The 55059-nt window shown below is 60.5% G+C and carries 60 protein-coding genes, 1 tRNA gene and 1 pseudogene (2 of these 62 cut by a window edge); 25 read left to right on the top strand and 37 right to left on the bottom strand.

What is annotated here, in order from left to right; all coding sequences use genetic code 11:
- From aceE to ubiA, 9 genes are all read right to left on the bottom strand, one after another.
- On the bottom strand, positions 1-1893 hold the 5' portion of the coding sequence (aceE, locus tag M3465_RS06115; protein WP_249500809.1) for a pyruvate dehydrogenase (acetyl-transferring), homodimeric type. The gene continues 768 nt to the left of window position 1, outside the view; the window shows 1893 of its 2661 coding nt (coding positions 1-1893); it begins with the start codon at positions 1891-1893; its stop codon lies beyond the left edge, outside the window.
- A gap of 296 nt (positions 1894-2189) precedes the next feature.
- A complete protein-coding gene (locus M3465_RS06110; RefSeq protein WP_249500808.1) occupies positions 2190-2978 on the bottom strand; it encodes an exodeoxyribonuclease III in 789 nt (262 codons plus the stop codon).
- A gap of 142 nt (positions 2979-3120) precedes the next feature.
- Positions 3121-4026, bottom strand: coding sequence for a LysR family transcriptional regulator (locus M3465_RS06105; protein ID WP_249500807.1), 906 nt, complete (start codon positions 4024-4026; stop codon positions 3121-3123).
- A 170-nt stretch (positions 4027-4196) separates the two neighbouring features.
- Complete coding sequence (locus tag M3465_RS06100) at positions 4197-4757, bottom strand: type 1 glutamine amidotransferase domain-containing protein (RefSeq protein WP_249500806.1); 561 nt, start codon at positions 4755-4757, stop codon at positions 4197-4199.
- Positions 4758-4847: 90 nt separating this feature from the next.
- Complete coding sequence (locus tag M3465_RS06095; RefSeq protein WP_249500805.1) at positions 4848-6875, bottom strand: FAD-dependent oxidoreductase; 2028 nt, start codon at positions 6873-6875, stop codon at positions 4848-4850.
- 63 nt (positions 6876-6938) lie between these two features.
- A complete protein-coding gene (locus tag M3465_RS06090; RefSeq protein WP_249500804.1) occupies positions 6939-8129 on the bottom strand; it encodes a BaiN/RdsA family NAD(P)/FAD-dependent oxidoreductase in 1191 nt (396 codons plus the stop codon).
- Positions 8119-8445, bottom strand: a complete 327-nt coding sequence (locus M3465_RS06085) for a hypothetical protein (protein ID WP_249500803.1) — start codon at positions 8443-8445, stop codon at positions 8119-8121. Before M3465_RS06085 ends, M3465_RS06090 begins: the two co-directional genes overlap by 11 nt.
- Positions 8432-10348, bottom strand: coding sequence for an OmpA family protein (locus M3465_RS06080; protein ID WP_249500802.1), 1917 nt, complete (start codon positions 10346-10348; stop codon positions 8432-8434). The genes M3465_RS06085 and M3465_RS06080 overlap by 14 nt, the downstream gene beginning before the upstream one ends.
- A 58-nt stretch (positions 10349-10406) precedes the next feature.
- The gene (gene ubiA / locus M3465_RS06075) at positions 10407-11372 is read right to left on the bottom strand and encodes a 4-hydroxybenzoate octaprenyltransferase (RefSeq protein ID WP_249500801.1); all 966 of its coding nucleotides are present in this window, start codon (positions 11370-11372) and stop codon (positions 10407-10409) included.
- A gap of 12 nt (positions 11373-11384) precedes the next feature.
- Between ubiA and M3465_RS06070 the strand changes: the two genes are divergently transcribed.
- The 3 genes from M3465_RS06070 to M3465_RS06060 all read left to right on the top strand — a co-directional run bounded on the left by M3465_RS06070 (position 11385) and on the right by M3465_RS06060 (position 14130).
- The gene (locus tag M3465_RS06070; protein ID WP_249500800.1) at positions 11385-12101 is read left to right on the top strand and encodes a 16S rRNA (uracil(1498)-N(3))-methyltransferase; all 717 of its coding nucleotides are present in this window, start codon (positions 11385-11387) and stop codon (positions 12099-12101) included.
- Positions 12102-12156: 55 nt separating this feature from the next.
- Positions 12157-12696, top strand: a complete 540-nt coding sequence (locus M3465_RS06065; protein WP_249500799.1) for a hypothetical protein — start codon at positions 12157-12159, stop codon at positions 12694-12696.
- A gap of 63 nt (positions 12697-12759) precedes the next feature.
- Entirely contained in the window at positions 12760-14130 is a 1371-nt protein-coding gene (locus tag M3465_RS06060; protein WP_249500798.1) for a glutamate--cysteine ligase, read from the top strand.
- A gap of 251 nt (positions 14131-14381) precedes the next feature.
- On the opposite strand, the gene M3465_RS06055 is transcribed toward M3465_RS06060, so the two are convergent.
- The gene (locus M3465_RS06055; protein ID WP_249500797.1) at positions 14382-14807 is read right to left on the bottom strand and encodes an ATP-binding protein; all 426 of its coding nucleotides are present in this window, start codon (positions 14805-14807) and stop codon (positions 14382-14384) included.
- Positions 14791-15153 carry an STAS domain-containing protein gene (locus tag M3465_RS06050; protein ID WP_502846099.1) on the bottom strand — a complete coding sequence of 121 codons (363 nt, stop codon included), beginning with the start codon at positions 15151-15153 and terminating at the stop codon, positions 14791-14793. The genes M3465_RS06055 and M3465_RS06050 overlap by 17 nt, the downstream gene beginning before the upstream one ends.
- 166 nt (positions 15154-15319) lie before the next feature.
- Between M3465_RS06050 and msrC the strand changes: the two genes are divergently transcribed.
- Together msrC and M3465_RS06040 are read left to right on the top strand one after the other, a co-directional pair.
- Complete coding sequence (msrC, locus tag M3465_RS06045; RefSeq protein ID WP_249500796.1) at positions 15320-15775, top strand: free L-methionine (R)-S-oxide reductase MsrC; 456 nt, start codon at positions 15320-15322, stop codon at positions 15773-15775.
- A 279-nt stretch (positions 15776-16054) separates the two neighbouring features.
- Positions 16055-16699 (top strand): RluA family pseudouridine synthase, encoded by a 645-nt coding sequence (locus M3465_RS06040; RefSeq protein ID WP_249500795.1) that lies wholly within the window; start codon positions 16055-16057, stop codon positions 16697-16699.
- 86 nt (positions 16700-16785) lie between these two features.
- Here the strand turns inward: M3465_RS06040 and M3465_RS06035 are convergent, their stop codons facing one another.
- Positions 16786-18225: an aldehyde dehydrogenase family protein gene (locus M3465_RS06035; protein ID WP_249500794.1), complete on the bottom strand. Its 1440-nt coding sequence runs from the start codon at positions 18223-18225 to the stop codon at positions 16786-16788.
- 130 nt (positions 18226-18355) lie between these two features.
- On the opposite strand from M3465_RS06035, the gene M3465_RS06030 reads away from it, so the two are divergent.
- Positions 18356-19009 (top strand): peroxiredoxin, encoded by a 654-nt coding sequence (locus tag M3465_RS06030; protein WP_249500793.1) that lies wholly within the window; start codon positions 18356-18358, stop codon positions 19007-19009.
- A gap of 51 nt (positions 19010-19060) precedes the next feature.
- Here the strand turns inward: M3465_RS06030 and M3465_RS06025 are convergent, their stop codons facing one another.
- The 4 genes from M3465_RS06025 to M3465_RS06010 are packed head-to-tail and all read right to left on the bottom strand — an operon-like array spanning position 19061 to position 21984.
- Positions 19061-19987, bottom strand: a complete 927-nt coding sequence (locus M3465_RS06025; RefSeq protein ID WP_249500792.1) for an OmpA family protein — start codon at positions 19985-19987, stop codon at positions 19061-19063.
- Positions 19959-20531, bottom strand: coding sequence for a peroxidase-related enzyme (locus M3465_RS06020; protein WP_249500791.1), 573 nt, complete (start codon positions 20529-20531; stop codon positions 19959-19961). The genes M3465_RS06025 and M3465_RS06020 overlap by 29 nt, the downstream gene beginning before the upstream one ends.
- The gene (locus M3465_RS06015; protein WP_249500790.1) at positions 20528-21265 is read right to left on the bottom strand and encodes a GNAT family N-acetyltransferase; all 738 of its coding nucleotides are present in this window, start codon (positions 21263-21265) and stop codon (positions 20528-20530) included. The genes M3465_RS06020 and M3465_RS06015 overlap by 4 nt, the downstream gene beginning before the upstream one ends.
- Positions 21262-21984: a competence/damage-inducible protein A gene (locus M3465_RS06010; RefSeq protein WP_249500789.1), complete on the bottom strand. Its 723-nt coding sequence runs from the start codon at positions 21982-21984 to the stop codon at positions 21262-21264. The genes M3465_RS06015 and M3465_RS06010 overlap by 4 nt, the downstream gene beginning before the upstream one ends.
- A 144-nt stretch (positions 21985-22128) precedes the next feature.
- On the opposite strand from M3465_RS06010, the gene map reads away from it, so the two are divergent.
- The 5 genes from map (at position 22129) to M3465_RS05985 (ending at position 26612) form a co-directional block, all read left to right on the top strand.
- Positions 22129-22944, top strand: a complete 816-nt coding sequence (gene map, locus M3465_RS06005) for a type I methionyl aminopeptidase (RefSeq protein WP_249500788.1) — start codon at positions 22129-22131, stop codon at positions 22942-22944.
- Positions 22945-22953: 9 nt separating this feature from the next.
- Positions 22954-23622, top strand: coding sequence for a hypothetical protein (locus tag M3465_RS06000; RefSeq protein ID WP_249500787.1), 669 nt, complete (start codon positions 22954-22956; stop codon positions 23620-23622).
- Between the two features lie 88 nt (positions 23623-23710).
- Positions 23711-24796 (top strand): histidinol-phosphate transaminase, encoded by a 1086-nt coding sequence (gene hisC / locus M3465_RS05995; protein ID WP_249500786.1) that lies wholly within the window; start codon positions 23711-23713, stop codon positions 24794-24796.
- The gene (locus M3465_RS05990) at positions 24793-25704 is read left to right on the top strand and encodes a prephenate/arogenate dehydrogenase family protein (protein WP_249500785.1); all 912 of its coding nucleotides are present in this window, start codon (positions 24793-24795) and stop codon (positions 25702-25704) included. The genes hisC and M3465_RS05990 overlap by 4 nt, the downstream gene beginning before the upstream one ends.
- Positions 25705-25940: 236 nt before the next feature.
- Positions 25941-26612 carry an extensin-like domain-containing protein gene (locus M3465_RS05985; protein ID WP_349305026.1) on the top strand — a complete coding sequence of 224 codons (672 nt, stop codon included), beginning with the start codon at positions 25941-25943 and terminating at the stop codon, positions 26610-26612.
- A 2-nt stretch (positions 26613-26614) separates the two neighbouring features.
- On the opposite strand, the gene fliP is transcribed toward M3465_RS05985, so the two are convergent.
- From fliP to fliF, 4 genes are read right to left on the bottom strand one after another with little or no spacing between them, the layout of a single operon-like run.
- Complete coding sequence (fliP, locus tag M3465_RS05980) at positions 26615-27340, bottom strand: flagellar type III secretion system pore protein FliP (RefSeq protein ID WP_249500872.1); 726 nt, start codon at positions 27338-27340, stop codon at positions 26615-26617.
- A 6-nt stretch (positions 27341-27346) separates the two neighbouring features.
- Entirely contained in the window at positions 27347-27643 is a 297-nt protein-coding gene (locus tag M3465_RS05975; RefSeq protein WP_249500783.1) for a FliM/FliN family flagellar motor switch protein, read from the bottom strand.
- Complete coding sequence (locus M3465_RS05970) at positions 27636-28238, bottom strand: FliH/SctL family protein (RefSeq protein ID WP_249500782.1); 603 nt, start codon at positions 28236-28238, stop codon at positions 27636-27638. The genes M3465_RS05975 and M3465_RS05970 overlap by 8 nt, the downstream gene beginning before the upstream one ends.
- Complete coding sequence (fliF, locus tag M3465_RS05965) at positions 28235-29815, bottom strand: flagellar basal-body MS-ring/collar protein FliF (protein WP_249500781.1); 1581 nt, start codon at positions 29813-29815, stop codon at positions 28235-28237. The genes M3465_RS05970 and fliF overlap by 4 nt, the downstream gene beginning before the upstream one ends.
- A 124-nt stretch (positions 29816-29939) precedes the next feature.
- Between fliF and M3465_RS05960 the strand changes: the two genes are divergently transcribed.
- The 3 genes from M3465_RS05960 to M3465_RS05950 are packed head-to-tail and all read left to right on the top strand — an operon-like array spanning position 29940 to position 31399.
- Positions 29940-30431 carry a flagellar basal body-associated FliL family protein gene (locus M3465_RS05960; protein WP_249500780.1) on the top strand — a complete coding sequence of 164 codons (492 nt, stop codon included), beginning with the start codon at positions 29940-29942 and terminating at the stop codon, positions 30429-30431.
- A gap of 9 nt (positions 30432-30440) precedes the next feature.
- Positions 30441-30794 carry a hypothetical protein gene (locus tag M3465_RS05955; RefSeq protein ID WP_249500779.1) on the top strand — a complete coding sequence of 118 codons (354 nt, stop codon included), beginning with the start codon at positions 30441-30443 and terminating at the stop codon, positions 30792-30794.
- On the top strand, positions 30791-31399 hold the full coding sequence (locus M3465_RS05950; RefSeq protein ID WP_249500778.1) for a MotE family protein: 609 nt from the start codon (positions 30791-30793) through the stop codon (positions 31397-31399). Before M3465_RS05955 ends, M3465_RS05950 begins: the two co-directional genes overlap by 4 nt.
- A gap of 315 nt (positions 31400-31714) precedes the next feature.
- Here M3465_RS05950 and M3465_RS05945 read toward each other — a convergent pair whose 3' ends face one another.
- Entirely contained in the window at positions 31715-31996 is a 282-nt protein-coding gene (locus M3465_RS05945; protein WP_249500777.1) for a hypothetical protein, read from the bottom strand.
- Between the two features lie 187 nt (positions 31997-32183).
- On the opposite strand from M3465_RS05945, the pseudogene M3465_RS05940 reads away from it, so the two are divergent.
- Positions 32184-33380 (top strand): annotated as a pseudogene (locus M3465_RS05940) (IS256 family transposase).
- 459 nt (positions 33381-33839) lie between these two features.
- On the opposite strand, the gene M3465_RS05935 reads toward M3465_RS05940, so the two are convergent.
- Positions 33840-33916: transfer RNA gene (locus M3465_RS05935), tRNA-Arg, on the bottom strand.
- Positions 33917-34046: 130 nt separating this feature from the next.
- On the opposite strand from M3465_RS05935, the gene M3465_RS05930 reads away from it, so the two are divergent.
- Both M3465_RS05930 and M3465_RS05925 read left to right on the top strand, forming a co-directional pair.
- Positions 34047-35069, top strand: coding sequence for a LacI family DNA-binding transcriptional regulator (locus M3465_RS05930; RefSeq protein ID WP_349305025.1), 1023 nt, complete (start codon positions 34047-34049; stop codon positions 35067-35069).
- Between the two features lie 124 nt (positions 35070-35193).
- A complete protein-coding gene (locus M3465_RS05925; protein WP_249500775.1) occupies positions 35194-35409 on the top strand; it encodes a DUF1127 domain-containing protein in 216 nt (71 codons plus the stop codon).
- 115 nt (positions 35410-35524) lie between these two features.
- Here the strand turns inward: M3465_RS05925 and rpsD are convergent, their stop codons facing one another.
- Positions 35525-36145, bottom strand: a complete 621-nt coding sequence (gene rpsD / locus M3465_RS05920) for a 30S ribosomal protein S4 (RefSeq protein WP_249500774.1) — start codon at positions 36143-36145, stop codon at positions 35525-35527.
- 225 nt (positions 36146-36370) lie between these two features.
- Here rpsD and M3465_RS05915 point away from each other — a divergent pair, with 225 nt between their 5' ends.
- From M3465_RS05915 to phbB, 3 genes are all read left to right on the top strand, one after another.
- The gene (locus M3465_RS05915) at positions 36371-37198 is read left to right on the top strand and encodes an EAL domain-containing protein (protein ID WP_249500773.1); all 828 of its coding nucleotides are present in this window, start codon (positions 36371-36373) and stop codon (positions 37196-37198) included.
- 176 nt (positions 37199-37374) lie between these two features.
- The gene (locus tag M3465_RS05910) at positions 37375-38550 is read left to right on the top strand and encodes an acetyl-CoA C-acetyltransferase (protein WP_249500772.1); all 1176 of its coding nucleotides are present in this window, start codon (positions 37375-37377) and stop codon (positions 38548-38550) included.
- Between the two features lie 137 nt (positions 38551-38687).
- Complete coding sequence (gene phbB, locus M3465_RS05905) at positions 38688-39410, top strand: acetoacetyl-CoA reductase (protein ID WP_249500771.1); 723 nt, start codon at positions 38688-38690, stop codon at positions 39408-39410.
- A gap of 90 nt (positions 39411-39500) precedes the next feature.
- Here the strand turns inward: phbB and M3465_RS05900 are convergent, their stop codons facing one another.
- The 3 genes from M3465_RS05900 to M3465_RS05890 form a co-directional block, all read right to left on the bottom strand.
- The gene (locus M3465_RS05900) at positions 39501-39662 is read right to left on the bottom strand and encodes a YdcH family protein (RefSeq protein WP_249500770.1); all 162 of its coding nucleotides are present in this window, start codon (positions 39660-39662) and stop codon (positions 39501-39503) included.
- An 86-nt stretch (positions 39663-39748) separates the two neighbouring features.
- Positions 39749-40435 carry a tRNA1(Val) (adenine(37)-N6)-methyltransferase gene (locus M3465_RS05895; RefSeq protein WP_349305024.1) on the bottom strand — a complete coding sequence of 229 codons (687 nt, stop codon included), beginning with the start codon at positions 40433-40435 and terminating at the stop codon, positions 39749-39751.
- Between the two features lie 103 nt (positions 40436-40538).
- The gene (locus tag M3465_RS05890) at positions 40539-40754 is read right to left on the bottom strand and encodes a putative signal transducing protein (RefSeq protein WP_249500768.1); all 216 of its coding nucleotides are present in this window, start codon (positions 40752-40754) and stop codon (positions 40539-40541) included.
- Positions 40755-40810: 56 nt separating this feature from the next.
- Between M3465_RS05890 and M3465_RS05885 the strand changes: the two genes are divergently transcribed.
- Positions 40811-41809 (top strand): polyprenyl synthetase family protein, encoded by a 999-nt coding sequence (locus M3465_RS05885; RefSeq protein WP_249500767.1) that lies wholly within the window; start codon positions 40811-40813, stop codon positions 41807-41809.
- Here M3465_RS05885 and M3465_RS05880 read toward each other — a convergent pair.
- From M3465_RS05880 to M3465_RS05870, 3 genes are all read right to left on the bottom strand, one after another.
- Positions 41802-42611 (bottom strand): 4-(cytidine 5'-diphospho)-2-C-methyl-D-erythritol kinase, encoded by an 810-nt coding sequence (locus tag M3465_RS05880; RefSeq protein ID WP_249500766.1) that lies wholly within the window; start codon positions 42609-42611, stop codon positions 41802-41804. The genes M3465_RS05885 and M3465_RS05880 overlap by 8 nt on opposite strands.
- A complete protein-coding gene (locus M3465_RS05875) occupies positions 42595-44319 on the bottom strand; it encodes a tetratricopeptide repeat protein (RefSeq protein WP_249500765.1) in 1725 nt (574 codons plus the stop codon). The genes M3465_RS05880 and M3465_RS05875 overlap by 17 nt, the downstream gene beginning before the upstream one ends.
- Positions 44320-44417: 98 nt before the next feature.
- The gene (locus tag M3465_RS05870; protein WP_249500764.1) at positions 44418-46067 is read right to left on the bottom strand and encodes an electron transfer flavoprotein-ubiquinone oxidoreductase; all 1650 of its coding nucleotides are present in this window, start codon (positions 46065-46067) and stop codon (positions 44418-44420) included.
- Positions 46068-46337: 270 nt separating this feature from the next.
- Between M3465_RS05870 and greA the strand changes: the two genes are divergently transcribed.
- Together greA and M3465_RS05860 are read left to right on the top strand one after the other, a co-directional pair.
- On the top strand, positions 46338-46808 hold the full coding sequence (gene greA, locus M3465_RS05865) for a transcription elongation factor GreA (RefSeq protein ID WP_249500763.1): 471 nt from the start codon (positions 46338-46340) through the stop codon (positions 46806-46808).
- Positions 46809-46866: 58 nt separating this feature from the next.
- Positions 46867-47832 (top strand): hypothetical protein, encoded by a 966-nt coding sequence (locus M3465_RS05860; protein ID WP_249500871.1) that lies wholly within the window; start codon positions 46867-46869, stop codon positions 47830-47832.
- Between the two features lie 57 nt (positions 47833-47889).
- Here M3465_RS05860 and M3465_RS05855 read toward each other — a convergent pair whose 3' ends face one another.
- Genes M3465_RS05855 through fdhD form a run of 4 tightly spaced genes read right to left on the bottom strand, consistent with a single transcriptional unit; the run spans position 47890 to position 52036 of the window.
- Entirely contained in the window at positions 47890-50001 is a 2112-nt protein-coding gene (locus M3465_RS05855) for a molybdopterin-binding protein (protein WP_249500762.1), read from the bottom strand.
- Positions 49998-50489 carry a molybdopterin-guanine dinucleotide biosynthesis protein B gene (gene mobB, locus M3465_RS05850; protein WP_249500761.1) on the bottom strand — a complete coding sequence of 164 codons (492 nt, stop codon included), beginning with the start codon at positions 50487-50489 and terminating at the stop codon, positions 49998-50000. Before mobB ends, M3465_RS05855 begins: the two co-directional genes overlap by 4 nt.
- A complete protein-coding gene (mobA, locus tag M3465_RS05845) occupies positions 50486-51118 on the bottom strand; it encodes a molybdenum cofactor guanylyltransferase MobA (RefSeq protein ID WP_249500760.1) in 633 nt (210 codons plus the stop codon). Before mobA ends, mobB begins: the two co-directional genes overlap by 4 nt.
- A 39-nt stretch (positions 51119-51157) precedes the next feature.
- Positions 51158-52036, bottom strand: a complete 879-nt coding sequence (fdhD, locus tag M3465_RS05840) for a formate dehydrogenase accessory sulfurtransferase FdhD (protein WP_249500759.1) — start codon at positions 52034-52036, stop codon at positions 51158-51160.
- A gap of 61 nt (positions 52037-52097) precedes the next feature.
- Between fdhD and M3465_RS05835 the strand changes: the two genes are divergently transcribed.
- Together M3465_RS05835 and M3465_RS05830 are read left to right on the top strand one after the other, a co-directional pair.
- A complete protein-coding gene (locus M3465_RS05835) occupies positions 52098-52805 on the top strand; it encodes an AzlC family ABC transporter permease (RefSeq protein ID WP_249500758.1) in 708 nt (235 codons plus the stop codon).
- Positions 52802-53125, top strand: a complete 324-nt coding sequence (locus tag M3465_RS05830) for an AzlD domain-containing protein (protein ID WP_249500757.1) — start codon at positions 52802-52804, stop codon at positions 53123-53125. Before M3465_RS05835 ends, M3465_RS05830 begins: the two co-directional genes overlap by 4 nt.
- A 3-nt stretch (positions 53126-53128) precedes the next feature.
- Here the strand turns inward: M3465_RS05830 and M3465_RS05825 are convergent, their stop codons facing one another.
- From M3465_RS05825 to M3465_RS05810, 4 genes are all read right to left on the bottom strand, one after another.
- Positions 53129-53755 carry a hypothetical protein gene (locus M3465_RS05825; protein WP_249500756.1) on the bottom strand — a complete coding sequence of 209 codons (627 nt, stop codon included), beginning with the start codon at positions 53753-53755 and terminating at the stop codon, positions 53129-53131.
- Positions 53756-53776: 21 nt separating this feature from the next.
- Positions 53777-53911, bottom strand: coding sequence for an aa3-type cytochrome c oxidase subunit IV (locus M3465_RS05820; protein WP_249500755.1), 135 nt, complete (start codon positions 53909-53911; stop codon positions 53777-53779).
- A gap of 86 nt (positions 53912-53997) precedes the next feature.
- Positions 53998-54456, bottom strand: a complete 459-nt coding sequence (locus M3465_RS05815; RefSeq protein ID WP_249500754.1) for a DUF6173 family protein — start codon at positions 54454-54456, stop codon at positions 53998-54000.
- A gap of 117 nt (positions 54457-54573) precedes the next feature.
- Positions 54574-55059: the end of a DNA recombination protein RmuC gene (locus M3465_RS05810; protein ID WP_249500753.1), read on the bottom strand. The gene runs 681 nt beyond the window's last position; 486 of the gene's 1167 nt are visible here — the last part of the coding sequence; its start codon lies off the right edge, out of view — the gene reads right to left on this strand; the stop codon is at positions 54574-54576.

Below are 55059 nucleotides of genomic sequence, written 5' to 3'. Positions count from 1 at the left end.
CGTCGTGCGGCCCGCCGTGCCGCCCAGCATAAAGCCGCGCGCACGCGAGTCCCCGGCCGCCCATGCCAGATCGCCGATCCGCTGAAAGCCGAACATCGAATAGTAGATGTAGAACGGGATCATCGGCACGCCGTGATTGGAATAGGACGTCGCCGCCGCGATCCAGTCCGCCATCGCGCCCGCTTCGTTGATGCCCTCCTGCAGAACCTGACCGCTCTCGGATTCCTTGTAATACATCATCTGTTCGCGGTCTTCGGGCGTGTAATGCTGCCCGAGCGGGTTGTAGATCCCCACTGACCGGAACAATCCCTCCATCCCGAACGTGCGGCTTTCATCCGGCACGATCGGAACGACGTTCTTGCCGATCTGCTTGTCGCGCAAAAGTGTCGTCAGGATGCGGACGAAAGCCATCGTCGTCGAGATCTCGCGATCGCCCGTCGACTCGAGCTGCCCCTTGAACTTGTCGAGCGCCGGGATTTCCAGTTTGGGTGCATCGCGCCAATCCCGTTTCGGAAACTCGCCGCCCAAATCCTTGCGTCGATCTGCAAGATACGCCTTTTGCGCATTGTTGAGCGTAACGAAGGGAATGTCCTTTTCCAGCTCCTCATCCGTCACCGGGATCTGGAACCGGTCGCGCATCGCCTTGAGCTGATCGAGCTGCAGTTTCTTCTGCTGGTGAGAGGTGTTCATCCCCTCGCCGCCCGATCCCATGCCGTAGCCCTTAACCGTCTTGACCAGAAGGCAGGTCGGCTGACCCTCGGCCTTCGTGGCACGCAGGAAGGCATTATAGACCTTCTTCGGATCGTGCCCGCCGCGTCGCAGTGCCCAGATCTGATCGTCCGTCCAGTCCTCGACCAATGCCGCCGTTTCGGGGTATTTGCCGAAGAAATGCTTGCGGATATAGGCGCCGTCCTTGGATTTGAACGTCTGGTAGTCGCCGTCGATGGTTTCGTCCATCAACTGCCGCAGCTTGCCGCTGGTGTCCTTTTCCAGAAGCTCGTCCCAGCCGCGTCCCCAGAGCAGTTTGATCACATCCCAGCCGGAGCCGCGGAACGTGCCTTCGAGCTCCTGGACGATCTTGGAGTTGCCCCGGACCGGCCCGTCAAGACGCTGCAGGTTGCAGTTGACGACGAAGATCAGGTTGTCCAGCCCTTCGCGCGCGGCAAGGTTGATCGCGCCGAGGCTTTCGGGCTCGTCCATCTCGCCATCGCCAAGGAAACACCAAATCTTGCGGTCGCCCATATCTATGAGCCCGCGATTGTGCAGGTATTTCATGAAACGCGCCTGATAGATGGCCATGAGCGGGCCAAGCCCCATCGACACGGTCGGGAACTGCCAGTAGTCCGGCATCAGCCACGGATGCGGATAAGACGACAGACCGCCGCCGGCCACTTCGGAGCGGAAGCTTTCGAGCTCATCGACGCTGATCCGCCCCTCCATGAAGGACCGCGCATAGATACCCGGAATCACATGGCCCTGAAAGAACACCAGATCGCCGCCATGGATCGCCGATTTCGACCGCCAGAAATGGTTGAGTCCGATATCGTAAAGCGCGGCCGAAGAAGCGAAGGATGCGATATGCCCGCCATATTCGCTGCTTTCCTTGTTCCGCTTGACGACCGTCGCCATCGCGTTCCAGCGGTTGATGGTGCGGATGCGCCATTCCATCTCGGTATCGCCGGGCATCTCGACCTCGTCATCGGGGTCGATCGTGTTCTGATAGGGTGTAGTCGCCGAGAACGGCAGCTTGGCGCCATGCGCCCGCGCCTGCTGAACCGCCTTGTCGAGCAGAAAATGCGCGCGATCGGCGCCATCCCGAAGGATCACGTCCTCTACCGCGTCTTGCCATTCCTGGGATTCGACCGGGTCGATATCGTTGGGGGTGTCTTTCATTATCCCTCTTCCCTTGCACTGGCTCCACGCCAGTAGTTTATATCTAAACCAATCCTGAAAGGCGGATCGGGTCGCCGATAATTCCGCGCACCTACCACGCTCCATTCCCTCGCGGCAGTAGCGTCATGTCATAGCGCCGTTGCAAGCCGCGCATGGCAATCTGTTTAGCCCTGAACAAATTACAAAGAGCAGCAGGCATTGCGCGCTATGGTCCTAGAAAGCATGGAACAAGCGTCGCGCAGAAAACCTGCGCTGTAAATGCCTGAATCTTCGGCTTTGATTTGAAGGTGCTTCGCCTAAAGGTCGAATGTGGCGAAAACCGGCGCATGATCGCTCGGCTTCTCCCAACCGCGCGCATCGCGCAGGACGCGGCTGGAATGACCCGCGTTCGCAATGTCTGACGTGGCCCAGACATGATCGAGCCGGCGCCCCTTGTCGGCGGCATCCCAATCACGGGCACGATAGCTCCACCAGCTGTAAAGCTGTCCTTCGGGCAAATCCTTGCGGGTGATGTCGACCCACTTGCCCGCCTCTTGGGTATCGGCAAGATGCGCCACTTCAGTCGGTGTATGGCTCACGACCTTCAGAAGTTGTTTGTGCGACCAGACGTCATCCTCCCGCGGCGCGATGTTCAGATCACCGACGAGGATCGATTTATCGAATTGTTCAGCCTTGAACCAATCGCGCATTCCGGTCAGGTAGTCGAGCTTCTGACCGAACTTCGGGTTCACCTCACGATCCGCCACATCTCCCCCTGCGGGGACGTAGAAGTTATGGATGGTCACGCCGTTTTCGAGCCGCCCCGCGACATGCCGCGCATGGCCCAATTCTGCGAAATCCATATCGCCAACGTCTTCGAGCGGTAGTTTGGACAGGATCGCGACGCCGTTATATCCTTTCTGGCCGCGCGCGATCATATGCGTGTATCCCAGCGCCCGGAACTGCTCCACGGGGATCTTGTCGACCGGGCTTTTGCACTCCTGCAGGCACAGTACATCCGGCCCTTCCTCGGCCAGCAGTTTGGCAACCAGACCCTCGCGCAGACGGACCGAATTGATATTCCATGTGGCGAGGGTGAAAGGCATGCGGCAGCTCCGGTAAATCAGTTTCGAAGACAGTGCCGCCGCGCCCGCTATCCTGCAACCCGAAAGGCGCGCGAAAAAACGCCCCGTGCTATGGCAGCCGGGGCGTGAGGTTTTGTCTGCAGGCAGACGAGGGAAGCCTGTGTTACCAGTCGCGCGGGCCTTTATCCGCAAACTGATGCACCAGAAAATCGATGAAGGCCCGCACCTTGGGTTGCGTGAACCGACCGGGCGGGTAAACGGCATAGATGCCTTGTGTGTCGATGGGCAGATCAGGGATCGCATCCTCTACAAGACCTTGTTCCATCGCTTCGGCGTAAAGGAACGACGGAAGATAAGCGATGCCAAGCCCGGCGATACAGGCGTTCAGCAGCGACTGACCGTCATTTACCGAAAGCCAGCCCGCCGTGCGCACCTGCCGCTTCTCACCTGACGGCGCGGTGACCTTCCAGACATTACCGCTCGACTGGTTCGAATAGTGCAGCAGCTTGTGTTCGTTCAGATCGTCGATCCGGCGCGGGCGGCCATATTTCTCGAAATAGCCCGGAGCGGCGATCATCCGCTTCGTCGTTTCGGTCAGCTTGCGCGCACGCAATGTGCTGTCTTCCAACTCGCCGATACGGACGGCCATGTCGAACCCTTCGGAGATAAGTTCGACGTAGCGGTTATTCAGGACCATATTGACGGTAATATCGGGGAAATCCGAAAGAAACTCGCCCAGCACCGGGGAGAGGTGATTGACGCCGAAATCCGTTGCTACACTGATCCGCAAAAGCCCCGATGGTGCCGATTGCATCGATGTGACGAGCGCATCTGCTTCGCCGGCGTCGTTCAGCACACGGCGCGCTCGGTCGTAGTAGGCAAGTCCGATCTCGGTCGGGCTGACCCGCCGTGTCGTGCGGTTCAGAAGCCGCGCGCCCAGCCGTGCTTCGAGGCTCGAGACATGCTTGGACACCGCCGATTTCGAAATACCAAGTTTCTTGGCCGCATCGGTGAATCCGCCCTGATCCACGACGGTGGCAAATGCTTCCATTTCGGTAAGACGGTCCATACATCATCCTCGTGTCTGTCGAAGAGTGTATGCAGGCCAATTCGGGCGCGACTGCGGCAGGTTGCCGACAATATCTGGGTTTTCTGGCGCAGTGTTCGCCGCTGGTAAACAGCGATGAACCTGCGGTGCTGCGATGAAGGCCGGATGGGTCATCCAGCCTTCAGATATTCTCAGGCAACACTACGGTCGTGTTTGCCTTCCTCGATCTCCTCGACGATTTTGGAAACAAAAGCCTTCAGATCGCCCGGGTTGCGGCTGGTAATGATGGCCTGATCGACGACGACCTCCTTGTCATGCCATTTCGCGCCGGCATTTTTCACATCCGTCTTGATGGAGTGATAGGAGGTAGCATCACGCCCCTCCAGAACGCCTGCCTCGATCAGAACCCAGGGCGCGTGGCAGACCGCCGCGATGGTTTTGCCCTGATCGCGGAAGGTGCGCACCAGTTCGAGAACATCGTCATCGACCCGCAGCAGGTCGGGGTTGATCTGACCGCCCGGGATTACCAGCGCGTCATAATCGTCGGCGCGCACATCCGAAATTTTCGCATCCGCCTCGGCCTCACGGCCCCAATCCGCGCCTTCCCAGCCTTTTATCGCCTTGCCGTCGAGCGTGGCGACGTGAACGGTCGCACCCTTGGCACGAAGTTGATCGCGGGGAAACTCGAGCTCGGATTGCTCAAAGCCATTGGTGGAAATGATAAGAACCTTCGCGCTTTCAATTGCTGGCATGATCGCCTCCTGTGCTTAAGAAAACAAAGGGCGGAGCCGCTCGCTCCACCGTCTGCTTCCTCAACGCATCGAAGCGCCTGCCGTTCCCCGTCACAGTCTGGCGGCGAGCCGGGTGCCTTGATCGATGGCGCGCTTTGCGTCCAATTCCGCCGCGACATCGGCACCACCGATCACGTGGCACTCGATCCCCTTCTCCTCCAGCGCATCGGCGAGGCCGCGATTGGGCACCTGCCCCGCACAAAGAACGACAGTATCGCACGCGATCACCTGCGGGCGTTCACGCGCGTCGCCAAAGGAGACATGTAGCCCGTCGGCATCGATGCGTTCGTAGTTCACGCCCGGCGTCATTTCGACATCCTTCATCTTCAGGCTCATGCGATGAATCCAGCCCGTTGTCTTGCCCAATCGCTTGCCCGGTTTTTCGGCCTTGCGCTGCAAAAGCGTGACATGCCGCGCCGGCGGCGATGGCTGCGGGCCTTCGGGATCGAGCCCTGCCCGTGCCTTGCCCGGATCGGTGACGCCCCATTCCTTCATCCATTCGGGCAGGTTCTCGGTCGGGCTTTCGCCCTCGTGCACCAGAAATTCCGACACGTCGAACCCGATCCCACCCGCACCGATCACCGCCACACGCTCTCCGACAGGCGCACGATCGAGCAGCACGTCGATATAGCCCAGAACGTTCGCGCCCTCCTGCCCCGGAATTGCCGGATCGCGCGGCAGAACACCTGTCGCGATCACGACCTCATCGAACGTGCCCAGATCCTCCACGGTGGCTTCCATGCCGAGCTTCACCGTCACGCCGGTTTCCGCGAGCATTGTTTTGTACCAGTCAACAAAGCCCCAGAATTCCTCTTTGCCGGGGATAACCTTTGCCATGTTCAGCTGCCCGCCGATATCATCGGCCTTTTCGAACAATGTGACGCGATGCCCGCGCCCGGCGGCGGTGATGGCGGCCGAAAGGCCCGCAGGCCCTGCGCCGACGACAGCAATGGATTTGGGCGCATCGACGGGATCGAGGGTCAATTCGGTCTCGAAACAGGCTTGCGGGTTCACAAGGCAAGAGCTGATCTTCATCTGGAACGTGTGGTCCAGGCACGCCTGATTGCACGCGATGCATGGCGCGATCTGCGCCGCCCTGCCGCTTGCGGCCTTGGCGACGAAATGCGGATCAGCCAGAAAGGGCCGCGCCATGCTGACCATATCGGCGCAGCCATCGGCAAGCACCTGCTCCGCGACCTCGGGCGTGTTGATGCGGTTTGAGGTGATCAACGGGATGCCGACCTGGCCCATCAGCTTTTTCGTCACCCAGGCGAAGGCCGCGCGCGGCACGCTGGTGGCGATGGTCGGGATGCGCGCTTCGTGCCAACCGATGCCGGTGTTGATGAGGGTAGCCCCCGCCTTTTCGATCTCCTGAGCCAGTTGCACGACCTCCTCGAAGGTCGAACCGTTCGGGACCAGATCGATCATGCTCAGCCGATAGATCAGGATGAAGTCCGGACCAACGGCCTCGCGCACCCGGCGCACGACCTCGATGGGCAGGCGCATCCGGTTCTCGTACGGTCCGCCCCATCGATCTGTACGTTTGTTGGTGTGGGTGACGAGGAACTGGTTGATGAAATACCCTTCCGATCCCATCACCTCGACCCCGTCATACCCGGCATCCATGGCGCGGCTCGCGGCGGTCACGATGTCGGCGATCTGTTTCTCGATCCCCTCTTCGTCCAGTTCGATCGGCTTGAAGGGCGAGATCGGGGATTTGATCGCGCTCGGAGCGACGCAGTCCTTGCTGTAGGCATACCGCCCGGCATGCAGGATCTGCATCGCGATCTTGCCGCCATCGGCATGAACGCGGTCTGTGACCATCCGGTGGTTTGCGATGTCCGCTTCCGTAAAAAGCCCGGATGCCCCCGGAAACACGCCACCTTCGCGGTTGGGCGCCATGCCCCCGGTGACCATCAGCCCGACCTCGCCGCGCGCACGCGTGGCATAGAACTCGGCAACCCGATTCCAGTCGCCGGTCTCTTCCAGATTGGTATGCATGGAGCCCATGAGCACGCGGTTCTTCAGCGTCGTGAAGCCCAGATCGAGCGGGGCGAGCATATGCGGATAGCTGGTCATGGCTGTCTCCCTTTGGGTGTTGGTGCCATGCCGCTCGTTGACGTGTCACGCCCCAACGTCACGTCACGGCCGCCCATAGGCCGCAGCGTGCCGCCCGGCCCAAAGGCCGGTGGCGAAACACGCGGTCAGAAGGTATCCGCCGGTCGGCGCATCCCAGTCCAGCATTTCGCCGGCGCAGAACGTGCCGGGCCGCGCTTTCAACATGAGCGTTTCGTCGAGTGCGTCGAAGGACAGCCCGCCGGTGGTCGAAATCGCCTCGTCCATCGGGCGCAGGCCGGCGTGATGAATGGGCAGAGCCTTCAGATGCGCGGCAAGCTGATGGTAGGGAACGGGATGCCGGGCGGTGAATTCCCGAAAAAGCGCCTGCTTTACGGAGGGCAAGCGCAGCGTGTTCCGCAGGATTCGCCCTACGCCCCGTTTGGGCGTTTCAGGAAGGCGCGATTGCAGATCGTCCGGCGACAGGTCAGGGACAAGATCGACCTCCAGGGCCGCGCCGGGCGTGCGCAAGGCCGGTGCCAGCGAGTAGATACCGCCGCCTTCCAGACCGTGTTTCGACAGGATCGCTTCGCCGCGAGACGTCAGTTTACCCGCGCGCCAACCAACCGATTTGATCGCCGCGCCGAAATACGGCGTCATGTGGTCGGACCAGTTCACCGCCAATCCCACATTGGACGGCTGGAAAGGCACGATCCCGTGACCATCCGCTTCGAATACCCGCGCCCATGCGCCATCCGATCCAAGCCGGCGCCAGCTTGCGCCGCCTAGCGCGAAGACCGTGACCTTCGGGCAAAGATGGTGCGGGCCATCCGGCGTATCGAAGCGCACCGCGTCCTCGTCCCATCCCGTCCATCGCCAGCGCGTATGGCGCACCAAACCGGCCGTATCGAGCTTGCCGAGCCACGCGCGAAGCAGTGGAGAGGCTTTCATCGCACCGGGGAAGAGACGCCCCGTCGATCCGCAAAAGGTCGGCTGGCCCAGCGCCTCGGCCCAGGCACGGACAGAGTTCGGTCCGAAGGCATTGACCGCATCGCGCAAGACCGGATGGATGGAGCCACTAGTGGAATATGCCTTCAGAAAGGCATATTCCGGCTGCATCCGCGTCAGGTTCAACCCGGATTTCCCCGCCATCAGGAATTTACGTGCGACCGATGGCTTTGCCTCGACAAGTGTGACAGAGCGTCCGGCATCGAGCAAAGCCTCCGCGGCCATCAATCCAGCCGGACCGCCCCCGACGACGAGCGCGTCAACTTGCATTCATCCGTTCGACATAGGCGCGCATTTCCTCTGCCTCGTGCCGCGCGTCGCGCAGACCTTCCATCGCCGCCGAAAGCTCGGCTTCCGTTTGCGCCAACTGGTTGGTCAACTCGGCTTCGCGCTGCTGCAGATAGGTGATTGCCTGATCGCGGGTTTCTTCCGCCTCATGCAGCTCCTGGCTCATCTTTTCGAGCTGGTCCATATCGGCCTGGCTCACGCGGGTGAACCGATGCACCAGCCAATTCGCGAACCAGCCCAGACAAAACGCGACGAAAAGAATGATCGCGGTCGTAATGACAAACTCAGTTCTGTTCATCGGTGGAATCCTCTGCGCCATCGGTGCGCGCTGTTTCGCCCGAAGGCGAGGATTGTTCAACGCTTTCCAGCGTCGTTTCCGCCTCCTCTACGGGCTCGGGGCGGCGCAGCTTGAATTCGATCCGCCGATTGGCTTCGCGCCCCTCTTCGGTCTCGTTGGAGGCGATGGGCTGTTCCTCGCCATAGCCGCGCACCTCGTAGCTTGCCGTAAGAACGCGCCGCTGCCGCAGGGCATCGAGGACAGCTTGCGCGCGCTCTTGGCTCAGTTGTTGGTTCATGATCTCGCGGCCCTGACTGTCGGTATGGCCCGCGATGATGAGCGGAATATCCCCGCACAGCTTCAGAAGCTCCGCGATCTCGTCCATGATATCGCGTGTCGTGGCATCGAGCGTGGCCGATCCCGGCTCGAAGGATATCTTGCGATCTCCGATGATTTCGACGATCTGCGCCTCGCATTGCTCCGGCGTGGGAATGCCGAGCGTGGGATCGAGCTTTTCCTGGTAGCGAACGTCAATTTCGAAATCCTCGGTATCGCCGAGCTTTTCCGCCAGAAGGCCGGAAATCTCCGAACCGGCGTTCTGGTTGCCGGTATTGCCCGTGACCGTCAGACTGTCCGGAGAGACGACCACCGCTCCATTGGACAGCCGCGAAAGCGCCTCGAGCGCGGCGAGAACGCGCCCCGACCATGTGGCGGGCAAGTTCTCATCGATCCGCGCCGTGGTGCGCACCGCGTCCGAGCCGAATGCGGCGCGGGCGAAACTGTCGGCGGTTTGACGCGCGACCTCGCTGGCGATCCGCCCCCGCAACTGCACTGCTCCTTCTGGACTGCGCGTTGCGACGAATTCGGGCGTTCCCTCTGACTCATGGGTCGCGGGTTTCGGCAGCGTCGCGGTGAGCACGAAAACCCCCGGAAGCCCTGTCTCCAATTCTCCGACAACGCTATCGAACAGATCCTGCTCCGTTCCTTCCAAAGCGAAAAGCGTCACATCGGCGTCGGCGAAGGTGATCGTGCCACCGCCGAGCGTGTCGATCGCCTCTATCCCCATGGCAGCAGCCTCCCCCCAGGCGCGGGTCGGCGTGCCAAGACCAAGCCGGCAGTCAACCTTGCCTTCGAGCCCAGCCTTTGCAGCAGCTTCCAGAATGAGCGCGCGCACGCTTTCGTTCGGCGCAGCGCAGGCATCGAAACGCGCGCCGCCGTCGTCCTTGATGAAGCGCAGCGTGAAGGGAGAGATAACCGGCCGCGGCGCGGTGATCTCCATTGCGACTTCCAGATCCTCATCGGCCTTGCGCGCAAGATCGGCTTCGATCCGGCGGCGCGCATCCTCGGAGGAGGCCGTTCCCTTGATCGAAACGCGCCCCGGTTCGATGGATATCTTCGAACGCTCGAACACGCCCAGCGCCTGCATGGAGAACCTCACCGCGTCGGCCCATCCATCCGGCACAGGATAGTCGGCCACTTCCATCAGATCGGATACGGGCACATCCGGCACCTCATCCTCGATCCGCGCGATCAGGCGGTCCCGATCCGCGTCCTGCGGCATCAGACCGATCAGCGAGATACCGTTGTCATTGCGCAGGATCTCGATGGAAAAGCGCGGTGGCGCAATGCCGGCGCCGTCTTCGATATCGATCTGGTCGATGACCCGCGCGGAATCGACAACGCGCCCAGCCGCGCTCAACGCCTGGAAGCGCGCCGCCTCGTTGGGGGCGGTGCCGATCAGAAAGACCTGCAAGCCGATCGTGTCCACATCCGCCCAGGTCAGCGCATCACGGTCAAGCTCCGTCCGCACGGCGCGTTCGGAGCTTTCCTCCACCGCGCCGGCCGCGACCCATGCGGCCAGCAGGCTCAGAAGCGCCGCAACAACGAATGTGCTTACCAGGATAAGGGCAGAAGACAAGCGCATCGGCGTTCCACGTCTGTGAAGATCGGACAGCGATACGGCGCAGGACAGTAAAGTGCAATCACGCGAGCGCCGCGATGGCGAAAAACAGCACGGGAATCAGACCCGCGTTCCGGTTGGAGCGGAACAATTCCAACAACCGGTCGTGATCGTCAAGTTTCAGACGCCTCATCTGCCACATCAGGTGCCACCCCATCGCCCAAGGCCCGCCAAGCGCGATCACCAGCGCAAGGATTTCCCCGCGCGGAGCGGCGAACACTACGGCCAGACCCATGAGAGCAACAGTGCCGACAAGGAAACGCGCGAGATAAACCGGCGTGCGTTCGCCGAACAGCCTCGCGGTCGATTTCACACCGATCAGCGCATCGTCTTCCTTGTCCTGATGGGCGTAGATCGTGTCGTAGAACAAGGTCCAGACAAGACCGGCGGCGTAGAGAAACAGCGCGGGCCATTCGAGCCGCCCGGTATGCGCCGTCCATGCCAGCAAGGCGCCCCAGTTGAACGCGATGCCGAGGAAGATCTGCGGCCACCATGTGAACCGCTTGGCGAACGGGTAGATCGCGACCGGGATCAGCGCGACGATCCCCAGCACGATTGCCGGCAGCGGAAAGGTGAGCAGAATCGCGAATGCGACAAGACATTGCAGAACCGCCCATGCCAGCGCCTGAACGACATTGATCTGACCCGAGGGAATGGGTCGAGACGCAGTGCGCGCAACCGATCCGTCGATCTTGCGGTCGGTGATGTCGTTCCACGTGCAGCCCGCCCCGCGCATCAGGAACGCACCGATTCCGCACCCCGCAATGATCCAGAGATCGAAAAGCCCGAACTGTCCCGAATGAAAGATGGCCAGCAAGACGCCCCAGAGACAGGGCAGATACAGCAGCCAGGTTCCGACAGGCCGATCCGCGCGGCTTAGGCGCAGATAGGGTCGCGCCCGGATAGGGGCGTGACGGTCCACCCAATTGCCGGAAACGGCATCGGCAACGGACCCTGAAGGCTCTGGTCTTGTTTGCGGGCCGGGCATATGTCTGGCTCCATGACTGCAAAGATCAGACTTTATGTAGAGCAGCCCCTCGGTGCGGCACAAGCCGTCGCCCTGACGCGCGATCAGGCGCATTACCTGTTTAGCGTTATGCGGCTCGATATCGGCGCTCGGGTTGCGATCTTCAACGGGCGCGATGGCGAATGGCAGGCCGCGGTGGTCGAGGCGGGCAAGCGAGGCGGCATCTTGCTGTGCCACGAGCAGAGCCAGCCGCAAAACACGCCGCCGAACCTGTGGCTCCTTTTCGCTCCGATCAAGAAAGCCAGAACGGATTTCATCGTCGAGAAGGCGGCGGAACTGGGCGTCCGGCGTATTCTGCCGGTCCAGACGGCACACACCAATTCCGACCGTATCCGGCAGGACAGGTTGCAGGCGCATGCTATCGAAGCGGCCGAGCAATGCGGAACGACTTTCGTGCCCGAAGTGGTCGGGCTGCAGCGGCTCGACAAGGTGCTGGACAGTTGGGGCGAACGGCGCTTGGCATTTTGCGACGAGGCGCTTGTCGGAACGACGCACCGCTTTGAGCAAGTGCCCGGTCCCTGGGCCATTCTGATCGGGCCGGAGGGCGGTTTTTCGGATGCCGAGCGGGTGCGATTGCGTGCGGCTGATTTTACCACGCCCATCAGCCTCGGGCCGCGAATCCTGCGTGCCGATACGGCGGCCGTGGCCGCCATCACGCTTTGGCAATCCACGCTCGGGGACTGGGCGTGAAGGATTCTCGGTCAACCGAAAATCCTCGATCCGTCGACGGATCGAGAGCGCTCTGATGCGGAGGTCGAGCTTCATCCGCCCGGAGGCCGGAGCGGTCCTGCGCCGTTGGCGCGAAGCGCTTGCCGGTCTCGCTATCGCGCTTCTCGGGCTCTACTGGATCTTCGGCACCTCTCCCGGCCTGCTGATGTGGGTCGGATACCTCACGCTGGCCATTGGCGGGCTGCTGTCTTTCGCAGGATTGCAGAAAGGCCGGTTCCGGCACGGAGGGGGCGGGCCCGGACTCGTGCAGATCGTCGAACGCAGGATCGCGTATTTCGGACCGTTGGACGGCGGGATTGTCGACCTGGATGCGCTGACCTCCCTGACATATGACCCAACGCAGAAGCCGGCGCATTGGGTGCTGACTCATCAAGGTGGCGCGCCGCTTCACATTCCCGTCACCGCCGAGGGGGCGGATGCGCTTTTCGATGCGTTCGCAAGCCTGCCGGGTCTTGCGCCGGGCCGGCTTGCAGCGGTCTCACAAAGCGCCGACACACTGCCTGTCCATCTCTGGCACAAGGCGACGCCGGCTGCACGCATCGCGCGGCTGCATTGACACCCCGAAAAAATCCGACCAAGGCTGACCGGACGCGCAGCGCAGCATGACCGGAGCACAGCCATGTCCATCCCCCAATCCGGCGGCGGGCCGATTGAACATCACGATCAGCTTGCCCAATACCTCGCGGACGGGTGCAAGCCGAAGGATCAGTGGCGGATCGGAACCGAGCACGAGAAATTCGGCTATTGCAAGGATACGCTGAAGCCCCTGCCCTACGAGGGAGAACGCTCCATCCTTGCCGTTCTGACAGGTCTGCGCGATCGCCATGATTGGGCGCCGATCCTTGAAGGGGATAAGCTGATCGGTCTGGAGAAGGCGGGGGCGAACATCTCGCTCGAACCGGGCGGACAGCTCGAACTTTCAGGCGCGCCGCTCGAAACGATCCACCAGACATGCGACGAGGTGAACAATCATCTCAGTGATGTGAAGGCCATCGCCGACGAGATCGGCGTGGGATTCATAGGTTTGGGCGCGGCGCCGATCTGGACGCATGACGAGATGCCCCTGATGCCCAAGGGCCGCTATGCGCTGATGGATGAATACATGCAGACTGTCGGCACGGCGGGTCAGACAATGATGCGCCGCACTTGCACAGTGCAGGTCAACCTCGATTTCGAAACCGAGGTCGACATGGTGCAAAAGCTGCGCGTCGCGCTGGCCTTGCAACCCGTGGCGACCGCGCTGTTTGCCACATCACCCTTTTTCGAAGGCAAGGTGAACGGGCACAAGAGTTGGCGAAGCCGGGTCTGGCGCCATCTCGATCCGGACCGGACCGGGATGCTCCCCTTCGTTTTTGACGAGGGGTTCGGTTTCGAAGCCTGGGTGCAATATGCGCTGGATGTGCCAATGTATTTCGTCTACCGCGACGGGGTTTATCATAACGCTCTGGGGCAATCCTTCCGTGATTTCCTGAAGGGCGAGCTTCCCGCCTTGCCCGGAGAGACGCCGACGCTGTCCGATTGGGCCGATCATCTGACGACGATTTTTCCCGAGGCGCGGATCAAGAAGTTCATCGAGATGCGAGGCGCCGATGGCGGACCGTGGCGCCGGCTTTGCGCGCTGCCGGCCTTCTGGGTCGGGTTGACCTACGATCAGAGCGCCCTGGATGCAGCGTGGGACATGGTCAAGGGTTGGGATGCGGAAACGCGCGAAGCCTTGCGCGTTGCCGCATCGGTGGACGGGCTGCAGGCAGAGGTGGGCGGGCTCAAAATGCTCGATCTTGCCCGCGAAACAGTTCGAATAGCCGAATCCGGGCTCGCTGCACGCGCGCGCCCCGGGGCCGGCGGTCTTGTCCCTGACGAAACGCATTTCCTGAACGCGCTGAAGGAAAGCGTCGAAAACGGGCAGAGCCTCGCCGACGAGTTCCTCGATCAGTATCATGGGGAATGGAACGGGGACCTGACCCGGATATACCGCGAATACAGCTATTGATCGCCTGCGCCGCGATAAAATCGGCAGAGTGTATACCCTCGACGCCGAGCGCTGGGTGGGGGCTGTTGATGGCCCGGCGCCGAGGTGAAGCTTTCTGCAGCTACATTGTCGTTGTGCCCCCAAACCGCGCCGAAATTTCGAAGCCAATACGGCCATTTAAGGACATTGTTTCGCGGTCCGGGAAGAAGCGTTCGTGAGCGGCATAATTGCACAGGAAGAGAGGATAGTTTGCCGCGCCGCCGAAATTCGAGTCAAAGCGGCAGCGAGAGAACGAGTCGGTTGCAACAACCGGCGCGATCATACTTCACGTCAGACGTGAGGCTTCGAATTAGAAACCAGCCATATCCCCCTTCCGCCAGTTCGGATGGGTCGGGTGCGATACCGTCGGGAATGCCAAACATCGGTGCACCCCAGTCGCGCAGTTCGATCGTCAGAGCCGTTCTGCCGCGAGACACGGAGATCGCGACCGCTCCGTTCGGCCGGTTCGCATAGGCATGTTCGACCACGTTGTTGACCGCTTCTGCCAAGACCATATGAACCGTTTCGAGAACATCGCACCCGACTTCGGCATCGAGCGCGCGAAGTAGGCGGCGAAGGATATCCGGTGTAACTATCGCTAATGCAGGCAGACATAGTTCAATCAGGGTTCGGCGGCTTTCCTCACTCGCGATTTTCATCACCAGCGATGTCCGCGCTATCGTGAATCGTGAATACCGTGTCCATCCTCGTCAAACGAAAGACCTTGGCGACGATGGGCTGCAATTCCGCCAACTCAAGGCTTTGGTGCGGACGCAACTGCTTCATCGCGGCGACAACTGCGCCGAGCCCGCTTGAGTCGATGAATTCGACCTGTGCAAGATCGAGAATGAAGCGCCCTTTGCCTGCGTGGGTAAGCGTTCGCATCTCTTCCTTGAAATCGAGAGCGACAGGCGCGTCGATGCGGGCGGCTTGAACGCGGATTATGGTGGCGTGGGGCGCGGTGTGTGTTGTCAGTTCCATAAAGCCTCGGTCATTGAGTTTCAACCGAGGCTAGAGACCAATCCTTACCATCAGGTATGCCGAACTGCCTATTCGCATGATACGGAGCCAAAAGTTCACTGGAATTTTAGCCAAATTCGAGATGCTAAGCTTGATGCGAAACGCTTCACCGCAGTAGTGCAATAGAGATGCAAAAGCACGGAAATGAGCCATGCCGGATTACGAAAGACTTGCGCGAACGATTGGTGCGCTGACCGAAGGCGAGACCGACACGATAGCGCTCATGGCCACGGTTGCCTGCGAAGTGCATCATTCGGATGATCGGTTCGACTGGACGGGATTTTACCGCGTCACGCAGCCCGGTCTTTTGAAGATCGGGCCTTATCAGGGCGGTCATGGGTGCCTGACCATTCCCTTCTCACGCGGTGTTTGCGGTGCGGCTGCCTCAACAGGCCAAGCTCAATTGGTGCCGGATGTCGACGTGTTTGACGGGCATATAGCGTGCGCGTCGAGCACGAGATCGGAACTTGTCATTCCCGTTCATGATGGGGCAAAGCGCTTGCTGGGCGTGTTCGATATCGACAGCGACCTGCCGGATGCCTTCACAGACATTGATCAGGTTGCGTTGACCGAAATACTTGCCGCTACGTTCCGCAAGGCAAAGTAACGTCGTTCAGATCAGGCCAAGCCGATGAAGGACAGGATTGCGATGACGATGACGACCAGTCCGACGATGTAGATGATGCGGTTCATATCCGGCTCTCTTTTTGCTGTGTGTTGTCGTGTTGCGGGGGGAAAACCCGGCACAGCGCGTATGGTTCCACGGCCTTGTCGCAAGCCATTGTCAAGCGGGGACAATCCTGGATTGGGCGGCTTGGCCTGTTTACGTCAGCATCGCTTCTGCGCTTGGCTTGTCGCCGTGCGATAAGCCGCATAAACCCGCCGCATGACGGATTATGACCCGCCCCAAACGCCGCTCGTCGTGCTCCACGAGGATCATGAGGTTTTGATCGTAGACAAACCGGCGGGATTGCTTTCGGTGCCGGGCAAGGGTGCGGCGCTTGCCGATTGCCTTATGGCGCGGGTGCAGGCTGCCTATCCGCAAGCCTTGCTGGTTCATCGGCTGGATCGCGATACATCCGGCGTGATGGTTTTCGCTCTCACGCCTCATGCACAACGGCATTTGGGCCTGCAGTTCGAGAAGCGGCAGACGCGAAAGATCTATCTGGCGCGTGTGGCCGGCCGCATCGAATTGAAGACGGGCACGGTTGATTTGCCCCTGATCGTCGATTGGCCGAACCGCCCGCTTCAAAAGGTGGATCACGACGCGGGCAAGGAAGCGATCACCGACTGGCGCGTGCTCAAGAGATCGGATGATGAAAGCCGCGTTCAGCTTTTTCCCAAAACCGGCCGCAGCCATCAATTGCGGGTTCACATGCTGGCTTCGGGGCATCCGATCCTCGGCGATCCGCTTTATGCGCCCGAAACCGCCGCGCGCTATTCGCGCATGATGCTGCACGCGCAGGAATTGCGGTTCCGCCATCCCGATGGGGGAAAAGGCGTGCGGTTCCGCTCGCCTGCGCCATTCTGAACGCCGGGACCAGTGGCCAGCGGTGGTATTTGAGTACTTGGAACGAGAAGAAGCGGGGGCCAATCGGCCCCGTTCGCAGCAGCTCCCTATTCGGGCGACCATCCAGAAACGGATTTGACTTCGAGGAAATCCTCGATTCCCCAGACGCCACCCTCACGCCCGTTGCCGGATTGCTTCATTCCGCCGAAGGGCGAGCCGGCGCTGCGGCTTTGACCGTTCATCTCGACCATGCCCGAGCGCAGGTGGCGCGCGAGGCGGTTGCGGCGGGCGCCATCTTGGCTCTGGACGTAATTGGTCAGACCGTAGGGCGTATCGTTGGCGATACGTACGGCTTCTTCTTCAGTGTCGAAACGCATGATTGACAGGACCGGGCCGAAGATTTCCTCGCGGGCGATTGTCATGTCATTGGTGACATCGGCAAAGACGGTTGGCCGGACGTAGAAGCCCTTGTTCAACCCTTCGGGTCGCCCGGTTCCGCCAGTGACGAGCCGTGCCCCTTCGTCGATGCCCTTTTGGATCAGATCCTGAATTTTCTGCCATTGGGTCGCGTTGACCACGGGGCCGATGTGGCGGCCCTCGGCGGAGGCCGGGCCGACAGAGACCTGCGAGGCAACCTCGCCGGCCTGTTCGACGACATCGTCATAGATCGGCGCTTCGACCATCATGCGGCTGGGCGCGTTGCAGGACTGGCCGGTGTTGTTCATCATGTGAAGCACGCCGCGTTTGACGGCCTGATCGTCGGCATCGGCGAAGATGAGGTTCGCCCCCTTGCCGCCGAGTTCCAGATGCACACGCTTGAGCGTGTCGGCGGCGGATTTGGAGATCAGCTTGCCGGCGCGGGTGGAGCCGGTGAAACTGACCATGTCCACATCCTCGTGCGCCGAAAGCTGGCTGCCGACACCTGCACCGTCGCCGTTGACGAGGTTGAACACCCCCTTGGGGAAGCCGGCCGCGTCCATCATCTCCGCAAAGAGCAGCGCATTGAGCGGGCTTTCCTCGGAAGGCTTGAGCACCATGGTGCAGCCAGCGATGGCCGCTGCGCAGACCTTGAGCGTGACCTGGTTCATCGGCCAGTTCCACGGAGTGATCAACGCACAAACCCCCACTGGCTCATAGATGATGCGGTCGTTCGGCGCGTGACCGCCCAAGGGGCGTTCAAATTCGAAACTGCGTGCCGCGGTAAGGAAGTTCTTGATGTGGGACGCCCCGGCGCCGACCTGGCTGGAGCGTGCCATGTCGATCGGCGCGCCCATCTCCATGCTCATCGCCTGAGCCATCTCCTCGGACCGGGATTTATAGACGTCGAGCAACTTTTCGACTAGCGCAATTCGGTCTGCCGGCGGGGTGAACATCCACTCGTGAAAAGCGTCTTTGGCCGCGGCGACGGCGGCATCGGTATCGGCCTGACCGCCGAGGGAGATCACCGCGCAGGGCTCCTCCGTCGATGGATCGATGACGTGATGATCGCGCCCCTCGATAGGATCGACCCAAGAACCATTGATATAGAATTTGCGTTTCTCGATCATCTCATTCCGCTCCGGCTCGATATGTCGAAGGGCACTCTGGCACTCCGCCGTGCGCGCCGCAAGGGGGGTGCAATAGCCTTGGCAAGAGCATATGTAGACGCCAAACCAATCGACCAGAAGGAGACCTGACATGGCCCTGCGCATCAATGATGAAATTCCGAATTTGACCGTGGACACCGATCAGGGCAGCATCACGCTGCATGACTGGATCGGCGACAGCTGGGCGATCCTTTTCTCGCATCCGAAAGATTTCACCCCCGTCTGCACAACCGAATTCGGCGCGGTCGCGCGGCTCATGGACGAATGGGAAAAGCGCAACACCAAGGTCATGGGTATATCGGTGGACAGTGCCGAGGAGCACACGGCGTGGAAAAAGGACATCGAGTCGACCTCCGGAGCAAAGGCGCCCTTCCCGATCATCGCGGATGAGGATCTGACGGTTGCCAAGAAATTCGACATGCTGCCGGCGGAATATGTGCTCCCCGATGGACGCACCCCCGCCGACAGCGCAACGGTGCGGGTCGTTTTCATCATCGGGCCGGACAAGAAGCTGAAACTCTCGATGACCTATCCGATGAATGTCGGCCGCAACTTCGCGGAAGTGTTGCGGGCACTCGACGCGCTGCAGACAGCGGCGAAGGAGAATATCGCAACCCCCGCTGACTGGCAGGTCGGTGAGGATGTGATCGTTCCGAAGGCAGTGAGCGATGAAGAAGCCAAGGCGAAATACGGTGAGATCGAAACCGTGCTGCCTTATCTGCGAAAGGCCAAGCTGCCAAGTTGAGCTGTTCGCTCGCGCCGGGAGCCGTGACACGGCTCTCGGCGGGGCAGCGCTTCATTCGACCGAGATCAAAACCGCCTCGACCCGTCTGTTGGCATCTCGTCCGGCCTCGGTCAGATTACTCGCGCGCGGCGCAAGGTATCCGACGCCATCCGCGTCCACCTGCGCCACCGGCACGCCCGCGCGCGTGAGATAGTCCCGTGCCGCAGCAGCGCGTTGACGGGACAGCGCTATGTTCGCTGCAAGCGAACCCGTTGCATCTGTATGTCCGACGAAGGTGATTTGCCGTTCCGGGTTCCGGAGCAAGTAATCAGCGAGCGTGTCGAGAGATTGCACATGGTCGCCGCCGAGAGCGAACGAGCCGGTCGCAAAATCGAGATCGTTCAGAACCGCATGTCCGACGGTTTCCAACCGCGCGACAAGATCACTCGGGTCGTTCGAAGAGAGCAAAGGTGCGGTGGCCACCACCGATACGCCCGACGGGCCGACGTCGATCATCTGAACGAAAACGGTATCGCCGTCGCGACTGACCATCAGGGTGATCGCGCGCTCCGCTTTCGGGCCCTTGGCGGACAGGAACCTGTAATCGGTCAGATCGACATACATCGCGGGCGCGCGGAGAACCTCGGTCGCGAAGCGGAAATCGAAACCGCCGCAGGTTCGGGCGGTGCATTCGAAAATGATATCGTATCCGGCATCGACGAGTTGCTTTCGAAGCGGCGCCATGACCTGTCCGGTGGTCAAGGTGCCGGAAATGCTCCAAGCGCGGCGCTGGACGCGCCCTTCGAGCGATGCGACCGGAAGCCCGTTCGCTTCGGACCACGCTCCGATCGGAAGGTCGTAGGAACCCGCTTCAGTCAGGCGCGCTACGGTTTCTTGCGCCGAGAAGGGCAGAGCGAGATCGAGCGCCGCCGCCGGCGCGCCAAAGACAGCGGCGAGAAGTGCCAGTCCGCTAGCGCGCCTGAGCGTGATACTCTTCATTGGGGTGCATATCCGTCGCGCTCGCAACGCGATTTGTCATGTTGAAGAACGCGGCAACATTGATGATGTCCCAGATGTCGCGTTCGGAAAAACCCGCGTCGCGCAAGGCTTCGCGATCGAATTCGGCGATCTCGGCGCTGGATTTGGTGATCTTCTCCGCGAAGGACAGCATCGCGCGATGGCGGTATGGCAGATCGGCGACGCGCCAGTTCATAACGAGCATTTCACCGAGTTTCGGATCGCCCGACATCTCGCGCACCGCCGCCCCGTGTGCGGTCAGGCAGTAGTAGCATTTGTTGACCGCGCTGACGACGACGGCGATCATTTCGCGTTCCAGTTTGCTCAGGCCGCTCTCCGACAGCATCAGCATGTTATACATGCCGATGAACGCGTCGAGTTTTTCGATATCGAACGCATGGGCGCGCAGGACATTCGGAACCATCCCGAGCTTTTCCTGACAGAGGTCGAAATATTTGCGGGTCTCTTCCGGCAGCGGATCGACGGGCGCGAGATCGAGAGCGGTGGGCTTTACGGGGTCGGTCATTCCAAATCGCCTGAGTTGGGCTGGATGCGGTAATGATACTGTCCCACAACCTGCATATCGAGGGAAGTATAGAGACCGATGGCTGCGTCATTGGCTTTCTTACAAAGAACGGCCATCGAGTTCGCGCCATTCTCGGCGGCCCAGAAGGCGGCGCGGCGGATCATCCAAGCGGCAAGCCCCTTGCGGCGATGCGCGCTGGCGATCTCGATCGCATGGACGAGCGCGATGCCTGCGTGGATCGCACAGAACGCAGCGCCCGCCGGCTTGTCGTCGATGCGGCCGAAGATCGAGGTTTTCGGATGCGCGGCCCGCTCCATCACCGCGATGCGCGCATCGTCGATACCGCCCGCTTGCCAGATGTCACGCATCACGGCGAGGGGCTCCCAAAGCGCGAAGGCGGTGACGCGCGGGATCGGAAGGTCGGTCAGTTTCGCCAGCGGGCACCACCAGATATCGACGGGATCGATCATCGCGTAGCCGCGCGCTTCGAGTGCGAGATCGAGATCGGCCTCGCCTTCGCGTATCATGAACAGCGGCGCTTGGCCCAGAAGGCGCATCGCCGCCTCGGCAGCGGCAAGATCGTCTGCGCGCCACGCGCTCTCGGCTGTCGCGGCGCTCACCCGCTTGCCGCCACCCGCTCCGTTGCGCAGCATCCATGGCCCCGCGTCGATACGCTCCGCCGGTGGCCAGGTGGCATCGGCCGCGGCATAGAGCGCGCGGATATCCGGGGTCATGTGCCGAATGCCTCGTTGACCTTCGACATCGCGGCATCGACACGCGCCCCGTCAGCGCCCCGGATCACGACATTCGAGCCATAAACACCGTCTGTCTGATAGGGGTATGAGCCGATGGAAAGATCGGGAAAATCATTCGCGATTTCTGCAAGCCGTCCGGCGATGTCGCCCTCGCCGCGCTGGACGCGCAGGGATTGCGACAGGAGCGGTGCGCCGCCGGCCAGTTTGGGCAGGACGCTGGCGAGCATCGCCTGAAATACCGATGGCACGCCGGCGAGGACATGCACGTTTCCGATCGTGAAACCGGGAGCGATTGAGACAGGGTTTTCGATCAACGCAGCGCCGTCCGGAATACGCGCCATACGCTTGCGCGCATCGTTGAACTCCATGCCGCGGCTATCGTAATAAGACTGAAGCAGATCGCGCGCATCGTCCCGCACATCGATATGGACGCCGAAGGCGGCGGCGATGCAATCGGCGGTGATATCGTCATGCGTCGGTCCGATCCCGCCTGAGGTGATGACATGATCGTGCGAAGAGCGCAGCGCATCGAGCGCGTCGACAATCGCCCGCCTGTCATCGCTTACGACGCGGATCTCGCGCAGATCGATACCCGCCTTCGTCATTTCCTGCGCGAGGAAATGCGCGTTCGCGTCGCGCGTCCGGCCCGAAAGGATCTCGTCTCCGATCACCAGCATGGCCGCCGTTGGGTTTGGCATGGAGCCCTCCTTGATCCACCGATTTCGTAGGTATAGGCCTCGCTCGGGCGCTTTCAAACCCCTCTTGGCGGGCGCTGTCGGCACCGCTCTGGAAAATCCCGTCCGGGAAGAATAAGTCTGGGATCGAGCTGAAGGGATATTCGCATGAACAATGACGCCGGCGGTCGCCTGACCCGAGAGGGAATTCGAATCCACGACAAGGCCGATTTCGCCGGAATGCGCAAAGCCGGCGAACTGGCGGCGCGGATTCTCGATGCCGTGGCCGATCATGTGTTCGTCGGGCAAACCACAGGCGCCATCGACGACTTCATCCGCAACAGCGTGGAAGACGCCGGGGCGACATCCGCGACGATTGGCTACAAGGGCTATGCCCATGCCAGCTGCATCAGCGTGAACCACGTGGTCTGTCACGGCATCCCCGGCGACAAGAAGCTCAAGGACGGCGATATCCTGAATGTCGACGTGACGGTGATCGTCGATGGCTGGTTCGGAGATACGAGCCGCATGTATGTCGCCGGCAAACTGTCGAGGAAAGCGGAGCGACTGATCCAGGTGACCCATGACGCGCTGTTCAAGGGGATCGAGGCAGCCCGGCCCGGCAATACTTTCGGCGATATCGGCCACGCGATCCAGAGCCATGTCGAAGCCAATCGCATGTCGGTCGTGCGCGATTTCTGCGGCCATGGGCTGGGGCGGGTCTTTCACGCGCCGCCGAACGTGCTGCATTACGGCCGCCCCGGAACCGGGCCCCGACTCGAAGACGGTATGTTTTTCACGATTGAACCCATGGTCAATCTCGGCCGGCCGGAAACGAAGGTGCTGGCAGATGACTGGACGGCGGTGACGCGCGACAAGTCGCTTTCCGCGCAATTCGAACACTCCATCGGCATCACCTCGGATGGCTGCGAGGTCTTCACACCCTCCCCAGCGGGCCGCTTCCACCCCACCTTCGAGACCTGACGGCTGCGGATGGGCGCGCCGCTCCGCATTCTTTCGATTGGCGCCAGTTGCATCAACCGGTTCCAGTTTCAGCATTTCATCGAACGTCACCCCGAAACGGCGCCCGCCTTCCTCCGTGGCCTCTTCGATTGGAACATCGCGTCTCTCGACGCGAGTTTGCGCGCCCTCCGGCTTGCCCGGAACGGCGCATTGACGGAAACGCTTGGCGATGCGGAACGCTACCGCATCGCCTGGGACACGCTGATCGTGAACGGCTCCTTGCCGGAGTTCTCCTTTTTTCGTGAGGACACCCCCGAGCAGCTGCTTGCCGATCCGGTGCGACGCACCGATTTCCTCCAAAAAATCGCGCATCTTTCTGCCCCTTTCGCCACGCCGAAGCGCGGGCAGCGAACGCATCTTGTTTGGTCGAACATCCAGCCGAACCTGCCGGACACAGTCGAAAACGTCATCCCGTGGGAGAGCTTTCGGCTGACCGAGCCGCGATATCGAGAAGCCCGCCGTTTGGGCTGCCAGATATTCGGCGATGATACGACGTTTACATTCATAGCCGCGCCGCCTGATGCGGCGCACGAAGTAAATGCGCATCGCGATGTGTTTCTTGTCGATCTTCCTCGCGGGAGCGATTACGAAGGCCCGCCGGGGCTTTTCGAACCGTTCTTGCAAAAGGTTCTTGCGTGACCGTGACAACAGGTCTGCCGACAATCCGGTTTGCCGCTTTCCCTGACCGGCGCTGCCCGCTAAACCCTGTGCCAGAGCGGAGGCGCAGATGACGAAGATCACACCACAACCCGGCATCATGGACATTGCCCTTTATGTCGCCGGTTCATCCCATATCGACGGGGTCTCCAACGTCGTCAAGCTAAGCTCGAACGAAAATCCGTTCGGGCCGAGCCCGACGGCGCAGGAGGCCGTGCGCCGTGCCGTTCTCGATCTTCACCGCTATCCTCCGACCGATCATGCCGGCCTGCGCAACGCCATAGCCGAGGTCTATGACCTCGATGCCGAGCGGATCGCATGCGGCGTCGGATCGGATGAATTGCTCAGCCTGATGAGCCAGGCTTACGCCGGGCCGGGCGATGAGGTTGTCCATACCGAACACGGATTCGCGCTTTACAGGATTTGTGCGCTGGCCGCCGGCGCGACGCCGATCGAGGTTTCCGAACACGAGCGGGTCACCGACGTCGACGCGATACTCGCCGCTTGCACCGAAAAGACCCGGCTGGTCTTCATCGCCAATCCGAACAATCCCACCGGCACGATGATTGGGCTTGCCGAAATCGAACGGTTGGCGGACAAGCTGCCGCCCCGGGTTCTTCTTGTGCTGGATGGCGCTTACGCCGAGTTCGTCGAAGGCTATGACGGCGGCGCGCGGCTTGTCGAAACGCGCGAGAATGTCGTAATGACGCGGACCTTTTCCAAGATCTACGGTCTTGGCGGTCTGCGGATCGGGTGGTGCTATGCCCCGAAGCCAGTGATCGACGTTATCAATCGCATCCGCGGCCCGTTCAACCTGTCATCGGCCGCCCTTGCCGCCGCCGAGGCTGCGGTGCGAGATACCGCCTATGTCGAAAAATGCCGCTTGGAAAACGCGCGTTGGCGCGCTTGGCTCGCCGAAGCGCTGGCGGGTCACGGCGTGCCGTCCGATACGTCCATGGCCAATTTCATTCTGGCGCGCTTCAGCGATGAGAGTGAAGCCGAGGCCTGCAATCAATACCTGCAAAAGCAGGGGCTTATCGTTCGCCAAGTTGGATCCTACAACCTGCCTTATGCGCTGCGCATCACGATCGGCGACGAAGCCAGCTGCCGCCGCGTTGCGCATGCCATCGGCCAGTTTAAGGCGGGCGAACGATGAGCCAGATTTACGAGCGCGTCGCCTTGATCGGTCTTGGTCTGATCGCATCCTCGATGTTCTGGGCGATGCGGCGCAGCGGCGCGGCCGGGCATGTCACCGGGTATGCCCGCAGCTCTGAAACGCGCGATACCGCCCGCCGCATCGGACTATGCGATACGGTTTGTGGCAGCGCGACCGACGCGGTGAAAGGCGCGGACCTCGTGGTTCTGGCCGTTCCGGTCGGTGTCATGGGTGCGGTCGCGGCGGAGATCGGCCCGCACCTCAAACCGGGCGCGACCCTGACGGATGTGGGCTCTGTCAAGACGCGCGTAATCGAAGATGTATCACCGCATGTCCCGGACAACGTACATTTCGTTCCGGCCCACCCGATCGCAGGAACCGAACATTCCGGCCCGGAATCCGGGTTCGCCACCTTGTTCGACAATCGCTGGTGCCTGATCGTGCCGCCAAACGATACCGACAGCGATGCTGTTCAGCGGCTCGAACGGTTTTGGCGAAGCCTCGGTTCGCATGTCGATGTTATGGACCCCGAACATCACGATCTGGTCCTGTCGGTCACATCACACTGCCCGCATCTAATCGCCTATACAATGGTTGGCGTCGCGGATGATCTTCGCCGTGTGACGGATAGCGAAGTCATCAAATACTCGGCAGCGGGATTTCGTGATTTCACACGCATCGCCGCTTCGGACCCGACGATGTGGCGTGACGTTTTCCTCAGCAACAAGGACGCGACTCTTGAAATTCTCGGTCGCTTTACCGAAGAGCTTTTCGCTCTCCAACGCGCGATCCGGCGTGGAGATGGGGATTTCCTTTATGATTATTTCACCCATACCCGCGCGATCCGACGTGGTATCATCGAAGCCGGGCAAGACACTGACGCCCCGAATTTCGGACGTTCCCGATAGGAGATGGGATGCGCGGATTGCGAATATCTGGTTTGTTTGCAGTAATCTGCGCCATTTCTTCGGCTGCGCTTGCCGATATCTCGGTCCCGCCGGCAGCACCGGGTCAAGCCCCCGTTTCGTCAGCGGTTCGCGCTGATCCCCCATCTTCCCTGCGGCCTCGTGCACGACCGGGTCTACTGGAAGCTGCGCTGGCAGACCAGTTGGCGGCAAGATTTCGCAGGCCGGAGGCCCCGCGCGTGATCAAGGATCGTGATTTACTACCCGTTCAGGGGCAAATGGCGTTCGCAGCCTCCTCTTCGCAGGCAATCGCGGCGTCGCTCAAGCCGTTTCGGCGTCCGGATTCTGTCGTCTTAAAGGCGATGGCGCAACGTCAAAAGCGCATCAAAGGTGCTGTTTGCGGTGATCCTGACCTTCAAGGCGAAGCAATCGGCACGGTGCCGGGTCGCATCTTCGGGTGCGGGATCAAAAGCGCCGTGCGTGTCAAATCGATCGCCGGTATCGATCTTAGTCAAAAAGCGGTAATGGACTGCACAACCGCGCAAGCGTTCAAAAGTTGGATCCGCAACGGTTTGAAGCCTGCCATCGGCGATGCTGGCGGCGGCGTTGCGGAAATTCAAATTGCCGCTCATTACGCCTGCCGAACACGGAACAACCAACGCGGTGCAAAGATCAGCGAGCATGGCAAGGGGCGCGCCATTGATATCACCGGTGTCCGTCTGCACGACGGACGGAACATTTCAGTGCTCGAGGGGTGGCGGCGGAAAGGCACGGCGGCCATTTTGAAACGAATTCACCGCAGTGCCTGCGGTATCTTCGGCACCGTCCTCGGGCCCGATGCCAACCGGTTTCACCGGGATCATTTCCATTTCGACACGGCTCGATATCGTAGCGGTTCCTATTGCCGTTGAAGCTATTGATAGGATCGAACCAGACTTTCCGCAACAAGCGACCACCCGTTGGCCACGACAAAAAAGGCCAGCTTGAATGGCAGAGAGACGATCGCGGGCGGAACCATCATCATGCCCATCGACATCAAAACAGCTGCGACGACCAGATCGATAATCAGGAATGGAACGAAAATCATGAACCCGACCTGAAAGGCGCGTGCAAGCTCCGACAACAGGAAGGTAGAGATCAGGATAGAAAGCGGTGTTTCCGGGCCCGGTTCAACCAGCTCCACGTCGGATCGTATTCGAGCCATCGTGGCGAAAGTATCCGGATCCACCTGTGCGGCCATGAATTCGCGGAACGGCTCGAACCCTCGCCTGAAACCTTCCTCGGTTCCAATCTCGTCGTCCAGCAGTGGTTGAACTCCTTGCGACCAAGCCTCAAGGAGGACCGGCTCCATGACGAAAAAGGTCAGGAAGAGGGCGATGCTGACGATCAGCATGTTCGGCGGCGATTGCTGCAACCCTATGGATTGCCTCAAGATCGACAGAACCGTGATGATGAACGGAAAACAGGTCACGGTTATCACGATCCCGGGCGCGATGCTCAGTACCGTGATGAGGGCGATCAATTGGATCGTCGTTCCGGTAACCGATCCGCCATCGCCGAAATCCAACGATATGCTCTGCGCTGTCGCCGGTGCCGAGACGATTACCGCGGACCCGAGAGTGGCCAGAAAGACTTTCAGCACGGGTTACTCATGGGGTTTGCCGAAATCGGTGACATCCACGAGCCGCACGCTTAACTGACCTTGACGCTCCCCGGTTTCCGCAATTTCCAGGACACCGGTACCAATCCATCTGTCACCAACATAAAGATCAACCGGATCCTCCACTTTCTTGTCCAGGATCAGGATCGAGCCTTCTTCCAGTTGCAAAAGATCCCGAACAAGTGGACGCGCTTTGCCGACCGAAACGGTAATCTCGATTGGAACGGCGGTGAATGGCGAGTCGGATTGTTGTTTCTGCAAGCTCTCGTTGGCCTTATCCATGCGACTGTACCTTCGGTTTTTCGTGAATGACCTCGTGGACCGCATCGGCGATCTGTCGAATGGTGTCGGCAAGGTCTATCGAAATTTCCCGCTGCCCGAGCCGTAATTCGGCCTGTCCATCCGCAATGTCCGACATTTCGACAACGCTTATCGGCAGAGTTCCGGCAGTGTCATTCACCATTTGGATAACCTGCTCGCCCGCGCCGGGCGCAACGGCAATCTCGATACTGGCGGTGCCGATATCGCGCGAAATGCGAGATAGCTGGTCACAAATATGCGCGCCCAACGTATCCCGCGCGACCGCGGGGAGCATTTTGTTCAGAATCTCATCAAAAAGCGGAACGAGGTTGGACAGAACCTGCGCGTGAACCTCGTGATAGGTAAATGACAGATCCTGCAGGTTCTGTGCAAACTCGCTGGCATGCTGCGCCGTTTCCTCGGATTTCGCCTTGATCGCGTCGTCCCACCCGGCGCGATACCCCTTGTCGAAGGATTCCAGACGTTCCGCCTCAATTGTATCCTCGTTGACGCCGGGGAGGTTTCCGGGCGTCACCACTGTGCCGAAATCCTCCAGATATGTGCTCAACCCTGTCATGGCGCATCCTTCGCACCCGGCTCGTCGAGCCAGCTGCGCAGTATTTCAACGGTTTCGGTACGGCGTTCTTCGATTAGCGCCTTCAGCTTTTCGACCGCATCTTCGGATCCGGGAAGCTCGCCCGGCGATGATGTGTTCCCGGCGAGGGGAAGCGGCAAATCGCTATCATCGGGTTCGATCGTCCCCGTCAGAACGGGAACATCCCCCTCCAAATCAGCGCGGGGAAGTTGCGGCACCGCGCGCGAAGTCATCAGAAGAGGTCGGATGACAAAAAGCCCAAGCACAAGCACGACCACAGCCAGCACTCCGATCTGGATAATCGACATGGCATCCAGTTTTCCCGCGAACCACGGCTCAGATGCGGGCATGGAGCCGAGGGTTTCCGGCGCTTCGAGCGGCATGGATTTCAGCGTGATGACATCGCCGCGCGCGTCGTCATATCCCACTGCCGATGCCACGAGATCGCGCAATGTGCTCAACTCTTCATCGGGTATTGGAACGAAGGTTTCGATGCCTTCCGGAGAGATTTCGGTTGTACCGTTGACGAGAACCGCAACCGTCAAACGTTTTATCGCTCCGGGCGCGCGTATGATTTCACGCGTCGTTTGCGATACCTCGTAATTCAGCCGCTCGCGTGTTTCAGAGCTTTGGCTTTTCCTTGTTTCCGAAGCACTTTCATCGCCATCCGGTAGATTAGAGGCGACCGTCACGTTACCCGAACCCTCGTCCTCGGACTGGTCAGACCTTTCTTCGGTATCCGAACTTATGACGAAACGGCTCTCGGGATCGAACCTTCTTTCCGTGATCGCTTCCCTTTCGTTGACGGTGTCGATACTGACCTCGACCACCGCGTTCCCACGGCCCACGCGTGCTTCAATCAGGCGAAGAACACGATCTTTCAGAAGCTCCGATCGTTCCTGATCGGAGGCCAGAGATACCCGGTCATCATCCGACACCAATCCGCCTTGCGAATCGACGATGGCCACGTCCTCGGGCGCAAGCCCGGATACGGCAGATGCTACGAGATGGCGAATGGCTTGCGCGTGCACCTTCCTGATCGAACCGGATTTCGCCGAGACATGCACCGATGCGCTGGCCGACAGATCGCGGCGAAACGGATTGTCAGTGCCTGGTGCGATATGAACGCGGGCGGTCGATACCTCGGGTGATGACACGATCGTGCGCGCCAGTTCCCCTTCCTTCGCGCGCAGATACGCCGCGTCGAACATTCGGGACGTGGTGCCAAATCCGGTCAGATTGTCGAGTAATTCGTACCCCTGCGCGGAACTGGAAGGTAGCCCTTCGCTTGCAAGCGTCATTCGCAATTCATCGCGCATATCGCCTGAGACAAAGACCGAATCCCCACGTACTTCGAACGGCGCACCGCGCTGCTGAAGGGATTGCACAACTTCACCGGCGGCCGCAGGATCGAGCCCGGAATAAAGCAAGGTCATTTGCGGCTGGGTTACCAAACGGGACATGCCCAGTATCGCGAGAAAGATGGCGACGGTCGCACCTAGGACGATCGCCTTTCTCGCGGCGCTCATCCCGTTCCAAACTGGCAAAATTTGCTGCATTGGATTCTCCGGACCAAAAACATTCTGTTTCTTTCGATTTCCCCCCTTATCGCCCCATCGCGTTAACAATCGGTTAGTGCCTGCCGGGTAAAACGACATTCGAGAAAATCGAAACAGGTGAGTTATGGCGACCACGGCGGAGCCTGAAATCAATGCTGAGGATAAGAAGACGGGCTCGAAACTCTGGCTGATTCTGTCGACACTTCTGTGTTTGCTCGGCGGCGGGCTCGGTTTTTATGGTGTGTGGTCCGGCACGATCCCGATGCCAGGTTCCCAACCCGACGAAACCATGCCCGCCGAGGTGGAAGACCTGCCAGATATCGCCTTTGTTTCAATCCCCACGATTATCGTGACGCTCCCGCCGAACGCAAAAAATGACCATTTGCGCTTTTCCGGCCAGATAGAAGTGCCGGCTGACTATCGCGAGGATGTCGAATTTCTGATGCCCCGAATTCTGGACCTGATGAATGGGTATTTGCGGGCATTGACGGCGGAGGACATCGAGGGACCTGGCGCATTGTTCAGAATCCGGCTCCACCTGTTCCGTCGTATCGTCATGGTTGTTGGATTGGGCAAGGCAAACGGGCTCTTGGTCACAGAATTTATATTGAACTAAGAGGAAAACATGGATCTTGTCGCTGACATCTTGCTGGTTGCGGGCGCACTGGGTGCCGGGCTTTACTGCTTCGTTCTCGCGCGTCGATTGAGCAAGTTCACCGATCTCGAAAACGGCGTCGGCGCTGCTGTCGCGGTTCTGTCTGCACAGGTAACCGATTTGCAAAGCGCGCTGGATGCCGCGCAAAACACCGCTGCACATTCGAGCGACACGCTCCATAGCCTGACAGAGCGCGCCGAAGACGCGGCGAAGCGCCTGGAGCTGATGGTTGCCGCACTCCACGATGTGCCTGCGCAACCGCAGACACCGGCACCGGACAGCCACCACGGACCGGTCTTCGCCCGTCATGGAGATCCAAGATGACGAATGCTCCTGCGAAGCAGCCAAAGCGGCAACCGAAGCCTGCGCGGGGAACGCTTGCAATCATCGGAAGCCTTCTGCTGCTTTCCGCGATACTGCGCATGGCGACGGAAGCAGGACAGGTCATTGCAAGCGAGGCGCTCCGGCCGTCCGAACTTGAGGGAGAACCTATGTCGGAAAGCCCCGATCTGGCCCGCCCGGAACGATTGAAAGCGGCCTTCAAGGCGGTTCAGCGACGCGAAGCACGCGTCGCCGAACGTGAAAGCGAACTCGACCAACGCGAAAAAGAGATTGAGACCGCCGAAATCTCCATACGCGAAGAACTCGGCAAGCTGGAACAGGCTGAGAAAAGCCTGCGCAGGACAATCAACGCTGCATCCGAAGCTGCGGAGAATGACGTGGCTCAGCTAACCGACGTCTATGCCAAGATGAAACCCAAACAAGCTGCTGCCCTGTTCGAGCAAATGGAAGCCAGTTTCGCCGCAGGTTTCCTGGCCCGGATGCCCCCGGAAAACGCAGCGCGCATCATGGCGGGCTTGACACCCGAACGCGCATATCTCGTGAGCGTCGAACTGGCCGGCAGAAATGCAGACATACCTTTAGAATAAACAACTTCGTCCAGTGGAATGCAGATCGAAAACCACGACCATGGCTGCCTTCCCCCGAAGCGCGATATTCATGCCAGAGAAACCTAATGCGTGCCCAAAAACCAACCCCCCAGATTCGAGTGGCCAGAAAAAACAATAAAGAACAAATACCTAGATTAACACCCGAGCGCTGAGAAACCAATAGCGTGCCCAGGAAACCAATTCCGTGCGCAAACTTTTTTACGAATATTGGAAGAATATGTGCGCTGGTCCTCGAAGGCGAAAAGGCCCGCGTCAAGGACGCGGGCCAACACAGCATTGCAAGGTTGAGTGAGCTTATTCCCTCAAGGACGCGATGAACGGATGATCCTTTCGATACATTGTCTCGAAGGCGCTATGGGTGAAAGGGGTCGCGACGCGGTTCTCTTGTGTTTTTGCTACCCAGGCGTCGACAAAATGATCGACAAGAAGCTTGGCGCTTCCCGCGACACGGGCGGCGGCGATTGCATCAATCGTGAGCTTGATGACAAGGCCCCAGCGGAATGCACCGGCGGCGACGAGGCGATGGTAGAAATCTTCATCCAGGATTGCTTCATCGGTCTCAAGTTTGGCACGCACAGCATAGCTCCCTACGATCTCGTGAACCGTGTTGTAGTCCTCCGGCAAGGTAGTGCCCCACCGCATGGTGTAGGAGGCCGCGCGCGAAGCCCTTGGCTTAGCGCAGCGCGCGGCCGGGCTGGCGGCCACCTTCGATCTTCGGCAAAGGTTTGGGTTGCAACACTCGAAACCAAAGACGGAGATGACGATGACCGATGAGAGAATGACACTGCTTGAGCTGGTTGAACAGCAGGCCGATGGCGATCTTGTGCGCGAGATGTTGGCCTTCGCCGCCGAACGGATCATGGAGGCGGAGGTCGAGGCGCGGACGGGCGCGGCCAAGGGAACGCGCTCGCCGTTGCGGGAAGTGCAGCGCAACGGTTACCGCGACCGCGACTGGGACACCCGTGCTGGCCGGATCGCGCTGGAGATCCCGAAGCTGAGAAAGGGGAGCTATCTTCCCAGCTTCCTGGAGCCGCGCCGCATGGCCGAGAAGGCCCTCGTGGCCGTTATCCAAGAGGCTTATGTCCACGGCGTCTCGCCCCGCTCTGTGGACGATCTGGTGAAGGCCATGGGTGCGGGCGGTATGTCAAAAAGCCAGGTCAGCCGGCTTTGCGCCGACATTGACGAGCGGGTGAGCGCGTTCCTGGGCCGTCCGCTGGAGGGGGCCTCGCCCTACGTCTGGCTGGATGCGACCTATGTGAAGGTGCGCGAGGGCGGCCGGATCGTGAGCCGCGCCGTGATAGTAGCCGTGGCGGTCAACGAGGATGGAAAGCGCGAGGTTCTGGGCGTCGCGACCGGCCCTTCCGAAGCCGAGACGTTCTGGACGGACTTCCTGCGATCCCTGGCCGACCGGGGGCTGCGCGGCGTGAAGCTGGTGATCGCCGACGATCACAAAGGCCTGCGCGCTACCGCACGCCGAGTCTTCAACGCCACCCAACAAAGGTGCCGGGTTCACTGGATGCGCAATGCCCCGGCGCACGCTCCGGCCAAGCAGCGCACGGCGGTGGCGGCGATGCTCAAGACGATCTTCGCCCAGGAAAGCAAGGCCGATGCCGAGGCTCAGTAGGATGTTGTCGCCGACGCGTTGCGCGAAAAGCAGGACAAGCTCGGCACCTTCATGGACGCCTCGCGTGACGACGTGCTTGCCTACATGGACTTCCCGCGCGAGCACTGGCCCCAGATCGCCTCGACGAATCCGCTGGAACGGGTGAACCGCGAGATCAAGCGGCGCACCGATGTCATCGGCATCTTCCCAAACGATGAGGCCATTATAAGGCTCGTCGGCGCGATCATGCTCGAGACCAACGACGAATGGACGGTCGCGCGCCGATACATGAGCCTTGAAACTCTCTCGCGCGTGAACGACAATCCCAACGTCAGGTTGCCAGCTGCGGCATCCTGATCAGGCTCGGGCCTTGCCGAAGGTCGGCGCTCTTACACCATTCGGTGGGACACTATCGTGCAGGAAGGTCGTCCATCTTTGTTCGATTTCATGTCGTTTTGGAATGTCACCAAGGAAGGACAATGAGTGAAATGGTATATTCGTCGTGGCTCGGGGCATGACAATCTCCTTTCTGAGCGCGATGTCGGAGCTGGCGGCAGTCGCTTGGGTCGGCGAACGGTGGATGATGATGAAAGGGTCCGGGTCCTGCTCTCGATATAGAGACGCGAGCGAGCGACCTGTCTAATCACGCGCGATCGGCTTTGCGAAGGCGGTTGAGGTGAATGCCCCGTATGGCCTGTATCATATTAAAAACCATGAACCTTTTAAGTTAGAAACCGGCTTGAAACGGGATTCTGCGCAAGCAATTGCGTTCTTTTAAGCACGCAACCGGTTTTTCTGGCAATTCATCCGAATCCATGGCGATCCCGGCAGGATTCGAACCTGCAACCTGCCCCTTAGGAGGGGGCTGCTCTATCCAGTTGAGCCACGGGACCGCGCGGTTCGGGTTTAATGGGCGCGTTCGGATTTGTCACCTGTTTCCGCAGCTTGCCATCCCATCCCAATGGCTTGCCGGGCGCGGAAGATTTGCGCTAGGCTTTTGTTGAGACATTCAGGATGCCGGTCGTGACCAATGACGTTTCCCGCCCTCTGACACTCCGAGACGTCTCCGAAGCTTCCGGGGTTTCGGAAATGACGGTCAGTCGGGTTCTGCGCAATCGTGGTGACGTGTCGAAAGGCACGCGCGAACGGGTTCTGACGGCCGCCAAGGCTTTGGGCTACGTGCCCAATAAAATTGCCGGTGCCCTGGCCAGCCAACGGGTCAATCTTGTTGCCGTGATCATTCCAAGCCTGCGAAACATGGTTTTTCCCGAAGTCATGTCGGGTATCAGCGCCGTGTTGGAAGAGACCGAATTGCAGCCGGTCGTGGGCGTTACAGATTACCTGCCGGAAAAGGAAGAGCGGGTTCTCTACGAGATGCTGTCATGGCGCCCTTCCGGGGTGATCATTGCCGGCCTCGAACATACGGATGCGGCAAGGGCGATGCTCAAGGCGAGCGGTATTCCGGTGGTGGAAATCATGGATGTTGACGGGACGCCGATCGACTCGATGGTCGGAATATCGCATCGGCGTGCGGGGCGCATCATGGCGCAGGCGATTTTGAAGGCAGGGTATTCCCGGATCGGATTTCTCGGCACAAAAATGCCGCTCGATCATCGCGCGCGCAAACGCTTCGAGGGATTTACCGAAGCTCTTGCAAAAAGCGGGGTCGAAATAGCGGACAAGGAGTTTTACTCCGGCGGATCGGCTCTCGTCAAAGGGCGCGAGATGACATCCGCCATTCTGGAACGCGAGCCGGACCTGGATTTTCTATACTACTCCAATGACATGATCGCGGCGGGCGGGCTCTTGTCGCTGCTTGATCGCGGGTTTGACATTCCGGATCGGATCGGCCTTGCCGGCTTTAACGGTGTGGAGCTTCTTGAGGGTCTTCCACGCCGGCTTGCCACGATCGATGCATGCCGCACGGAAATCGGGGAGAAGGCCGCAGAGATCATTGCCCAGCGGGTCAACACGCCCGAGGCGGCGGTGGAAACGGTGGTCGAGTTGACGCCGACGATCAGCTATGGAGACACGTTGCGGCGTTAACCGTCGCTGCGGTGCGCGGGTCATGCGCCAGAAGGCAAACGGCTATGCGGAGGTGAGGCTACTCACCGAGGCCCGCCAGCCTTATCTCAACGGCTTGAATGACTGATGAGATTAGAGGCACGACATGGCACTCGCCGATACCGACCGAATTCAGAAATATGGCTTTTTCTCGGGACTGCTCGATGGCATCACCCGCGGCTTCGTAAGAATTGCCGAAGCAAACTGGCGTGCGCGCGAGGTTTCGCGACTTTATGCGCTGTCCGACGAGGCGCTGGCGCAAAAAGGCTTGAAGCGCGAGGATATCCCGCATCACGTTTTTCGCGATGTGTTTTGGGCCTGATTGAGATCGAATTGATGAAAAAGGCCGCGTCTCGAGCGCGGCTTTTTTTCACGTCCAAATGAAAAAGCCGCTCTTCAAAGAGCGGCTTTTGCAAGGATTTTGATGAATCGCGACTTTAGTTCTGCGCGTAATATTCGATGACGAGGTTCGGCTCCATCATCACGGGATAAGGTACATCGCCAAGCGCCGGCGTGCGCACGAATTTCGCGGTCATCTTGGAATGATCGACCTCAAGATAGTCCGGCACGTCACGCTCGGGCAGTTGCACCGCTTCGAGCACGGCCGTCATTTGCTTGGACTTTTCGCGGACTTCGACAACGTCACCTTCCTTCACGCGATAGGAGGGGATGTTGACGCGCTTGCCATTGACCAAAACGTGACCGTGGTTCACGAATTGACGTGCGGCAAAGACCGTCGGGACGAACTTGGCGCGATAAACGACTGCATCGAGACGACGCTCCAACAGGCCGATGAGTTGCTCGCCAGTGTCGCCGCGAAGGCGCTCTGCCTCTGCGAAGATACGGCGGAACTGCTTCTCGGTCAGGTCGCCATAGTAACCCTTGAGCTTCTGCTTGGCGCGAAGCTGCAGACCGAAATCGGACATCTTGCCCTTTCGGCGCTGACCATGCTGGCCGGGGCCGTATTCGCGACGGTTGACCGGGGATTTCGGACGACCCCAGATGTTTTCGCCCATCCGGCGGTCGATTTTGTACTTGGCAGACGTGCGTTTGGTCACGGCTGATCTCCTTCTATAAGTGACGCCCGAGAGGGGCGGCGGTGAAGGGCGTTGTCCTCTTGGGCATTACCCCATGACAGGCATCCCCTTGCGGGGGCCACCAACACCAATGAAGGCGCGCTTATACGCCTGGTTCAGCCGGTGTCAACAGCCTGTTTCGTCGGCTGTTAAACCTTGTTTAAGACCTGTGCGCCAAGATCGGAGGCAAGATGAAAGGAGTTTGTCATGCCGCCACGCGCTGCCCGAAGACCGGCTGGCCCCTCGCCGCTCGATACAGCGGCCCATTTGCGCGATCGCGCGGTCCTGTCGATGGTCGAACAGGCAGTGGAACATCGTGAGGTGCGGCTGGCATTCCAGCCCATCGTTCATTCCCGCCATCAAGACAAGATCGCCTTTTACGAAGGGCTGATTCGTGTCGTGGATCCGACGGGCCGGATCATACCCGCCTCGCAGTTCATCACGCAGATCGAGGAGCGCGAAACCGGGCGCCTTCTGGACTGTCTCGCGCTGGAACACGGGCTGCGCATCCTGGCCAAGAACCCCGGTATTCGCTTGTCGATCAACCTGTCTGCGCGGTCGATCGGCTACCCGAAATGGCGCAAGGTGCTGGCGCGAGGGCTTTCGCGCGACAAAACCGTCGCGGAGCGTTTGATACTTGAAATTACCGAAGCCTCGGCAATGCTCGTCCCCGAGCTGGTGACGCAGGCGATGCGCGAATTGCAGAAAGAGGGGATCAGCTTCGCGCTTGACGATTTCGGTGCAGGCTACACCGCGCTGCGCTACCTTAAGCAATTTCAGTTCGACATTCTCAAGATCGACGGACAGTTCGTTCGCGGTATTGCGACCGATGCGGACAATCAGGTTCTGACACGTGCGATCATCGCCATCGCGCAGCAGTTCGATATGTTCACCGTTGCAGAATTCGTCGAGACCTTCGATGATGCCAATATACTCGCGCAGCTCGGCGTCGATTGCCTTCAGGGATTTTATTTCGCCGCGCCAACGATCGAGCCGCCGTGGCGTGCTTCACTCACCCGCGTTCTTTCTGCTTGATCCGGGCAGAAAGCGTTCCGGCAACGAATCTGCTTTACCCTGAGACACCCTGTCCAGTAGCCCATATTTCGCCGCTGCTTTAGGAGAAGCTCGGAATAGGTCTGGGGGTGGCGGCGCAAATCCGCAATACTGCTCGGGGAATCAACTATGAACCATAGAATTGTTGGAGGGACGAAATGACCAATGTAGTGATCGCATCGGCTGCGCGAACGGCCGTAGGCTCGTTCGGTGGCGCTTTTGCAAACACACCCGCGCACGATCTGGGCGCAGCAGTGCTTTCGGCGCTGATCGAACGCGCCGGCATTGAGAAGAACGCCGTTTCCGAGACGATCCTCGGTCAGGTGCTGACCGCAGCGCAGGGCCAGAACCCCGCGCGCCAGGCCCATATCAACGCCGGATTGCCCGAGGAAAGCGCCGCATGGGGGATTAACCAGGTCTGCGGATCGGGCCTTCGTGCCGTCGCGTTGGGTGCGCAGCACATCATGCTCGGCGATGCAGAGATCGTTTGCGCCGGCGGTCAGGAAAACATGACGCTGAGCCCGCATGCGGCGCATCTGCGGGCCGGGCACAAGATGGGTGATGTCAAATTCATCGACACGATGATCCGCGACGGCCTTTGGGATGCGTTCAACGGGTATCATATGGGCCAAACAGCCGAGAATGTTGCCGAGAAATGGAGCATCTCACGCGATGAGCAGGACAAATTCGCCGTCGCCTCCCAGAACAAGGCGGAAGCGGCACAGAAGGCTGGAAAGTTCGAGGACGAGATCGTTCCCTTCACTGTCAAGACACGCAAGGGAGACATCGTTGTAGACAAGGACGAATACATCCGCCACGGCGCAACCATTGACGCGATGCAGAAGCTGCGCCCTGCGTTTACCAAGGATGGTTCGGTTACGGCAGCAAACGCCTCGGGTCTCAATGACGGCGCTGCCGGGGTGCTGCTGATGTCGGCGGAAAACGCCGAAAAGCGGGGTATCAAACCTATGGCGCGTATCGCGTCCTATGCAACCGCCGGTCTCGATCCGTCGATCATGGGGGTCGGTCCGATCCACGCCTCGCGGAAGGCGCTTGAAAAAGCGGGCTGGTCCGTCGATGACCTCGATCTTGTCGAAGCGAACGAGGCGTTCGCCGCGCAAGCCTGTGCTGTCAACAAGGATATGGGCTGGAACCCCGACATTGTGAACGTCAATGGCGGCGCCATTGCGATCGGCCATCCCATTGGCGCGTCCGGTGCTCGCGTTCTCAACACGCTTCTTTTCGAAATGCAGCGGCGCGATGCCAAGAAGGGACTTGCGACACTTTGCATCGGGGGCGGCATGGGCGTCGCTCTGTGCGTCGAACGGGATTGATGAGCGAGTAAGAATTGCGGGGCGCTTCGAGCGCCCCTTTTACCGAGCTGATGCAATTTTTGGCGCAACAATGTTGCGCATTGCGCCATCAGCAGATAACAACCTTACCAAGACACACAGGCCTGAGAGGAGACATCATGGCACGAGTAGCTCTAGTGACCGGCGGCAGCCGCGGCATCGGCGAGGCGATTTCCAAAGCCTTGAAGGCGGATGGCTACAACGTAGCCGCGACCTACGCCGGAAACGACGAGAAGGCCGCAAAGTTTACCGAGGAGACCGGGATCAGAACCTATAAGTGGAATGTGGCTGATTACGAAGCCTCGAAAGAGGGCATCGCCAAGGTCGAAGCCGATCTCGGTCCGATCGACGTCGTGGTTGCCAATGCGGGCATTACCCGCGATGCGCCCTTCCACAAGATGACTCCCGAGGCTTGGAAAGAGGTGATCGATACCAATCTGACAGGGGTATTCAATACGATACATCCGATCTGGCCGGGTATGCGCGAACGCAAATTCGGCCGCGTGATCGTGATATCCTCGATCAATGGGCAAAAGGGTCAGTTCGCGCAGGTCAACTATGCTGCCACGAAAGCGGGCGATCTTGGCATCGTCAAATCGCTTGCGCAGGAAGGCGCGCGGGCGGGTATCACGGCAAACGCCATTTGCCCCGGATATATCGCCACGGAAATGGTGATGGCCGTGCCCGAAAAGGTGCGCGACTCGATCATCGCCCAAATCCCTGCCGGCCGGCTTGGGGAGCCCGAAGAAATCGCACGCTGCGTGACATTTCTGGCGTCCGACGATGCCGGGTTCATAAACGGCTCGACCATATCGGCGAATGGTGGCCAGTTCTTCGTCTGATCTCCGGGGGTTTCAACGCAGAAAGGCCCGCCATATGCGCGGGCCTTTTACATTGGTATCAGGCACCGGCTCGAACCGGGCCGGATATATTCAGGACAGGCGTTCGATCTCTTCCTTGAGCCGCAGCTTCTGTTTCTTCATTTCGGCAATGGCAAGACCGTCGGTTCCCGGCGCGCGCTGCGCCTGTTCGACTTCTTCAGACAGGGTTTGGTGCTTCCGCTTCAATTCCTGAAGGTGTGAAGTCAAGCTCATAAGATCCTCCTGTGGCTGGTGCTCGTCCAGTCCACCACAGATTTTCAATTCTGTCACGCGACATCGGAAGCTTCGGTAAATTACCGCTAACATTGCCACGATTCGTCGCGCCTTTCGCCCGGAAACCGAAGCGGTTCAGGCTGCCTCAACGCCTTCGAAACACCTTCGGTATACGAATCGCCGTCGCTCTCGTGTCGGTCCCCCCGGTGCAGAATGAGCGGTGGATGCAAAACGAACGCCGCTCGGCGCGTTTTCCGACCTCTGAGAAAAAAGAGCCCTGCTGAACGACCGGCCCTTGGCTGTATCGGCCAAAGCTCCAGCGCCCCAAGCGTTTCGCGAAAGGCGGCCATCAACTCAGGCAGACGTTCGGCGCGCTGAATGAACGTGGCCATTCCGCCGGGTCTCAGACGCCGGGAGGCGACGTTTGCCCATTCTGCCAGCGGCACTACCCCTGAACGCGCAAACGCACGGTCTGCGGCAATCGGCGGCTTGGTGTGGGGGCTTTCGAAATAGGGCGGATTTGCGATCACGTGATGGAATCGCAGCGATTTCACCGCGGCGGGAAGCGCGTTTATATCCGCGCAATACACCAATCCCCTCGCGCCGCTCTCATCCAGATTCCGCTGGGCCAGCGCGGCATAGCCCGGTTGAATGTCCACCCCATAGCAGACGATTCCAGGAACCCGCGCCGCCAGACAGGCCAAAGCCGCCCCGCCACCGCAGCCGAGTTCGAGAACCGTCTCTCCCGACCGGATCGGAATCGATGCCGCCAATAGAACCGGATCTGCCCCGGCGCGATATCCATGTTTCGGTTGCCAAAGCTGCAGCGCGCCGCCGAGAAAATTATCCCGGCTTAATTCCGCGGTTGTGAAAGGCTCAATCCTCAAACGTCACACCATAATCGCGCAGAACCTTTCGTGCGACATCGATCTGGCTTGACCGCACCATGAGCCGACGCGGCAAAATGCCGATCGATCCTTCGAGAACGCTCATGTTTACGTCCAATTCAAAGCTGTCTATACCCTCATCCGCGAGAACGGCACGGGCGAGCGGGATGAGTGTGATATCATTTGTTCGCAAAAGCTCTTCCATGACCTGGATTTAGGAACACGCGGCCCAATTTGTCGAGCCGTGATGAAGCAATGGTGATGCCCTTGAACATGCCCGCCGTAAAACCCCACGACCGCCTTGCCGAATTGCTCGCCGATGACCTGGAGCAGGTGAACAGCCTGATCCGCACGCGCATGAGTTCGCGCCACGCGCCTCGAATTCCGGAAGTTACCGCGCATCTGGTCGAAGCCGGGGGAAAGCGGCTCCGCCCGATGCTGACCCTCGCGGCAGCACGCATGTGCGGCTATGACGGGCCCGATCATATCAAGCTCGCCGCGACGGTCGAGTTCATCCACACCGCCACTCTGCTGCATGACGATGTTGTCGATGAGAGCGAAAAGCGTCGCGGTCGGCCGACGGCGAACCTGCTTTGGGACAACAAATCCAGTGTTCTCGTCGGAGACTATCTGTTTGCCCGCTCGTTCCAGCTCATGGTTGAAACTGGGAATTTGCGGGTGCTCGATATTCTTTCGAACGCGGCGGCAACGATTGCCGAAGGGGAAGTTCTGCAACTTTCCGCAGCGCAGGATCTTGCCACCACGGAAGAGATTTATCTTCAGGTCGTTCGCGGTAAAACCGCGGCGCTTTTCTCGGCCGCAACCGAGGTCGGCGGCGTTATTTCCGATCAGGAGGAAACCATCGTCAAAGCCCTGTTCGACTACGGGGATGCGTTGGGGATCGCGTTCCAGATCGTTGACGATCTTCTCGATTACTGGGGATCGGACGCAACCGGAAAGAACATCGGCGATGATTTTCGGGAACGCAAGCTGACGCTTCCGGTCATCAAGGCAGTTGCTGCGGCGAATGAAACCGAGCGTGCCTTCTGGTCACGCACGATCGAAAAAGGCCGGCAGGATGAAAGCGATCTCGACCATGCAGTGAGCCTTTTGGGCAAACACGGAACGCTCGAGGCGACGCGCAAAGACGCACTCTGCTGGATCGAAACGGCGCGTGAGGCTTTGCGGCAGTTGCCGCCGCATCCGATTCGCGATCTGCTCGACGAGTTGGCGGATTACGTCATCGCCCGCGTCAATTGACGCTACCAAGGGTTCGCGTGGCCCGAACCCACCAATTCGGGTGAATTTGCGAAATCTCGGCTTCGGCCTGTCGTGCCTGGGCCAGATCCGGGTAAAGACCGAAGCAGGTGCTGCCCGAACCCGTCATGCGAGCGAGCTTCGCATTCTTCAAGGCACCGAGAACTTCGCCGATCTCGGGCGCAAGTCCCTGGGCTGCGTCTTGCAAATCGTTGCGTTGCCGGCGGAGCCAGTCTGTCCAATCTTCCCCGGGCCGTCCGGGCAAAGCATCCATCGGGCTTCCCGACTTGTGAGCCAAGGCTCTGAACACATCGGCGGTCGGGAGGTGAATGTCCGGATTGACGAGCACGAGCGCAAAACCCGGGACCGTGTCAAGCCGCTGCAGGCGCTCCCCAATACCGCGCATTCGTTGCGGCGCGTCGGACAGACAGACAGGAACATCAGCACCAAGCTGCGTCGCGAGATCGCGGCGGTCGAACGCACGCAAAACCGCGGCAGCATCAGCCGAACCGCCCCCCAACCCTGCGCCATGTGGCACGTTTTTCTCTAGAGAGATATGACAGGGCGTATTGGCAAGCTCTGCCGCGCGCCACGCCAGATTGCGACTGTCCGTCGGAACGCCCGATGCGAATGCGCCATCGACGGTCAAGCTCATTTCTTGCGTTGGAACGCATGTGAGCCGATCGGCAATATCAGCAAAAACGACAAGTGAATCCAATAGATGATACCCGTCAGCACGTTGCCCTGTGACGTGTAAAGTCAGGTTCACCTTTGCACGCGCACGTGCCTCAATCGGAACTGCCATTCGCTACCTGCAAGGGCTTCTTCCCTTCGTCAGCTAGAACCTTATCCAGCCCCGCGCTCAGCTTGGCGCGGATGCGGTCGGGATCGACTTCCTCGGCATTCGTTCCGAAACTGGCGAAAGACAGCGCCCGGCGCCATTGGAACCGGGCTTCGGTCTTGCGGCCAACGGCCCAATACACGTCGCCAAGATGGTCATTGACGACCGGGTCGACAGGCATCAGTTCGGCTGCGCGCTCCATATGCGTAACCGCTTCTTCGTAGCGTCCGAGGCGGTAGAGCACCCATCCCAGGCTGTCCATGATGTAACCGCTTTCCGGTCGCGCGGCGGCGGCGCGTTCGATCATGTCCAGAGCCTCGTCAAGCTTGATCTGCTTTTCGACGAGGGAGTAACCAAGGTAATTGAGAACCTGGGGTTGCTCGGGGTTCAGTTCCAACGCCGCACGGAAATCAGCTTCGGCTTTGTCCCAATTGCCGATACGCTCATAACTTATTGCTCGGGCATAGTGCAGAAACCACTCGGTATCGCCCCGCTTCTCAACAAGTTCGAGCGCCCTCGAATAGGCCGAAACCGCGTCTTCGTAGCGCTCCAGGCGGCGCATCATATCGCCGAGCGTGCTGTGAACGACCGGCTCGCTCGCGTGGGTTTTTGAAAGCCGCTCCAGCACTTCGATGGCCGCATCGGTCTTGTCGCTATCGCTGAGCGCGGCTGCTCGGCCAAGTTCTGCCGCATGGTAGGCAGGGTGGTCCACAGGTACGCGCCCATAGGCCTTCACCGCGAGCTCGGATTGACCGAGATCGTCCAGCAACCCGGCTGTGAGCAGGATCGCATCGACATGGTTCGGCCGCAGATATTCGGCCACGCGTGCGTATAAGAGGGTAAATTCATCATTCGCCTCGGTGGCGAGCGCCGCCGCAAGCGTATAAAACACCTCCGCCAACCCGTCTTTCGCACTTCGGATGTGGGTGAATGGCATGGCCGTTCCAGCCTCCAGCGCGGACTTCATGTCGCGCAGCCCCGGATCCAGGTCTTGACCGAATACCTGGTCGAGCAGCGCCAGCGCCTCCTCGTTTCGTTCCAGTTGGCTCAACATTTCGGCATGTGCCATCACACCGCGCCGCGTCATTTGCATTCCGCTGGCGCCGGCTTGGTCGAGAATCGTGACGGCACCTTCGAAATCCCCGACCGAAGCCAGTGCGATCGCCTTGTGGTAGAGCGCGAAGCCTCGCATGCCCTGCTGGGCGGCGATCTCATCGAACGTGCCGAGTGCGGCGGACATATCGCCGGTTCCGAGGGTTGCCCACGCCAGCAAAAGCCCATCCACAAGCGGCCCGACGCCGCGTTGATCGGACAACATTTCGGCAAGCGTGGCATAATCTTGGTCTGCGGCGGTTTGCGCGACCAGCGCCATATGCGCAACCTGGCTGCGCTGTCCGTCGCCGGTGATCGCAACTGCGAGTTCCGCCGCGCGTGGAATGTTACCCAGAGAAATCTCCGCCAGCGCGGCCCGTTCGAGTATCGTAGGATTTTCCGGGTCATGCATGATTGCGCGCCCGTAATGACGCGCAGCCGCTTCGATATCGCCATCGAAGCTGGCCTGCCGGCCGGCAAGATAATCGCCCGACAACGTTCCGGCGCCCGCGCCCGAAGCGAACGCGAAGCCCAGAAGAGCGATCATTGCGATATGCCGGCACAATAGCCAACGCATCATGTCAGACTCCACGGATAACACCTTTAGCGAAGGTAGCCCGCGACCCCTTAACAAACAACCACCGAGCCTTGGTGAAACAGCCGAAAATCCGCTCAATCCTACATATTCGGATAGTTCGGCCCGTCGCCTCCCTGTGGAACCGTCCAGACGATGTTCTGGCTCGGATCCTTGATATCGCAGGTCTTGCAGTGAACGCAGTTCTGAAAATTGATCACGAATTTATCGCTGCCATCTTCGGCCTTCACGAATTCGTAAACACCTGCGGGGCAATATCTTTGCGACGGGCCGGCGTATTTCGGCAAGTTCACCGCGACGGGAATACTGTCGTCCTTCAGCTTAAGATGCGAGGGCTGGCTTTCCTCGTGATTGGTTGCGGCGAAGGACACGTTCGTCAACCGATCGAAAGACAGCTTACCGTCCGGCTTGGGATAGTCGATCGGTTTGAAATTTGCGGCCTCGCCGGTCGCTTCGGCATCGGTCTTCCCATGCTTCATCGTGCCAAGCAGTGAAAAACCGATCTGGTTGGTCCACATATCGAAACCGCCAAGCGTGAGCGACGCGGCAAGACCCCGCTTCGACCAGAGCGGTTTGACGTTCCGCACCTTCTTCAGATCCCGGCCGATCGCCCCATCGCGAACTTCGGTTTCGTAAGCCGTCAGTTCATCCGAGCGGCGCCCTGACTTGATCGCGTCGCACGCCGCCTCTGCGGCGGCCTTGCCGGAGAGCATCGCGTTATGATTGCCCTTGATCCTCGGCACGTTCACCATTCCGACGGAACAACCCAGCAGGGCGACACCCGGCGCGACCATCTTCGGCATCGACTGGTAGCCGCCCTCGCTAAGCGCCCGCGCACCATAGGCGACCCGCTTGCCGCCCTCGAGCAGGCCGGCGACCAGCGGATGATGCTTGAAGCGCTGAAACTCCATATAGGGATACAGATACGGGTTCTCGTAGTTCAGATGAACGACGAAACCGACAAGAACCTGATTATTGTCAATATGATAGATGAACGAACCGCCACCCGCATTGCGCCCGAGTGGCCAGCCCATCGTATGCGTCACGGTGCCAGGCCGATGCTTGTCGGGATCGATCTCCCAGATTTCTTTCATGCCGAGGCCGTATTTCTGCGGCTCCTTTCCCGCTGAAAGATCGAATTTCTCGATCACCTGCTTCGACAAGCTGCCGCGCACACCTTCGCCAAGGAACACATATTTGGCATGAAGCTCCATCCCCGGCTCGTATCCCGGACCGGGCGTGCCATCGGGATTGAGACCGAATTCTCCGGCCACGACGCCTTTCACGCTGCCATCGTCGGCATATACCAGCTCGGAACACGCCATGCCGGGGAACACCTCTACCCCGAGGTCTTCGGCCTGCTCGGCCAGCCAGCGGCAGACGTTGCCCATCGACACGATGTAATTGCCATGATTGTTCATCAGCGGAGGCATCGGCCAGTTCGGAACGCGGATTTTTCCTGCTTCGCCAAGCAGGTAGAAATTATCCTGCGTCACCGGCACGTTCACCGGGGCGCCCCTCTCCTTCCAATCCGGGATGAGCGCATCGAGCCCGACCGGGTCGAGCACTGCGCCGGACAGGATATGCGCCCCGACTTCCGAGCCTTTTTCCAGCAGCACGACCTCCAGATCGGGATCGAGCTGTTTCAAGCGGATGGCCGCCGAAAGCCCGGCAGGGCCGGCCCCGACAATGACGACGTCATATTCCATCGTTTCGCGCGTTTGTTCGCTCATAGCAACTCTTCCCATGATGCCCGGCCTTCCGGCTCTTGCGGTTTTGGCTACCTTGCAGGGGCTTTACCGTCAATTGTGACACGGCGTTGCAGCGCGTCCAGACGCATGAACGCTGCATTTTTTCACGCGCCTCACCGCTTCACGGCCCATGCCCTCTTGCGTTTCCGCGCGGGGTCGAGTCAGTCTTGTGTCAACGTAAACGACGTGATTAGACCGCGCCGAGGAACCGGCGCCAGGGCGCTGCCCTGCCGATCAAGAGGGAACCGCTTCATGGAAAAGCTACCGATGACCCGCGCGGGCCATTCCGCGCTCGAAAGCGAATTGAAAACGCTCAAGTCGGTCGAGCGTCCGGCCGTGATCCAGGCAATCGCCGAGGCGCGCGAGCTCGGCGACCTGAAAGAAAACGCGGAATATCATTCGGCCCGCGAAAAGCAGGGCTTTATCGAGGGGCGCATCAAGGAGCTGGAGGGTGTCCTCGGCATGGTCGAGGTGATCGATCCGGCAAAAATGTCCGGTCCGATCAAGTTCGGCGCAACCGTGACACTGGTCGACGAGGATACCGACGAAGAAAAGACCTGGCAGATTGTCGGGGAGCACGAGGCGAATATCGAAAAGGGGCTGCTCAACATCAAGTCGCCCATCGCCCGCGCCTTGATCGGCAAGGAAGAAGGCGACAGTGTCGAAGTGCGCACCCCCGGCGGGGAGAAATCCTACGAAGTGTTGAAGATCGAGTATATCTGATGGCGTTTTGCCCACGATGACACAGCACCGAAACGCCCCTCCCGGCGCGAATGCCGCCATGAAGCGCGATGCCGATTTCGCCTGGGGGCTCAGCGGGATCGAGATGACGGCCGCCGCGCTCAGCGTCGTCTGGCTTCTCGTCTCGACGCTGTTCTTCGTTTTCGCCGATAGCGAAGGCGCGGACGGAATACGGTTCTTGCTGGTGATGATGGTGGTGTTCTTCCCCGTCGGAATGATCTGGGTGGCCGCTCTTGGCGCGCGCGCGTCGCGCATCATGCGCGAGGAGAGCACGCGCCTGCAGACCGCCATCGATGCGATCCGGCACGCCTATATCACGCAAAATCAGGCGGGCGGGCGCGATCAGCAGCCGCATCCGTCCATCGTCAAGAAGCTTGAGGAGATCGCGGACGCGCAGAAAAAGGCCGAAACCACGCTGGCCATGTTCACCTCGACCCGCGCCGCGCAGATCGCCGTTCAGGCGGCTGCGCCCGATCCCGAAACCGGCGATCAGCCGACGCTCGCGCTTGGCACCCCGGCGGAAGCCTTGCATCCACCGCTCTCCACCGCCGATTTCATCCGCGCGCTGCATTTTCCCGAAACCGCCGACGATCAGGAAGGCTTCGCCGCGCTGCGCCGCGCGCTCAAGGACCGTCCTTCCGCGCAACTGGTTCAGGCCGCGCAGGATGTGCTGACCCTGCTGAGCCAAGACGGTATCTACATGGATGATCTGCGCCCCGACATGGCCCGTCCCGAGCTGTGGCGCCGCTTTGCCAAGGGCGAACGGGGCCGAACGATCGCCGCGCTCGGCGGCGTGCGCGACCGCTCGTCACTGGCCCTTGCCGCTGGCCGGATGAAGCAGGATCCGATCTTCCGCGATGCCGCGCATCACTTCCTCCGCCTCTTCGACAAGGGTTTTGCCCGGTTCGAGGAACATGCCAGCGACGAAGATATCTCGGCGCTTGCCGGAACGCGCACCGCGCGCGCGTTCATGCTGCTGGGCCGTGTCACCGGCACGTTCGACTAAAGCCGGGGTGTTTCCGTTGACGGAAACACTGGATGCGTCGACGCATCCAAGCCCGCGCTAGAAGAACGATCCGAAGGGAATGTAACGCACTGGAACGCCGGGCGAGACATGCGCCTCCCCGTCAGGCAGTTCGACAAGCCCCTCCGCCCAGCTCAATCCGCTGATCCGCCCTGATCCTTCCGATTTGAACACCTCCGCCCGGCCGTTCCGAATCCGCGCGCGCAGATATTCGCGCCGGCCCGGTTTCTTTCGCTTCTCGAAGCCCGCCGGCACGTCGAACCCCTGCGGCTCGCGCCAGCCGGCACCGGCGAGCGCCCACATCGCCGGGCGGGCGAAGATCAACGTGCAGACCAGCGCGGCAACAGGGTTGCCCGGCAATCCGAAAACCGGCGTGCCATCCCACATGCCAAGCGCCAGCGGACGCCCCGGCTTGAGCGCGATGCGCCATTCCTGCATCGCGCCGCTCTCTCGAAGCAAGGCGGACAGATGATCTTCGTCCCCTGCTGATGCCCCACCAGAAGTCAGGATCACATCGGCTTGCGTCGCAGCGCGCTCCAAGGCGCGACGAACAATCTCCCGGTCATCGCGCGCGCATCCCATATCGACGGTGTCGAAACCGAAATCCCGGCACAATGAAAGAAGCATGGGCCGGTTCGCGTCATAGATCTGCCCCGTCCCGGCAGGCGTTCCGGGCTCCGCGATCTCGTCCCCGGTCGACAGGATCGCAACCCGTAGCCTTTCGAACACCGGCAGGATACCATGCCCGACAGCCGCCGCGAGCGCCAAATCCGCAGGCGTCAGGATACGCCCCGCAGACAGCGCGACATCGCCGGCAGGGACGTCTTCGCCGGCCTTTCTGGTGTTCGCACCGCGTTTCAGCGGCCCGTGAAACGCGATGCGCCCCTCGCCGACGGAAACATCCTCGTCCAGAACGACCGTATCCACCCCTTGCGGCAGATCCGCTCCGGTCAAGACACGCACCGCATGGCCGGGCGGCAATTCGCCGACAAACGGCGCACCCGCTGCCGCACGGCCCTGCACGAGCGGCAGGATCTGCGGCCCGTCGCCGATGTCCGACGCCCCGAACCCGTAGCCATCCACCGCCGTGTTGGGATGCGACGGGTTGGAGCGCAAGGCGATCAGATCGGTGGCCAGCACACGCCCGGCGGCTTCGAAAAGCGGAACGCTTTGCGGTTTGACCACCGGGCGCATCCGATCGCGCAGCATGGCGAGCGCATCGTCCACAGGCGTCCAATCCACCCCGGCCGGCAGCGCGAAGCAGTCGTTTCGCAGGGGGGGCGGCATCAAATCGGGCAGGCGCGCAGCGGTCATGAGATGCGCCTCATGCCCCGCCCCAAGGATCCACCCCTCCTGCCGCACGCCATCGGGAACATCGTCCAACATCGCACGGAGTTCCCCCTCCCCCACATGCGCCAGAGCCCGCGACAGCAAACGCACCTGCGCCCGATCACGGATCGGATCACCGTCGTCCTTGACCGCCCCTTCGATCAGCCCGGGCCATATCTCAATGAAAACCGTCTGCGCATCCTCGATTCGCTCGAACGGCCAGACCTTCACGCCCGCCCGGCGGCGCAACCGGGACAGCATGGGCAGCCCCATCAGTGCCTGACTACCCACGGTGGGGTTAAAAAAGAGCTGGAAACAACTCGAAGACGCCTGCGCGCGCAAATCGGCCTGGCGCCGTTCGGGAACCCGATCAAAGGCAATACCGGCCTTGCGATAGGGAATCTCCGGCCACAGTGCCTCGTTCGGCTTGCCCCAGAACGGCCCCGGGCCAGTGAACATGGCATTGAGGGTTTCGGCCACATCGAAGCGATTGTTGCGCCCCTCCGCGTCGTCCTCGATCCGTTCGCCGAGCCAATCCCAGAAAACCAGCGGATCGTCAGATCCGGTCACGGCGCGCACGAATCCCTGCGGATAGCCGAAGGGAAAGTCGAACCCGATCAACGCGCGGCGGCCAGCCTGTTCCTCGCGCTCGATAAAGGCGCTCAGCCATGCCTCGGCCTCGATACGAGTGCGCAAATAGACAGGTTCCTGCTCAACCCCGTCCTGCACGGAACCGATCCAGATCGCATTCGGCGACGGGCGCGCGGGCGCTCTGAGCCCTGCCGACCAGTCCACCACGGTATAGCTGTCGAACCTGGTCAAAGCCCCACCTCGGCGAGGACGAAATCGGCAATGCGCGCAGTGTCGTCAAGATCGAAAACCGGCCGGTCCAGATCGAGGGAAACATCGCTCGCGACCGCGCGGATCGTCGTATCGCCGGGCGCGATCAGGCCATTGCCTGTATCCGCCCTGTGTGCCTCGATCTTCGGATGACGATCGCGCTTGTAGCCCTCGATCAACACCAGATCGACCGGCTGCATCCGACCCAGCAACTCCTCCAGGCTCGGCTCGGGCACATCGCGCAGCTCGTGCATCAACGCGAAACGATTGCTTGAGGCGAGCATCACTTCGGTCGCGCCCGCAACCCGGTGGCGATGGCTGTCTCGCCCCGGCTGATCGATATCGAAAGTGTGATGCGCATGCTTGACGGTCGAAACGCGGTAGCCGCGCCCGGTGATCTCCGTCACGAGCCGCTCCATCAATCCGGTCTTGCCGGAGTTCTTCCAACCCGTCACCCCGTAAAGCCTCATAACATGCTCCGCGCGGTTTCGAGATCCTCTGGCGTGTTGACGTTGAAGAATGGATCGCCCCCGCGCCTGCCGAACACCGCTTCACGGCCCCCGTGCCGTTCGGTCCAGACAACCACCTTGCTCACACCAGCCTCGAGCGTCTCTCGCAGATCCTCGCGCAGCGCGACGGGCCAGAGACCAAAGGTTGGATGCCGCACCAACCCGGAACGGCTCATCGATTTCGTTGCTTCATTGCCGCGTGGCGTCGCCGCCAGAACAAGGGGATGGTCCATACCCTCCGCCGCTCGCACAAGAAAATCGGCCAAATCCGCAGGAAAGAAGGGCGTATCGGCGGCGACCGTAACGATCACGTCCGCCCCCTCGCCTGCCGCCCAATCAAGCCCGGCCAGAACCCCGGCCAGAGGGCCGGGAAAGCCCGCCACGCTGTCGGGTAGAACCGGCAGGTCGAACGCAGCGAACCTGGCTGGATCGCCATTGGCATTGATCGCGAGCTTGCGCACCTGCGGCTCCAGCCGTTCGATCACCCGCGCCATCAGGGGCCGACCGCCAAGTTCGAGCAAGCCCTTGTCGCCCCCGCCCATGCGCCTTGCCTGACCGCCCGCCAGGATCACGCCCAGAGGTTTTTCCATCACCGCCCCCATCATGCGGCGCGAACGCCGCTTTTTTCGCTAAACCGCGCTCTTGCGCCGATGCTTCTTGCTCTCCTCCGGAACCGCCTCCGGGTCCATATCGCGCAGCACTCGATCCGCGCCCGACAAGCACAGGAACCGCTTGCCACGCATCCGGCCGATACAGGTCAGACCGACCTGCCGCGCGATCTCCACCCCCCAGGCCGTGAAGCCCGAGCGCGATGCGAGAACCGGGATACCCATCAGCGCGGTCTTGATCACCATTTCAGATGTCAGCCGGCCCGTAGTGTAAAGGAGCTTGTCCTCCGCAGAAACGCCTTCGCGAAACATCCATCCGGCGATCTTGTCCACCGCGTTGTGGCGCCCGACATCCTCCATATAGACAAGGGGTCGGTCACGGCAGCACAACACCGTTCCATGTATCGCCCCCGCTTCGAGGTAGAGCGACGGCGTGGTGTTGATCTTGTTCGCCAGTGTGTAGAGCCAAGAGGTTCGCACCTCCGCTCGCGGCAAAGTGACACGATCCAACCCCTCCATCATGTCGCCGAACACGGTGCCGACGGCGCATCCGCTCGTGCGCGTCTTCTTCTTGACCTTCTCCTCATAACTCGTCTGGCGCTCCGTTCGAACGACGACGGTTTCCAGATCCTCGTCGTAATCGACGCGCGTGATCACATCATCAGATTGCAACATGCCCTGATTGCGCAGGAACCCGATTGCCAGATATTCGGGAAAATCGCCGATTGTCATCGCCGTCACGATCTCCTGCGCATTGAGGAAAATCGTCAGCGGGCGTTCCTCGACCACCCGTGCCTCGACCTCGCTGCCGGTGTGATCCACGCCAGAGACCGACCGTGTCAGCCGCGCGGCCTGCGGATCGGGCGCGATGATGTAGTCCGTCTGAGCCTCATTCGACATAGATTGCAACTCCTTGCGGCAGAGGATACCCCGTTGCGGCGAAAGCCAACAGGGGAGAGTGATGGCGGGCGTCGGCATAAAGTCAAGCTACTGGCGCGGCTTCCGCGACGGTGTTCCGTTTCTCGCGGTGATCATTCCCTTCGGGATGCTGTTCGGTGTCGTCGGCACCGAGGCCGGGCTCGAAATTTATGAGACACTTGCCTTCTCCATCGTCGTGATCGCGGGAGCGGCGCAATTTACCGCCCTGCAACTGCTGACGGAAAACGCCCCGACCATCGTCATCATCGCCTCTGCACTGGCGGTGAACCTGCGGATGGCGATGTATTCGGCATCCATCACGCCGCATCTGGGCGCCTTGCCCTTCTGGAAACGCGCCATTGTTGCCTATTTCCTCGTCGATCAAACCTATGCGACCGCGATGATCGACTATGAAACGCGTCCGGCGCAACCGGTTGAAGACAAGTTTCGCTACTTTCTCGGCGTTCTCACCCCGATCTGCCCGCCTTGGTATTTCGCGACGCTGGCCGGAGCTCTGATTGGCGAAGGCATCCCGGCCGGTCTCGGCCTCGATTTCGCATTGCCCATCGCCTTTCTCGCGATGATCGGCCCGATGCTGCGCACTCCGGCGCATCGCATCGCGGCGCTGGTTGCGGTCATCCTCGCGCTCGGCTTCGCGTGGCTTCCGTTCAACCTCGGGCTGATGATCGGCGCCGTCGGTGGCATGGTTGCCGGCGCGCGGGCCGAAGTTGCGCTGGGGCTGGAGCCATGACCGATACGGCCCAGCTCTGGCTCATCATTCTCGCGCTCGGTGCGGGCAGTTTCGGGCTGCGCTTCGTGTTTCTCGGCATCGTTGGGAATCGCGATCTGCCACCCTGGCTGCTCAGGCATCTGCGCTACACCGCCGTCGCCGTCATCCCGGCGCTCATTGCACCGCTGGTGGTATGGCCCGCCGCGACCCAAGGTGCACCGGATGCGCCCCGGCTCGCTGCCGCGGTGGCGACCTTTGCGGTGGGCTATTTCACCAAAAACGTCCTTGCGGCCATGGTTATCGGGGCTGCCGTGCTGATCGGACTGAACGCGCTGATCTAACGCTTATCGCGCGGCGACCTTGTTCTCATAGGCAGCGATGGCGACGGTTTTGTCGTCGTCATCATTCTCGACCAGAACGCGGGTTTCAACGCCCGGCAAAGCCCCGAAATCGCGCATGAGGCTTTTCGGAAACCAGGTCGCGCCGATGCTTTCGAAGCCTGGCAATTGCCGCAAGAGAGCCGCCGTGCTCTGCGCGCATCTGGCAGAGCCGACCGGCCCGTTCCCAATGGCGAGCTGCATGGCGCGCTCCGCCACGTCCGCCGGCACCTCGATACGCTGGATCGCCACACGATACGTCTTTCGTGCATGCGCCCGAGCGTAGAAATCCGCAACCTCGGGCGTCACACCGTAAAGCACGTCATCGCGCTCGGGCACCGAACTGAGCCTGACCGATCCCGCCGGATCGAAGATGATCCGTTGGGAGGCATTGATCATCAGGCTCGTATGCGCCCCCGCCTCCGAACGGTTGTTGATCATCGTATAAAGCGTGAGCGCCGGCGGCCCGTCATGGCGGTAGGACGCGCTGCTGATCACTTCGAGCGGCGCGTCGGGGCGCAGATCCGCGCCCGCCCCGCAGCCGACAAGAATCGTCAGCGCCATCCCGGCGCAGAGACGCCAAAGCGAAGTCATCACGGTCACGCTGGCCGGCGATCAGGAATTGAAGATCGCGAGGAAAATAAGAACCGCAATCGAGGCGATCGCGACGCGTGTTGCGACCTTGATAAAGCCTTCGAAGGTCTTTTCCTGCTCCGTGATATCCATGGAACCGTGCTTGTGTTCAGCCATTTCAAACAATCCCTAACCTGAGTTGCCCTGTCGCTACCTGATTTGCCAGCCGCTGTCACGCCTGCATAGAGTGCGATCTGTCGCGCCTAACCGGCTTGTTCAAGTTTCGCCGCCAATTCGAACCCGATCCGGCGCGGCTCCGCCTTTGTCTCTGGTTTCGGCAAGGCGCGCAGGGCGACGTTGAGTTGAGACACATGCTGAATAAGCTGCATCCGCCGTCCCTTCGAATCGGTGCCGTAGAAGGTGACGATATCCGGATCGAAGAAGCCTAGCCCTTCGATCCGGAGCACGCCTGTCTCATTGCCGGCAAATCCCATCGCGACCTCGTGTTCGTTGTCCAGCGCCTCCTCGAAATTCTTGATATAAAGGATCAGCCTCTCATGCGCCCATTCTGCCGGGCTCTTGCGCGCGGCCGGCTTCTCGGTCACGCAATCGGCGCTTGCCGCCGCGCGCGTCGACGCGTCATCGGACGTATGCGCATCGTATTTGCGGGGCAAAGCATCCGTTTCGGCATATTCCGCTGTCGTTCTGATATCGTCGTTCATGTCAGGCTCCTGCGTGGCGAACGGGGAAGCAGATTAACGAAAGGTTAAAAGGGCCGGAACGGACCCGATGTTTCGCATGCGAAACAAAAGGGCGCGGTTGCTGACCTATATGCCCGATCATTCCCCCGGCGTTTCGGCAAGGCGCATCACCGGCTGGCCGGCGTCCTGCGCCAATTCTTCAAAATCGAAGTTATCAAGCCGCCGCGCGCGGCGCCCGGCCTTGTCGGCGCTGATCTTTATCTCGGCGATGTCCTTGGACGCCTGCCCGAAATGCCGATCCAGATTCTCGACCCGTGTGCCAAGACGGTCGACATCGGCATACAGCAACCCAAGCTCCTTTCGGATGGCCCCGGCCTGCTCCTGCATCCGCGCGTCCTTCAGGATAGCGCGCATTGTATTGAGCGTCGCCATGCATGTGGTGGGCGACACGATCCAAACGCGCGCCGCAAAACCCTCTCGCACGATCTCGCGAAAATTTGCGTGCAATTCGGCATAAACAGCTTCGGAGGGCAGGAACAGCAGTGCGCCGTCCGCTGTCTCACCCTCGATGATATACCGCTCGGAAATATCCTTGATGTGTTTTCGCAGCGAAAGACGCAGCTG

This window comes from Marivita sp. GX14005 (assembly GCF_023370775.1).
Lineage (GTDB): Bacteria > Pseudomonadota > Alphaproteobacteria > Rhodobacterales > Rhodobacteraceae > Marivita.
The sequence above is the reverse complement of the archived record's forward strand: the minus strand, read 5'-3'. Positions and strand labels throughout refer to the sequence as shown.

Coding starts and splice junctions, on each gene's coding strand:
- M3465_RS05925 (WP_249500775.1), top strand. CDS start 35,194: ATGGCACTCGCCGATACCGACCGAATTCAGAAATATGGCTTTTTCTCG.
- M3465_RS05960 (WP_249500780.1), top strand. CDS start 29,940: ATGGCGACCACGGCGGAGCCTGAAATCAATGCTGAGGATAAGAAGACG.
- M3465_RS05870 (WP_249500764.1), bottom strand. CDS start 46,067: ATGAGCGAACAAACGCGCGAAACGATGGAATATGACGTCGTCATTGTC.
- msrC (WP_249500796.1), top strand. CDS start 15,320: ATGCCGGATTACGAAAGACTTGCGCGAACGATTGGTGCGCTGACCGAA.
- fliF (WP_249500781.1), bottom strand. CDS start 29,815: ATGCAGCAAATTTTGCCAGTTTGGAACGGGATGAGCGCCGCGAGAAAG.
- ubiA (WP_249500801.1), bottom strand. CDS start 11,372: ATGCCCGGCCCGCAAACAAGACCAGAGCCTTCAGGGTCCGTTGCCGAT.
- phbB (WP_249500771.1), top strand. CDS start 38,688: ATGGCACGAGTAGCTCTAGTGACCGGCGGCAGCCGCGGCATCGGCGAG.
- M3465_RS05875 (WP_249500765.1), bottom strand. CDS start 44,319: ATGATGCGTTGGCTATTGTGCCGGCATATCGCAATGATCGCTCTTCTG.
- M3465_RS06015 (WP_249500790.1), bottom strand. CDS start 21,265: ATGACCCCGGATATCCGCGCGCTCTATGCCGCGGCCGATGCCACCTGG.
- M3465_RS06095 (WP_249500805.1), bottom strand. CDS start 6,875: ATGACCAGCTATCCGCATATGCTCGCCCCGCTCGATCTGGGCTTCACG.
- M3465_RS06055 (WP_249500797.1), bottom strand. CDS start 14,807: ATGAAAATCGCGAGTGAGGAAAGCCGCCGAACCCTGATTGAACTATGT.
- M3465_RS05915 (WP_249500773.1), top strand. CDS start 36,371: ATGCCGCCACGCGCTGCCCGAAGACCGGCTGGCCCCTCGCCGCTCGAT.
- M3465_RS06010 (WP_249500789.1), bottom strand. CDS start 21,984: ATGCCAAACCCAACGGCGGCCATGCTGGTGATCGGAGACGAGATCCTT.
- M3465_RS05990 (WP_249500785.1), top strand. CDS start 24,793: ATGAGCCAGATTTACGAGCGCGTCGCCTTGATCGGTCTTGGTCTGATC.
- M3465_RS05910 (WP_249500772.1), top strand. CDS start 37,375: ATGACCAATGTAGTGATCGCATCGGCTGCGCGAACGGCCGTAGGCTCG.
- M3465_RS06020 (WP_249500791.1), bottom strand. CDS start 20,531: ATGACCGACCCCGTAAAGCCCACCGCTCTCGATCTCGCGCCCGTCGAT.
- M3465_RS06100 (WP_249500806.1), bottom strand. CDS start 4,757: ATGCCAGCAATTGAAAGCGCGAAGGTTCTTATCATTTCCACCAATGGC.
- M3465_RS06090 (WP_249500804.1), bottom strand. CDS start 8,129: ATGCAAGTTGACGCGCTCGTCGTCGGGGGCGGTCCGGCTGGATTGATG.
- M3465_RS06110 (WP_249500808.1), bottom strand. CDS start 2,978: ATGCCTTTCACCCTCGCCACATGGAATATCAATTCGGTCCGTCTGCGC.
- M3465_RS06035 (WP_249500794.1), bottom strand. CDS start 18,225: ATGATCGAGAAACGCAAATTCTATATCAATGGTTCTTGGGTCGATCCT.
- M3465_RS05900 (WP_249500770.1), bottom strand. CDS start 39,662: ATGAGCTTGACTTCACACCTTCAGGAATTGAAGCGGAAGCACCAAACC.
- greA (WP_249500763.1), top strand. CDS start 46,338: ATGGAAAAGCTACCGATGACCCGCGCGGGCCATTCCGCGCTCGAAAGC.
- M3465_RS06065 (WP_249500799.1), top strand. CDS start 12,157: ATGCGGAGGTCGAGCTTCATCCGCCCGGAGGCCGGAGCGGTCCTGCGC.
- M3465_RS06030 (WP_249500793.1), top strand. CDS start 18,356: ATGGCCCTGCGCATCAATGATGAAATTCCGAATTTGACCGTGGACACC.
- M3465_RS05860 (WP_249500871.1), top strand. CDS start 46,867: ATGAAGCGCGATGCCGATTTCGCCTGGGGGCTCAGCGGGATCGAGATG.
- M3465_RS05955 (WP_249500779.1), top strand. CDS start 30,441: ATGGATCTTGTCGCTGACATCTTGCTGGTTGCGGGCGCACTGGGTGCC.
- M3465_RS05830 (WP_249500757.1), top strand. CDS start 52,802: ATGACCGATACGGCCCAGCTCTGGCTCATCATTCTCGCGCTCGGTGCG.
- M3465_RS05825 (WP_249500756.1), bottom strand. CDS start 53,755: ATGACTTCGCTTTGGCGTCTCTGCGCCGGGATGGCGCTGACGATTCTT.
- map (WP_249500788.1), top strand. CDS start 22,129: ATGAACAATGACGCCGGCGGTCGCCTGACCCGAGAGGGAATTCGAATC.
- M3465_RS06040 (WP_249500795.1), top strand. CDS start 16,055: ATGACGGATTATGACCCGCCCCAAACGCCGCTCGTCGTGCTCCACGAG.
- M3465_RS05835 (WP_249500758.1), top strand. CDS start 52,098: ATGGCGGGCGTCGGCATAAAGTCAAGCTACTGGCGCGGCTTCCGCGAC.
- M3465_RS05950 (WP_249500778.1), top strand. CDS start 30,791: ATGACGAATGCTCCTGCGAAGCAGCCAAAGCGGCAACCGAAGCCTGCG.
- M3465_RS05885 (WP_249500767.1), top strand. CDS start 40,811: ATGCCCTTGAACATGCCCGCCGTAAAACCCCACGACCGCCTTGCCGAA.
- M3465_RS06080 (WP_249500802.1), bottom strand. CDS start 10,348: ATGCGCTTGTCTTCTGCCCTTATCCTGGTAAGCACATTCGTTGTTGCG.
- M3465_RS06085 (WP_249500803.1), bottom strand. CDS start 8,445: ATGAACAGAACTGAGTTTGTCATTACGACCGCGATCATTCTTTTCGTC.
- M3465_RS06070 (WP_249500800.1), top strand. CDS start 11,385: ATGACTGCAAAGATCAGACTTTATGTAGAGCAGCCCCTCGGTGCGGCA.
- M3465_RS05880 (WP_249500766.1), bottom strand. CDS start 42,611: ATGGCAGTTCCGATTGAGGCACGTGCGCGTGCAAAGGTGAACCTGACT.
- M3465_RS05820 (WP_249500755.1), bottom strand. CDS start 53,911: ATGGCTGAACACAAGCACGGTTCCATGGATATCACGGAGCAGGAAAAG.
- M3465_RS05975 (WP_249500783.1), bottom strand. CDS start 27,643: ATGGATAAGGCCAACGAGAGCTTGCAGAAACAACAATCCGACTCGCCA.
- M3465_RS06025 (WP_249500792.1), bottom strand. CDS start 19,987: ATGAAGAGTATCACGCTCAGGCGCGCTAGCGGACTGGCACTTCTCGCC.
- fdhD (WP_249500759.1), bottom strand. CDS start 52,036: ATGTCGAATGAGGCTCAGACGGACTACATCATCGCGCCCGATCCGCAG.
- M3465_RS06060 (WP_249500798.1), top strand. CDS start 12,760: ATGTCCATCCCCCAATCCGGCGGCGGGCCGATTGAACATCACGATCAG.
- mobB (WP_249500761.1), bottom strand. CDS start 50,489: ATGAGGCTTTACGGGGTGACGGGTTGGAAGAACTCCGGCAAGACCGGA.
- hisC (WP_249500786.1), top strand. CDS start 23,711: ATGACGAAGATCACACCACAACCCGGCATCATGGACATTGCCCTTTAT.
- M3465_RS06105 (WP_249500807.1), bottom strand. CDS start 4,026: ATGGACCGTCTTACCGAAATGGAAGCATTTGCCACCGTCGTGGATCAG.
- M3465_RS05970 (WP_249500782.1), bottom strand. CDS start 28,238: ATGACAGGGTTGAGCACATATCTGGAGGATTTCGGCACAGTGGTGACG.
- mobA (WP_249500760.1), bottom strand. CDS start 51,118: ATGGAAAAACCTCTGGGCGTGATCCTGGCGGGCGGTCAGGCAAGGCGC.
- M3465_RS05890 (WP_249500768.1), bottom strand. CDS start 40,754: ATGGAAGAGCTTTTGCGAACAAATGATATCACACTCATCCCGCTCGCC.
- M3465_RS05815 (WP_249500754.1), bottom strand. CDS start 54,456: ATGAACGACGATATCAGAACGACAGCGGAATATGCCGAAACGGATGCT.
- M3465_RS06000 (WP_249500787.1), top strand. CDS start 22,954: ATGGGCGCGCCGCTCCGCATTCTTTCGATTGGCGCCAGTTGCATCAAC.